This is a genomic window from Paenibacillus sp. FSL H8-0048, assembly GCF_038002825.1.
In the GTDB taxonomy this organism is placed as follows: Bacteria; Bacillota; Bacilli; order Paenibacillales; family Paenibacillaceae; genus Paenibacillus_AQ.
The window spans coordinates 3,054,860-3,112,530 of sequence record NZ_JBBODF010000001.1 but is presented as its reverse complement, the minus strand read 5'-3'; the positions used below and the strand labels follow the sequence as shown (position 1 = coordinate 3,112,530).

54 protein-coding genes (1 of these 54 cut by a window edge) are annotated in these 57,671 nt (G+C 55.5%); 35 read left to right on the top strand and 19 right to left on the bottom strand.

The window, feature by feature from the left end; all coding sequences use genetic code 11:
• Positions 1-138: 138 nt before the first annotated feature.
• Positions 139-540, bottom strand: a complete 402-nt coding sequence (locus NSU18_RS13115; RefSeq protein ID WP_341023119.1) for a secondary thiamine-phosphate synthase enzyme YjbQ — start codon at positions 538-540, stop codon at positions 139-141.
• 194 nt (positions 541-734) lie between these two features.
• Between NSU18_RS13115 and cysT the strand changes: the two genes are divergently transcribed.
• From cysT to NSU18_RS13090, 5 genes are all read left to right on the top strand, one after another.
• Complete coding sequence (gene cysT, locus NSU18_RS13110; RefSeq protein WP_341019260.1) at positions 735-1,550, top strand: sulfate ABC transporter permease subunit CysT; 816 nt, start codon at positions 735-737, stop codon at positions 1,548-1,550.
• The gene (locus NSU18_RS13105; RefSeq protein WP_076082476.1) at positions 1,547-2,344 is read left to right on the top strand and encodes a sulfate ABC transporter permease subunit; all 798 of its coding nucleotides are present in this window, start codon (positions 1,547-1,549) and stop codon (positions 2,342-2,344) included. The genes cysT and NSU18_RS13105 overlap by 4 nt, the downstream gene beginning before the upstream one ends.
• Before the next feature lie 2 nt (positions 2,345-2,346).
• Positions 2,347-3,411 carry a sulfate/molybdate ABC transporter ATP-binding protein gene (locus tag NSU18_RS13100; RefSeq protein WP_341019263.1) on the top strand — a complete coding sequence of 355 codons (1,065 nt, stop codon included), beginning with the start codon at positions 2,347-2,349 and terminating at the stop codon, positions 3,409-3,411.
• A 129-nt stretch (positions 3,412-3,540) separates the two neighbouring features.
• Positions 3,541-4,614, top strand: a complete 1,074-nt coding sequence (locus tag NSU18_RS13095) for a sulfate ABC transporter substrate-binding protein (protein ID WP_341019264.1) — start codon at positions 3,541-3,543, stop codon at positions 4,612-4,614.
• A gap of 209 nt (positions 4,615-4,823) precedes the next feature.
• Entirely contained in the window at positions 4,824-5,606 is a 783-nt protein-coding gene (locus NSU18_RS13090; protein WP_341149216.1) for an MBL fold metallo-hydrolase, read from the top strand.
• Positions 5,607-6,006: 400 nt separating this feature from the next.
• On the opposite strand, the gene NSU18_RS13085 is transcribed toward NSU18_RS13090, so the two are convergent.
• Positions 6,007-6,984: an SDR family oxidoreductase gene (locus NSU18_RS13085; RefSeq protein WP_341149215.1), complete on the bottom strand. Its 978-nt coding sequence runs from the start codon at positions 6,982-6,984 to the stop codon at positions 6,007-6,009.
• A gap of 182 nt (positions 6,985-7,166) precedes the next feature.
• Entirely contained in the window at positions 7,167-8,090 is a 924-nt protein-coding gene (locus tag NSU18_RS13080) for an AraC family transcriptional regulator (RefSeq protein ID WP_341149214.1), read from the bottom strand.
• A gap of 375 nt (positions 8,091-8,465) precedes the next feature.
• Between NSU18_RS13080 and NSU18_RS13075 the strand changes: the two genes are divergently transcribed.
• On the top strand, positions 8,466-9,047 hold the full coding sequence (locus tag NSU18_RS13075; protein WP_341149213.1) for a GNAT family N-acetyltransferase: 582 nt from the start codon (positions 8,466-8,468) through the stop codon (positions 9,045-9,047).
• A 15-nt stretch (positions 9,048-9,062) separates the two neighbouring features.
• Positions 9,063-10,826: an ABC transporter ATP-binding protein gene (locus tag NSU18_RS13070; protein WP_341149212.1), complete on the top strand. Its 1,764-nt coding sequence runs from the start codon at positions 9,063-9,065 to the stop codon at positions 10,824-10,826.
• 4 nt (positions 10,827-10,830) lie between these two features.
• On the opposite strand, the gene NSU18_RS13065 is transcribed toward NSU18_RS13070, so the two are convergent.
• The 3 genes from NSU18_RS13065 to NSU18_RS13055 all read right to left on the bottom strand — a co-directional run bounded on the left by NSU18_RS13065 (position 10,831) and on the right by NSU18_RS13055 (position 13,147).
• Entirely contained in the window at positions 10,831-11,187 is a 357-nt protein-coding gene (locus tag NSU18_RS13065; RefSeq protein ID WP_341019272.1) for a hypothetical protein, read from the bottom strand.
• Positions 11,188-11,299: 112 nt separating this feature from the next.
• Positions 11,300-12,112 carry a Cof-type HAD-IIB family hydrolase gene (locus tag NSU18_RS13060; RefSeq protein WP_341019274.1) on the bottom strand — a complete coding sequence of 271 codons (813 nt, stop codon included), beginning with the start codon at positions 12,110-12,112 and terminating at the stop codon, positions 11,300-11,302.
• Between the two features lie 123 nt (positions 12,113-12,235).
• On the bottom strand, positions 12,236-13,147 hold the full coding sequence (locus tag NSU18_RS13055) for a DMT family transporter (RefSeq protein WP_341019277.1): 912 nt from the start codon (positions 13,145-13,147) through the stop codon (positions 12,236-12,238).
• A gap of 232 nt (positions 13,148-13,379) precedes the next feature.
• On the opposite strand from NSU18_RS13055, the gene NSU18_RS13050 reads away from it, so the two are divergent.
• A complete protein-coding gene (locus NSU18_RS13050) occupies positions 13,380-14,090 on the top strand; it encodes a metal-dependent hydrolase (protein ID WP_341019280.1) in 711 nt (236 codons plus the stop codon).
• A gap of 496 nt (positions 14,091-14,586) precedes the next feature.
• Here NSU18_RS13050 and NSU18_RS13045 read toward each other — a convergent pair whose 3' ends face one another.
• On the bottom strand, positions 14,587-15,591 hold the full coding sequence (locus tag NSU18_RS13045; RefSeq protein ID WP_341019282.1) for a lipoate--protein ligase: 1,005 nt from the start codon (positions 15,589-15,591) through the stop codon (positions 14,587-14,589).
• Between the two features lie 310 nt (positions 15,592-15,901).
• Here NSU18_RS13045 and cobD point away from each other — a divergent pair, with 310 nt between their 5' ends.
• From cobD to NSU18_RS12985, 12 genes are all read left to right on the top strand, one after another.
• Positions 15,902-16,993, top strand: coding sequence for a threonine-phosphate decarboxylase CobD (cobD, locus tag NSU18_RS13040; RefSeq protein ID WP_341019283.1), 1,092 nt, complete (start codon positions 15,902-15,904; stop codon positions 16,991-16,993).
• Positions 16,994-17,047: 54 nt separating this feature from the next.
• The gene (locus NSU18_RS13035) at positions 17,048-17,932 is read left to right on the top strand and encodes an adenosylcobinamide amidohydrolase (protein ID WP_341149211.1); all 885 of its coding nucleotides are present in this window, start codon (positions 17,048-17,050) and stop codon (positions 17,930-17,932) included.
• Between the two features lie 40 nt (positions 17,933-17,972).
• Positions 17,973-18,938 (top strand): adenosylcobinamide-phosphate synthase CbiB, encoded by a 966-nt coding sequence (gene cbiB / locus NSU18_RS13030; RefSeq protein ID WP_341019285.1) that lies wholly within the window; start codon positions 17,973-17,975, stop codon positions 18,936-18,938.
• 114 nt (positions 18,939-19,052) lie between these two features.
• Positions 19,053-19,682, top strand: coding sequence for a histidine phosphatase family protein (locus NSU18_RS13025; protein ID WP_341019287.1), 630 nt, complete (start codon positions 19,053-19,055; stop codon positions 19,680-19,682).
• 607 nt (positions 19,683-20,289) lie between these two features.
• On the top strand, positions 20,290-21,750 hold the full coding sequence (locus NSU18_RS13020) for an aminotransferase-like domain-containing protein (RefSeq protein ID WP_341149210.1): 1,461 nt from the start codon (positions 20,290-20,292) through the stop codon (positions 21,748-21,750).
• A gap of 9 nt (positions 21,751-21,759) precedes the next feature.
• Positions 21,760-22,848 carry a D-alanine--D-alanine ligase gene (locus tag NSU18_RS13015; RefSeq protein ID WP_341149209.1) on the top strand — a complete coding sequence of 363 codons (1,089 nt, stop codon included), beginning with the start codon at positions 21,760-21,762 and terminating at the stop codon, positions 22,846-22,848.
• Complete coding sequence (locus NSU18_RS13010; protein ID WP_341149208.1) at positions 22,845-24,077, top strand: pyridoxal phosphate-dependent aminotransferase; 1,233 nt, start codon at positions 22,845-22,847, stop codon at positions 24,075-24,077. Before NSU18_RS13015 ends, NSU18_RS13010 begins: the two co-directional genes overlap by 4 nt.
• Before the next feature lie 283 nt (positions 24,078-24,360).
• Complete coding sequence (cobT, locus tag NSU18_RS13005; RefSeq protein ID WP_341149207.1) at positions 24,361-25,422, top strand: nicotinate-nucleotide--dimethylbenzimidazole phosphoribosyltransferase; 1,062 nt, start codon at positions 24,361-24,363, stop codon at positions 25,420-25,422.
• Positions 25,419-25,976: a bifunctional adenosylcobinamide kinase/adenosylcobinamide-phosphate guanylyltransferase gene (cobU, locus tag NSU18_RS13000; protein WP_341149206.1), complete on the top strand. Its 558-nt coding sequence runs from the start codon at positions 25,419-25,421 to the stop codon at positions 25,974-25,976. Before cobT ends, cobU begins: the two co-directional genes overlap by 4 nt.
• The gene (gene cobS / locus NSU18_RS12995; protein WP_341149205.1) at positions 25,973-26,785 is read left to right on the top strand and encodes an adenosylcobinamide-GDP ribazoletransferase; all 813 of its coding nucleotides are present in this window, start codon (positions 25,973-25,975) and stop codon (positions 26,783-26,785) included. Before cobU ends, cobS begins: the two co-directional genes overlap by 4 nt.
• Before the next feature lie 990 nt (positions 26,786-27,775).
• Complete coding sequence (locus tag NSU18_RS12990; RefSeq protein WP_445321800.1) at positions 27,776-29,407, top strand: cobyric acid synthase; 1,632 nt, start codon at positions 27,776-27,778, stop codon at positions 29,405-29,407.
• Between the two features lie 2 nt (positions 29,408-29,409).
• Positions 29,410-29,736, top strand: coding sequence for a YnfA family protein (locus tag NSU18_RS12985; RefSeq protein ID WP_036727604.1), 327 nt, complete (start codon positions 29,410-29,412; stop codon positions 29,734-29,736).
• Positions 29,737-30,228: 492 nt separating this feature from the next.
• On the opposite strand, the gene NSU18_RS12980 is transcribed toward NSU18_RS12985, so the two are convergent.
• Positions 30,229-31,917, bottom strand: coding sequence for a methyl-accepting chemotaxis protein (locus tag NSU18_RS12980; RefSeq protein ID WP_341019299.1), 1,689 nt, complete (start codon positions 31,915-31,917; stop codon positions 30,229-30,231).
• Between the two features lie 298 nt (positions 31,918-32,215).
• Between NSU18_RS12980 and NSU18_RS12975 the strand changes: the two genes are divergently transcribed.
• On the top strand, positions 32,216-32,923 hold the full coding sequence (locus NSU18_RS12975; protein ID WP_341019301.1) for a queuosine precursor transporter: 708 nt from the start codon (positions 32,216-32,218) through the stop codon (positions 32,921-32,923).
• A 114-nt stretch (positions 32,924-33,037) separates the two neighbouring features.
• Here NSU18_RS12975 and NSU18_RS12970 read toward each other — a convergent pair whose 3' ends face one another.
• On the bottom strand, positions 33,038-34,132 hold the full coding sequence (locus tag NSU18_RS12970; RefSeq protein ID WP_341019303.1) for a M24 family metallopeptidase: 1,095 nt from the start codon (positions 34,130-34,132) through the stop codon (positions 33,038-33,040).
• A gap of 174 nt (positions 34,133-34,306) precedes the next feature.
• Between NSU18_RS12970 and NSU18_RS12965 the strand changes: the two genes are divergently transcribed.
• The 3 genes from NSU18_RS12965 to NSU18_RS12955 all read left to right on the top strand — a co-directional run bounded on the left by NSU18_RS12965 (position 34,307) and on the right by NSU18_RS12955 (position 37,947).
• A complete protein-coding gene (locus NSU18_RS12965; RefSeq protein ID WP_341019305.1) occupies positions 34,307-35,512 on the top strand; it encodes a PQQ-dependent sugar dehydrogenase in 1,206 nt (401 codons plus the stop codon).
• Positions 35,513-35,645: 133 nt separating this feature from the next.
• Positions 35,646-36,488: an SDR family oxidoreductase gene (locus tag NSU18_RS12960; RefSeq protein ID WP_341023125.1), complete on the top strand. Its 843-nt coding sequence runs from the start codon at positions 35,646-35,648 to the stop codon at positions 36,486-36,488.
• Positions 36,489-37,443: 955 nt separating this feature from the next.
• On the top strand, positions 37,444-37,947 hold the full coding sequence (locus NSU18_RS12955; protein WP_341149204.1) for a GNAT family N-acetyltransferase: 504 nt from the start codon (positions 37,444-37,446) through the stop codon (positions 37,945-37,947).
• 22 nt (positions 37,948-37,969) lie between these two features.
• Here the strand turns inward: NSU18_RS12955 and NSU18_RS12950 are convergent, their stop codons facing one another.
• Entirely contained in the window at positions 37,970-38,320 is a 351-nt protein-coding gene (locus NSU18_RS12950; RefSeq protein ID WP_341149203.1) for a winged helix-turn-helix transcriptional regulator, read from the bottom strand.
• A gap of 90 nt (positions 38,321-38,410) precedes the next feature.
• Between NSU18_RS12950 and NSU18_RS12945 the strand changes: the two genes are divergently transcribed.
• The 8 genes from NSU18_RS12945 to NSU18_RS12910 all read left to right on the top strand — a co-directional run bounded on the left by NSU18_RS12945 (position 38,411) and on the right by NSU18_RS12910 (position 46,037).
• Entirely contained in the window at positions 38,411-38,671 is a 261-nt protein-coding gene (locus NSU18_RS12945) for a YqkE family protein (RefSeq protein WP_076081862.1), read from the top strand.
• A gap of 401 nt (positions 38,672-39,072) precedes the next feature.
• Positions 39,073-40,512 (top strand): RtcB family protein, encoded by a 1,440-nt coding sequence (locus NSU18_RS12940; RefSeq protein ID WP_341149202.1) that lies wholly within the window; start codon positions 39,073-39,075, stop codon positions 40,510-40,512.
• 2 nt (positions 40,513-40,514) lie between these two features.
• Positions 40,515-41,801, top strand: coding sequence for an ATP-binding protein (locus NSU18_RS12935; RefSeq protein ID WP_341149201.1), 1,287 nt, complete (start codon positions 40,515-40,517; stop codon positions 41,799-41,801).
• A 602-nt stretch (positions 41,802-42,403) separates the two neighbouring features.
• Positions 42,404-42,931, top strand: coding sequence for a sigma-70 family RNA polymerase sigma factor (locus NSU18_RS12930; RefSeq protein WP_341019316.1), 528 nt, complete (start codon positions 42,404-42,406; stop codon positions 42,929-42,931).
• Positions 42,924-44,141, top strand: coding sequence for an anti-sigma factor (locus tag NSU18_RS12925; RefSeq protein ID WP_341019317.1), 1,218 nt, complete (start codon positions 42,924-42,926; stop codon positions 44,139-44,141). Before NSU18_RS12930 ends, NSU18_RS12925 begins: the two co-directional genes overlap by 8 nt.
• Before the next feature lie 180 nt (positions 44,142-44,321).
• Positions 44,322-44,828 carry a metallophosphoesterase family protein gene (locus NSU18_RS12920; RefSeq protein ID WP_341019318.1) on the top strand — a complete coding sequence of 169 codons (507 nt, stop codon included), beginning with the start codon at positions 44,322-44,324 and terminating at the stop codon, positions 44,826-44,828.
• A gap of 15 nt (positions 44,829-44,843) precedes the next feature.
• Positions 44,844-45,302, top strand: coding sequence for a GNAT family N-acetyltransferase (locus NSU18_RS12915; RefSeq protein WP_341149200.1), 459 nt, complete (start codon positions 44,844-44,846; stop codon positions 45,300-45,302).
• 21 nt (positions 45,303-45,323) lie between these two features.
• Entirely contained in the window at positions 45,324-46,037 is a 714-nt protein-coding gene (locus tag NSU18_RS12910; protein WP_341149199.1) for an HAD family hydrolase, read from the top strand.
• Positions 46,038-46,131: 94 nt separating this feature from the next.
• On the opposite strand, the gene NSU18_RS12905 is transcribed toward NSU18_RS12910, so the two are convergent.
• A complete protein-coding gene (locus NSU18_RS12905; RefSeq protein WP_341019321.1) occupies positions 46,132-47,244 on the bottom strand; it encodes an FAD:protein FMN transferase in 1,113 nt (370 codons plus the stop codon).
• Between the two features lie 163 nt (positions 47,245-47,407).
• Between NSU18_RS12905 and NSU18_RS12900 the strand changes: the two genes are divergently transcribed.
• Together NSU18_RS12900 and NSU18_RS12895 are read left to right on the top strand one after the other, a co-directional pair.
• A complete protein-coding gene (locus tag NSU18_RS12900; protein WP_341019322.1) occupies positions 47,408-47,980 on the top strand; it encodes a TetR/AcrR family transcriptional regulator in 573 nt (190 codons plus the stop codon).
• 200 nt (positions 47,981-48,180) lie between these two features.
• A complete protein-coding gene (locus NSU18_RS12895; protein WP_341151037.1) occupies positions 48,181-49,935 on the top strand; it encodes an SGNH/GDSL hydrolase family protein in 1,755 nt (584 codons plus the stop codon).
• Positions 49,936-50,066: 131 nt separating this feature from the next.
• Here the strand turns inward: NSU18_RS12895 and NSU18_RS12890 are convergent, their stop codons facing one another.
• Complete coding sequence (locus NSU18_RS12890; RefSeq protein ID WP_341019330.1) at positions 50,067-50,999, bottom strand: glycosyltransferase family A protein; 933 nt, start codon at positions 50,997-50,999, stop codon at positions 50,067-50,069.
• A gap of 231 nt (positions 51,000-51,230) precedes the next feature.
• On the opposite strand from NSU18_RS12890, the gene NSU18_RS12885 reads away from it, so the two are divergent.
• Positions 51,231-51,956 (top strand): DsbA family oxidoreductase, encoded by a 726-nt coding sequence (locus tag NSU18_RS12885; protein ID WP_341019332.1) that lies wholly within the window; start codon positions 51,231-51,233, stop codon positions 51,954-51,956.
• Positions 51,957-52,221: 265 nt separating this feature from the next.
• Here NSU18_RS12885 and NSU18_RS12880 read toward each other — a convergent pair whose 3' ends face one another.
• The 7 genes from NSU18_RS12880 to NSU18_RS12850 form a co-directional block, all read right to left on the bottom strand.
• Complete coding sequence (locus NSU18_RS12880) at positions 52,222-53,802, bottom strand: oleate hydratase (RefSeq protein ID WP_341149198.1); 1,581 nt, start codon at positions 53,800-53,802, stop codon at positions 52,222-52,224.
• A 162-nt stretch (positions 53,803-53,964) separates the two neighbouring features.
• Positions 53,965-54,534 carry a TetR-like C-terminal domain-containing protein gene (locus NSU18_RS12875; protein WP_341149197.1) on the bottom strand — a complete coding sequence of 190 codons (570 nt, stop codon included), beginning with the start codon at positions 54,532-54,534 and terminating at the stop codon, positions 53,965-53,967.
• A gap of 25 nt (positions 54,535-54,559) precedes the next feature.
• Positions 54,560-54,955: a hypothetical protein gene (locus NSU18_RS12870; protein WP_341149196.1), complete on the bottom strand. Its 396-nt coding sequence runs from the start codon at positions 54,953-54,955 to the stop codon at positions 54,560-54,562.
• Positions 54,956-54,979: 24 nt separating this feature from the next.
• Entirely contained in the window at positions 54,980-55,495 is a 516-nt protein-coding gene (locus NSU18_RS12865; protein WP_341149195.1) for a hypothetical protein, read from the bottom strand.
• A gap of 60 nt (positions 55,496-55,555) precedes the next feature.
• Positions 55,556-56,527, bottom strand: a complete 972-nt coding sequence (locus NSU18_RS12860) for an RluA family pseudouridine synthase (RefSeq protein ID WP_341149194.1) — start codon at positions 56,525-56,527, stop codon at positions 55,556-55,558.
• 81 nt (positions 56,528-56,608) lie between these two features.
• Positions 56,609-56,794 (bottom strand): CLC_0170 family protein, encoded by a 186-nt coding sequence (locus NSU18_RS12855; protein WP_341149193.1) that lies wholly within the window; start codon positions 56,792-56,794, stop codon positions 56,609-56,611.
• A 42-nt stretch (positions 56,795-56,836) separates the two neighbouring features.
• Positions 56,837-57,671 carry the 3' portion of a Ger(x)C family spore germination protein gene (locus NSU18_RS12850; protein WP_341149192.1) on the bottom strand. Its footprint extends 389 nt past the window's final position, so only the last 835 of its 1,224 coding nucleotides appear in the window; its start codon lies off the right edge, out of view; the stop codon is at positions 56,837-56,839.

The following is a 57,671-nucleotide window of genomic DNA, read 5'->3' as shown; positions in this document are numbered from 1 at the left end:
GTTTTTTTTAACAGCTTGTACTTTAGAGCGTTGCATTGGTATAACTTTGCATGGTGAAAGTGTTACAGGAACTATAAATTGTATAGAGAGCAGCTTCGCGGTTCATGCGTTGCTGCTCTTCTACAAGGGCAGGCAGTGCTAGCCCTCCATAATTTTGAGGTGGCACTGGCGTTGCCTTGGACCGTCGAACTCGCAAAAATAGATGCCCTGCCAGCGGCCCAGCAGCACAGCCCCTTCATGAATAATGAGGGTCTGCGAAGGACCGGCCGTAATGGACTTCAGGTGGGAAGCCGTATTGCCCTCCGCATGGCGGTATTTGGGATGCTCCCAGGGATAGACCTCATCCAGACGCATCAACACATCGCGCTTCACATCAGGATCGGCGTTCTCGTTAATCGCAATCCCTGCGGTGGTGTGCGGGCAGTAGACAATCAGCAGTCCGTTAAGGACTCCGCTATTCTTCACATAAGCCTGAACCTCGCGGGTAATATCCCGCATTTCATCCCGTATGCCGGTGGTGATCTCCATAGTATGCAACATCATGAACAGCCCCTCTCTGATTTGAATGCAACAAGTGCTACTTATACTTTAACCCAAAAACTAACAAAGTAATTGACGGCAGTAAGCGGTATTTGGTAAAGTAGGGATAACTTTAAACCAAGTATATTAATAGGAATAATCAAGCCTTAAAGTCGAGTATACCGACCGGTTATCCGGAGGTGGGAGGTTGACCATTGAATTCGCTGATCAGGCACAAGGGCTGGACCTGGGGATTTAGATCAACGGTTGTACTGTATTTTGTCATACTGATTGTGCTGCCGATCCTCGGCGTCTATTACAATTCATTCTCATCCGGACTCGGAAGCTTCACTGAAAGTGTGAGCGATCCGATTGCCTGGAAATCGGTCCTGTTAACACTCAAGCTGGCGGTCATTGCGGCTCTTGCGAATGTGCTGCTGGGCACGATGATCGCTTGGGTCCTTATCCGGTATAAGTTCCGGGGCAGGGCGCTGCTGAACAGCCTTGTCGATCTCCCGTTTGCTCTGCCTACTGCGGTTGGCGGATTAATGATTCTGCTGCTGCTGGGCCCGGGAAGCATGATCGGAGGCCTTGCGGAATCACTGGGCTTCACGATTGTTTTCCACCAGCCTGCCATTGTGATTGCCATGGTCTTCGTCACCTTTCCCTTCGTCATCCGGGCAGTCCAGCCGCTGCTGGAGGAGCTGGATGCTTCGGAAGAAGAGGCAGCCTATACGATGGGAGCGAAGCCGGGCCGGGTCTTCTTTCAGGTCATTCTTCCCTCTATGGCACCTGGCATGATCGGCGGCGGGATGCTGGCCTTCTCGCGGGCGCTCGCTGAATTCGGTGCGGTTGTCCTCGTGGCAGGCAATATTCCGGGGCGCACGCTGGTGTCTTCCGTTTATATTTTCGGAGAGGTCGAAAGTGATAATCCGGCGGGAGCCGCCGCGGTGTCGATCATTCTGCTGACTTTATCCTTCCTGATTCTCTGGCTGATCAGCCTTATGCAGATGCGGGGGAGAAGATCATGAGAAGATTGTGGATTGGACTGACTTATCTCGTGTTCTTCGTCCTGATCGCAGCTCCGCTTGGCAGAATGACAATGGGGGCCTTCAGCGAAGGCTGGAGCGGCTTCTGGAACGCCCTAACCCGGCCCGAGGCGCTGCATGCGCTGCTGATGACCGGATACGTTGTGGTGGTTGTGACGCTGCTCAATACGCTGTTTGGCATCATGACGGCGTTGTATCTGGTACGGGCGAACTGGCTGGGGCGGCGTCTCAAAAGCCTGCTGAACAGCATCGTGGATCTGCCATATGCGGTATCGCCGGTGATCGGCGGGCTGATGATCGTTCTGCTGCTCGGGCCGGACAGTGCGCTGGGTGCGTTGTTTGAGCAAATCGGAGTGAAGATTGTGTATGCTTTTCCGGGAATGGTGATTGCGACCCTGTTCGTGACGTTCCCGCTGATGGTGCGTGAGGTGATGCCAGTGCTGCAAGAGATCGGGTCCCAGCAGGAGGAAGCTGCGTCTACACTGGGCGCGTATGGCTGGACGACCTTCTGGAAGGTGACCTGGCCTTCTATCCGCTGGGCGGTCATCTATGGAGTGATTCTGACGGTGGCCCGCTCTCTGGGTGAGTTCGGTGCGGTGCTCGTCGTCTCAGGCAATATTATGAACCGGACCCAGACGGCCACCACACTGGTCTATCAGGATGTCGAGAATTTCAATGTTACGGCTGCGGGCGGGATAGCACTGGTGCTGGCCGCATTCTCCGCAGGACTGCTGCTGCTTATGGAATGGAGCAAGAGAAGAAAGGGAGGGCACTAATTATGCATGTAGAGGTCCGGGGACTCGATAAGCATTTTGGCGATTTTCATGCGGTGAAGGATGTCCATTTCGGCATTACCAAAGGCCATCTGATCGGGCTGCTCGGCCCAAGCGGCGGCGGCAAAACCTCGATCCTGCGGATGCTTGCGGGCCTTGAGACGCCGGATAGCGGCGAGATTATTTTCCACGGCAAGAGGGTGAACCACCTTCCGCCGCAGGAGCGTGAGATCGGCTTTGTCTTCCAGAATTATGCGTTGTTCAAGCATATGACGGTGTTCGAGAATATCGCCTTCGGCCTGAAAGTCAAGAAAGCCAGTAAGTCTGTCATCCGTGACCGTGTCACCGAGCTGGTGGAGCTGACTGGACTGAAGGGCTTCGAGAGCCGGTATCCGCATCAGCTGTCCGGGGGGCAGCGCCAGCGGGTGGCTTTTGCCCGGGCGCTGGCCCCTGAGCCGCAGCTGCTGCTGCTGGATGAGCCGTTCGCCGCGATTGATGCGAAGATCCGCCAGGAGCTGCGTTCCTGGCTGCGGGAGCTGATCGAACGTGTCGGGATCACCTCCATCTTCGTCACCCATGATCAGGACGAGGCGATTGAAGTAGCGGATGAGATTATGATCATTAACCAGGGGCGGCTGGAGCAGAAGGGTACGCCTTGGGATATCTATAAAGAGCCGAAGACACCGTTCGTGGCCACCTTCATCGGGGAATCTACGCTGATCGGGAGTGCTTCCGAGCTGAAGGGCTTCGAGGGCGCGGGCGGCGGTAAGCCGACCAAGGCGCTGATCCGTCCCGAGTACATTGAGGTAGGCTACCTGCATGAATTCAAAATGGCTTCGGCCACGGAACAGGGTACGGTCAAGCATTTGCATTTTCGCGGCAGTGAATGGCTCGTAGAGGTTGAAGTAAAGGGACATAAGCTGGTCACCTACCGCTCCCTTGAGAAAGAAACGCTCACTCCGGGCCAGGAGATATCCGTGCTGGTACACCGCGCTTACCTGTTCAATGAGGAGCGGAGCTGGATTCAGGAGAATGGGCTGAAGAAAGATCCGATGCCTGTATTTATCTAAATATAAGAATTTATAGGTTTCACTCAATAACTTATCCTTATATTTCTCGCTGAAACGGTACCGTCCTTCAGAAGGACGGCAAGGCCGTTTCTACTTGAAAAAATAAATGATGTGGGATGTGTCGCCGGGATGAGGCTTATCAGAAGGAGCAGACAACTGCACGGATGGCTGACGGTCTTACTGCTGGCGGTGTTCACCCTGACCGCTGCCGGCTGCGGGAATGAGCAGCAGGCTGCAGGAGAGGCAGGTGCGCCGCCGCAGGGAGATCTGACGCTTGTGGTGGGTGCCTACAGCGTGGTGAAGGATGCCATGGGCGAGATTCTCCCCGGGTTCGCGGAGAAGTGGAAGGCGGATACCGGGCAATCGATCGTATTCCAGCAGTCCTATGAGGCTTCCGGAACCCAGGCGCGGGCGATTGCCGGCGGCTTCGAGGCGGATGTCACGCTGCTTGCCATGGAAGGAGATGTCGGGAAGCTGGTCAAGGCCGGTCTGGTGGAGAAGGACTGGAAGCAGCGCGGCGGTGAGGCGGGCATGGTGACGCGGTCGGTTGTGGCTCTGGGAACGCGGGAGGGCAATCCGAAGGGGATTCATGATTTTGCTGATCTGGCGAAGCCGGGGGTGAAGGTACTCTACCCTAATCCGAAGACCTCCGGCGGTGCGCAGTGGGACATCAACGCAATCTACGGCGCCGGCCTGAAGCGTTCTGAGGAGCTGGAGGGGGCGAAGGACCCTGCGGCGGCCAAGGCCTTCCTGGAGAGCATACACCGAAACGTCGAATCTCTGGATAAAAGCGGGCGGGCGTCCATGGCTGCCTTCGAGTACGGGGTGGGCGATGTGATCGTTACTTATGAGAATGAGCTGCTGGCGCGGATTGCCGAGGGTGTGAAGTATGAGGTGGTCATCCCGAAGAATACGATCCTGATCGAGAATCCTGCGGCCGTGGTGGATAAGTATGCGGATAAGCATGGTACCCGTGCAGCCGCAGAAGCGCTGGTCGATTATTTGACGACGCCTGAGGCGCAGGAGATATTCGCCAAGTTCGGCTTCCGTCCCGTGAACCAGCAGGTCTATGCGGCGCATGAGCGCCAGTATCCGGTTCCTGCCGGGCTGTTCGACATCAGCTATCTTGGCGGCTGGGAGGAAGTCCGCACCACCTTATACTCCAAGCGTGGCATATGGTATCAGGTGCTGGCCGGGATCTAGGCTTGCTAGGCTGGTAGATGGAGCGGAGTGCGATTAGCAGACATGAGCTTAATGTGCAGTGCGAAGGATAATGAGAGCTGTTCTCCAGCCGGATGAGGCTGAGGGACGGCTCTTTGCCGTTCTTACAGGCTGGTGTGCAAAGAAGGGGCTGCTGTTCTATAATAAATTGACGGATATTCGATAAAAAAGACGGTGAGGTGGGCAGGCATATGGATACATTAGTGTTCCTTGGAACAGGGGATGCCATGGGCGTACCCCGCGTCTATTGTGATTGTGAGACTTGCACGGAAGCAAGAACCACCGGGCGCAACAACCGCCTGCGTTCTTCTGTGCTTATAGATAACGGCAGCGGCTTCCTGGCAATTGACTGCGGGCCGGACTGGCGGAGGCAGATGGAGCTGCAGGGACACCGTACCATGAAGCGTCTGCTCGTGACACATGCGCATTTCGATCATATCGGCGGGCTGCCGGAGTGGGCCGACAGCTGCCGCTGGATGGGCTTCCGGGGCGAGCTGTATGCTCCGGCAGAGGTTATTCCTGTCATTCAGCGTCAGTACCCGTGGCTTACTGGGCATATCGACATGATTCCCTGCGATGACGGCATCGCACTGGACGGCTGGCAGATTAGCACATGGCGGGTAAACCACGGTAAGAATGGGTACTCTTACGCCTACCGGCTGGAGAAGGAGGACTATGTCTGGGTGTACTGCCCGGACTCGATCTCTCTGACCACGGAGGAAACCAGGCGTATGCACGGAGCGGACCTGCTGGTGCTGGGAACCAGCTTTTATTACGAGGCAGCTGAATTGTCCACCCGCTCTGTGTATGATATGACCGAAGCCGCCGACCTGCTGGAGACCGTTCAGCCGCGCCATGCAGTCTACACACATATGTCGCATGACATCAATCTGGACAAGGATTATATTCTGCCGGAGAAGGTCACGCTTGCCGTTACGGGGATGAGGCTTCCGCTGTGCCGGGAGGAGACTTAAGTATCAAGGTGCAGCAACAGGTTCACGAATAACACAAAAAGGAGCTTTCCAGAAAGTTAGTTTGTACTGACTTTATGGAAAGCTCTTTCTCGTTGGTTTGGAAATTATGATTTTCTACAGTTATAGAGAATCCTGCATGAATTGCAACAATACTGCCTCATAGAAGCGGTCAAAGCCTGAAATCCTGCACAGAATGCAACAAATCCCGCGCTGACTTGCTCACCACACCGGAATTTGTGCAAATTATGCAACATTGTGCTTCAGCCAGTAATAGGTATAGAGGAATCCTGCAAAAAGTGCAACAATACTGCTCCTTACAAGCGGCCGGCGAGAGAAGGCATCAGCTTCCTTCACCCGCTAGGGTAATTTTGTTCTTTGTATGGTCACTAATCGGATTTGCTTAACGCAGCGAGTGGCCCGCAAAATAATCACCCCGCTCGATTTCGGCAAGCAACTCACGCTCCTGCGGGTTCCAGCCGAAGCGCTCGCGGGTCAGCGCTGAAGACACGGGATTGTCGGCCGAGACAAATGGGCCCAGCCAGCCGAAATAAGCGCTGGCTTCCCCGGGTCCGATCTGCTTGGAGGGCAGGTTCGCCTGCCGCGCCACCGCTTCGGCAATCTGCCGGAAAGGTATCCCTTCTTCCCCCGCAGCATGGAGCCGCGTGCCCGCCGGAGCCTGCTCGACGGCCAGCCTGAACAGACGCGCCGCGTCAAGCCGATGTACAGCGGGCCAACGATTGGTCCCTTGCCCGATATAGGCGGCAGCTCCCTTGGATCTTGCGGCCCGGATCAGGGAGGGCAGCAGGCCGCTCTGATCGCCACTGCCGTATACGATCGGCGGCAGACGTACCAGTGAGGCCCGGACGCCGGAACCGGCAAGCGCCAGCAACGCTTGCTCCGACGCCACCCGTCCTCCTCCGATGGAAGAAGGATCTCCGGCATCCTCTTCGGTCGCCAGCCTTCCGGGAGTGAGCGTCATGGTGGGTATCGCAATTACAAGCGCTCCAGACCTCCCTGACTGCCCGGCTCCCAAAGCCTGAATGGCACGGCAATCCGTGCCGACCGCTGCCGCCATGAAACGGGCCGCCGCCTTGGCCGGACTTCCGCCCAGCATAATCCGCAGTTTTGACGGCAGGCCGGCATGGGAGAATTTATGGTAGAATGCCGTATGCACAACAGCATCAGCTTGAGCTGCTTCCCGGCGCAAAAGCTCCGTATTCTCAATAGAGCCGCGAACGGCTCTCGTTCCGCCGGCTTCCAGCCGCCCAGCCGCTTCCTTCGAGCGTACCAGTCCGGAGACTTGGTGTCCGCCCTCAAGCAGTTCCCGGACCACTGCCGACCCGATAAAGCCGCTTGCTCCCGTTACAAAAATCCGCATTCCGGTGTCCTCCTCAAGAAATCAAGCCTTTATTCAGCAGCTTGTTCCGGTGATCATTTCCGCTGCGCCTCCCGGCGCCTTCGGATAAGAATCAGTATAGACGGATCGCTGCCTGAACGTTTGACCGTTCCGCTTGATTGTTTGCCCGATTCAATGGAAAAACACCCTCATTCCCATTGCTGTCATTTCCATTTGGCAATATCCCGGCTCGGAGGATTGCCGAAAAAGCGGCTGTAATCCCGGCTGAACTGCGAATCGCTGATATACCCGACCAGCCGGCAGGCCGTGGTGATATCCCGCCCGCCGGACAGCATCAGCCGCCGCGCCTCCTGAAGCCGGAGCGCCTTCTGGTACTGCAGCGGACTCATTGAGGTCACCGACTTGAAATATTCGCGGAACGAGGATTCGCTGAGATGAACCATGGCGGCCAGCTCGGCGATAGTCCGAGATTCCGCGAAGTGGCTCCGCAGCCAGTCGATCGCTTTGGCAACGCGCTGAACATTCGATCCGGCCAGCACGGTCTCGGCCACATAAACGCCGATTGGACTGCGCAGCAGCCGGACGAACAGCTCATCCGCTGCAAGCGAGGCCAGCAGGCCATTATCGCCAGGCTCATCCAGGCACGAGACCAGCCGGGCCACCGCGCCGATTATGGCAGGTTCGCCTTCCAGCACATAGCTTGCGCTGCGCTTGCCGGTTTTTGGCAGGCCGTTGGGATAGACCTTCGGGATCAGCGCAGCGATTTTATGCGGATCGAGATAGACACCTACTCCAAGGAAAGGCTCTGAGGTGCTTGCCTGAATCGTTTGCATGCTGATGGGCATCGCTACGGGAGCAACCAGGATACGCGAGCCGCTGTATTCGGAGGTCTGTTCGCCGATTTTGATGATTTTGGTCCCCTGCGCTGCAATGCCTACGGTTGGCCACTGCATCGTGTGCATGTAATCGGACGGCTCCGGTCTGGAGTAGCGATTGAAATACAATCCTTGAATCGGTGTCTCGGCTGTCCCGTCACTTGTAACATGTGCCTCGATCAGCAGGGCCAGCCGTAGCGTTTCCAGCCGTGTTTGCTCTTCTGCTATTACCTCCATATGTGTTTTGGCCATGACCAATCATTCATCCTCTCTCTATCAACCCTCCATGCTTTGTGCAAGTATACAATATTACGATTGACGAAGCATAAGAATTCACCTATCCGCAATGCCTTTTGACGCTACAGCGTTCATTTCCTTCACAATTGCTTACCATTTATTTCAGCCCCAAGACCGACAGGGGAATCAGCCCCCCGCCGCTGGGTCCCTTACCTGGGGTCTAGTAAACTAGAGACATCGGAGCCGCAGAGAGGGGGCCTGCGACGAGCCTCTCTTCCAGTTTTATGTATATGATGCGTATATTTCTTTATTTTCAAAAAGAGAAGGAGGCACTATACTATAACGATGTTCCATAATGCATTCAATCGATCATCCTGGAGGTTTAAGAATATGAGTAATGATGTAATCCCGATTATGCTAGATATTCCTGAGAGCTTTGAGACAGAGCGGCTGCTTGTCCGTGCTTTGCGGCCTGGAGACGGTAAGGAAATGAATGAAGCCATCCGGGAGAGTCTGGATGATCTGAAGCCGTGGATGCCCTTTGCCCAGAGTATGCCGGCTGTGGAGGAAACGGAGCAATACGTCCGTGAATCGCAAGTAGCCTATCTGAAACGCACCACCTTGAATATGGAGGTTTTCCGCAAGGAGGATGGCAGATTCGTGGGCAATATAGGTCTGCATCATGTGGATTGGGATTGCCGCCAATTCGAAATAGGGTACTGGATCAGAAGCTCTTGCTCGGGCAAGGGATACATGACGGAAGCGGTGAACGGAATTACAGATTTTGCAATCAGAGAACTTGGAGCAAGCCGGATTGAAATCCGGTGCAGTGCCCTTAACGGGAGAAGCGCCGCTGTCGCGGAGCGTGCCGGATTTACACTGGATGGTATTTTGCGCAAAAGCACCCGTGAGTCGGACGGGGAACTCCATGACAGCAAGGTATATGCCAAGGTGCGGGGTGCTAAATTCTAAAGAGGAGCTGATGATGTGAAGAAGAAAGGTGCTTTTGCCAGATTAAGTAAATACATGCTTAGGCATAAACTGATCTATGCTGTGTTGCTGCTGGTGACGTTATTCAGTATTGTGCTCGATCTTACGATGGCCTGGTTCCTGGCCAGGATTACGGATGCGGCCGTCCGTCTTGATGTGGAGGCGTTCAAGGGGCTTACCTGGTTCGGGATTCTATTCTTGCTGGTCACAGGATTGAATACCTTCGTCAGTGCGTATCTCAAGACCAATGTATCGGCCAAAATCAGAAATGAGCTGCGCCAGGATATGATGGGGCATACGCTGGCCTTGCCGCAGTCATATTTCGACCGCAATCATTCCGGTGATTTGTTGTCCCGGTTCACAAATGACAATCAGTCGGTGGGGGAAGCGTGCGGGCAGGTGATGCTGGATCTGCTGCGCAACCCGCTGCTCGCGGTAGCCTCCTTCGGCTATCTGATCTATATTAACTGGCTGCTGGCGCTGATCTGCCTGTCCATCGGGCCGCTGCTGTTCCTGACCGGTAAAATCTTCGGCAATGCGATGCGCATCAACAGTGTGCGGGTGCAGGAAAGTATGAGCCGGACCACGGCTTTTCTGAACGATATTCTGGGCAGCAGTATGGTGTTCAAGGCCTTCTCTATGGAGCGCAGGCTGCAGAAGCAATATGTGGGCTACAGTGAGGATATTGCCTCAGGGGAGAAAAAGAAAGCGAGAATCGAAGGCGCAACCGGAGCGATCTCCTCCTTGCTGGGGAATCTGACCTTCCTGCTGGCGCTGGTGATTGCCGGGTGGTTCGTGGCGAATGGAAGACTTGAGGTCGGTGCGATGATTGCCTTCATTCAGTTGATGAACTATCTGGTGGGTCCGTTCTCGTCCCTGCCGGGCCTGGTCGCTTCCATGCAGCAATCGCTGGGTGCAGCGGAGCGGATATTCGAGGTAATGGATGCGCCGGCCGAGGTTGAAGTGCTGCCTGAAGTCCAGGCGGAGCTGCCGGGATTCGGGGAGCTTCGGCTTGCAGAGGTGTCATTTAGCTATCCGGGCAGTGAGAAGCAGAGCCTTAACAAGGTCAGTCTGGAGCTGGCACGCGGCCAGCAAATGGCCGTAGTTGGTCCGAGCGGCGGCGGGAAATCCACCCTGTTCAAGCTGCTGCTTGGTTTCTATCAGACGGATGCGGGTGAGGCTGCGATCAACGGCCGTCCGATCAGCGGAATACCGCTTGCAGAGCTCCGCAGCTACTTCGCCTATGTGCCTCAGGAGTCGGGCCTGTATTCCGGGAGTATCCGGGACAATATCGAGAGCGGCAAGCCCGGTGCGTCAGATGAAGAGATTGTCGAGGCGCTGAGGCAGGCGAATGCGTACGAGTTCGTGGCGGAGCTGCCGGAAGGCATACACACGGATATCGGCGAGCATGGCTCCCGGTTGTCCGGAGGTCAGAGACAGCGGCTGTCCATTGCCAGAGCGATGCTCAAAAATGCGCCGATCCTGCTCTTGGATGAAGCTACGGCTGCCCTTGACAATGAGTCGGAGCGGATGGTCCAGCAGGCCATCCGTAAGCTGATGAAGGATAAGACAACGCTTGTAATCGCCCACCGCCTCTCAACCATCCAGAATGCCGATGTCATCCTGGTAATGGAGAACGGGGAGATCGTGGAGCGGGGCGGACATGAGGAGCTGCTTGCGGCAGAGGGGCGGTATTCGGATCTGTATCATTCACAGCTTGAGCGGGAGGCGACGGAGGAATTGTTAGCCCCTATCGCCTAGGTTCTTAGAGGGTGTCCATGGCCTGGATCACCTGTCCCAGCGCCTGGAGTCTTCTTTCCAGGAGCGTCCGCTGCGGGCTGCCAGCCTTAGACTTAGCATAACTGGATTCTACGGATGGGGTTAACCCGAGCAGAACATGGCGGGCTTCTGCCAGCTCGGCAGGAGTATAAGAGAGAGGCTTCTCATTCCAGACGTTGTCGAGAACAGCTAAACCGATGTGCATGGCGTTCAGGCGTTTCTGGACCAGAGTGGTATTGGAGCCGCTGCTTATCATCTGGGTTAAGGCGCTCTCAAGCTTACGGATGGTTGATTGCATCGAGGCTATGGATTGCAGTTGTTCCTCATTTGATATCTCTTCCATGAAGGATCTTCCTTTCTATATTAGGATAAAAGGGTGGCGCACCGCAGTTCGTACCATGAACCTGCGGGGTACCACCCTTTTTGGCATTGTACTCTGCTGTTATTGCAGCAGCTTATGCTTCTTGGCCTGCGTTAAGAATGAACTTATCAATGGCGTATTTCACGCCGTCCTCATTGTTGCTGAGCGTAACGAAATCAGCGATTTCCTTAAGTGCAGGAATGGCATTCGCCATCGCCACACCGAGACCCGCAGCTTCAAGCATCTCATGATCATTCCAGGAATCGCCGACAGCCATCGTCTCGGACAGCTCGCAGCCAAAGTGTGCGGCCAGGAATTCCAGGGCCAGACCCTTGGTGCCTTCATGATGCATGATCTCCAGGAAATGCGGCTTGGACTTCGTGATATGAACGGAATCACCGAGCAGGCTGCGCAGGATTGGGGACAGCTCATCGAGGAAATCGGGATCGTCGATAATGAGCATTTTTGGAGTTTTTTGAGGAACCAGCTTCGCTTCCCAGTCTGGCTCGATATAGTACTGCGTTCCGTTCAGAGTCGAATAGTCAATCAGCTTCTGGTTCTCTTCGCGGGCATACAGCTTGTCGTCAATATAAGTCTGCAGGTGCAGATTATGCTCTACACAATACTGGAAAAGCTTGCGTACCGCCTCCTGCGGCACATAACGCTCATATAGGACCTCTTCATCCAGCAGGTTCTTTACCAGCGCCCCTTGGTAGGTAATAATCGGCACATTCAGTCCGGTCTGGCGGGCAATTGCCTGGGCGGAAGCATAAGCGCGTCCGGTAGCGAGGGTGACTACAACGCCTGCGGCTACAGCCTGCTCCAGCGCGGTTTGGGTGGCCGGGGTCACTTCCTTGTCGTCGTTAATCAGGGTATCGTCAATATCAATGGCAATCAATTTGTACATTTGGGTTCTCTCCTAAGTGTGGTTTGTAGTCCGGCTATCCGCTATCACTTCTATTAGGAAGGGGAACGGAAGCACGGCTCTCTGTCTGTAGCAAGTCTGGTAAAAAGGTTCGCGGATTCCGGTTCAGCCCTCCGCCTGCGTCCGGGGCGGTGCGGGGCTGAGCTCCGCCAGCAGCATGGCGGCCAGAATGCAGCTGCAGCCGAGCAGCGCAGATATACCCAGCGTCTCTCCGCCGAAGAGCAGGCCGGTGACGGCCGCGAACACCGGCTCCATGGCATAGATGACCGCCACCCGGGACGGGGTGGTGTATTTCTGGCAGGCCGTCTGAATCCAGAAGGCGAAGGCACTGGTGGGCCCGATGGAGATCAGCATTGCAGTGAGCATCTCCGGCTGGCGGAGCAGCTCTCCGCTGTGCAGCAGCGGGCCGCTTCCGTCTACGAGCAGGGAGGCGGCGATGCTGAGCAGGCCTACGAAGCCGAGCTGAAGCGACGCGAGCGGCAGGGCCGGATAACGCTGTGCGTATCTGCCGGTATACGCGATCTGCAGCGCAAAAGCCACGGCGCAGAGCAGAATCAGGCCATCGCCCTTATTCAGGGAGAAGGCAGAGCCGGTAAAGGTCAGCAGATATAAGCCGCCTGCTGCAAGCCCGGCGCTCAGCCAGGTATATCTGGAGATGGCCGTCTTCAGCAGCGCCAGAGACAGGAACGGCACGAGCACCACCGACAGCCCGGTAATAAATCCCGTGTTGGAGGTGGTGGTGTACAGCAGCCCGACGGTCTGGAAGCCGTAGCCGAGGAACAGGAAGAGGCCCAGCAGCAGGGCATGCACCACCATGCGCAAGCTCAGCTTCCGCCATTCCTGGCGGTAAAAGACAGCGGTAATCAAGGCCAGCAGCACAGCGGCACCTGTAAACCGGATGCTGTTAAAGGCAAGCGGCGGCAGCACCCGCACGGCGGACTGCACGATCAGAAACGTACAGCCCCACATCATCGCCACCAGGAGGAGACTTAGATCGGCGATTCGGGAGCGATTCACAGGGTGTCATCCTTTCAGGGCCAGTTGAGTTGTCCAAATTGTATCCTAAAACAGGGGGCAGGACAAGCCGAAACTGTACGGCTTCCTTGGTCCTGCGGGCCTGAGGAGCCTCTAAACTACATATAAGCTGGACAAAAAAGGAAAGCCTTGGTATACTTCGGTAACCGCACACCTGTTCTTATTTCAAGACATCCAGAAGCATTTATACTTTCATCTAAGGAGCGGATTCACCATGATGGGCAAATCCCATTTAGTTATCAGCACCGGGGTTACCCTGTCCGCCATGAGCTTGCTAGGGCATGCTATTACCCTTCCGGCTGTTGCCGTCGCCGTGGTCAGCTCACTGCTGCCCGATATCGACGAGCCGAATTCCTTGCTGGTACGCAAGGCCGTGCCAGAGTTTTTGCTGCGTATTTTACAGGTGTCGCTGATCGGAGCTGGCATTTATCTTTATTTTGCCGGGATAGCGGAGCCGCCCTGGAATATCGCACTGGCGCTGCTGGTCGGCAGCGTATCCTTCCTGCCCAGCCGCAGGCTGCGGCATCTGGTGATGCTGCTGATTGCGCTGGCCTTGTTTGCTTTTGCCGATGCCTACGATCCCTGGAATTATATCGCCGCCTGTGTGCTGGTCGTAGCTTCCGTAGTTCCACACCGGGGAATCACGCATACGCTGTATGCCGTAGCCGGATGGGGCGCGCTGTTATACTTCGTCTCCCTTGACATGAATGACGGCGGCAGTCTGTGGATTGCCGGGAGCCTGTCCTACGGGCTGCATCTCCTCGCCGACTCCCTGACCCAGCGCGGGATTACCCCGCTGCCTCCGATCCCCTTCAAGCTGCGCCTGAAGCTGATGAGCACCGGCACGAAGAAGGGCAATGCGGTGGAGAAAGTATGCGTGATGCTTACGCTGGCGCTCGTTGTGTATGTGTTCGTGCTTGTATAGTCCGTGCAGGATTATTGTATGGTTACAGACAGGTTCTCGTGTGTGCGAGAGAGTGGGCTCACGTAAATTAGCGGATGGGAATGCCAGATTAGGTGAGATGGAGTAGATATGATTCTTCGGAATTTGGATCGGATGAGTTAAGTGCAGAAACAGTTGGGTTTTCTACACTTGCTGATGAACGAGTAGCGCTTTACGGGACAGTAGTTGGATAAACAACACTTAATTCCTCTCCTATCGGCCCAAGTAGCAGAATCGCATATGAATAGATGCCATTTATCCACCTGCTTCCGTGAAATCCGCAGAAACCCACTAAATAAGATACGTTTCTCCAACTGTTTGTGGCGGGTCAAAGGTTGCAATTGCGCCAACCCCGTCAAACCCACCAAGCCCACCAAGCACACCAAGTATACGAAGGCAAAGAACCCCACTAGCTCTGCGCAGGACGCGGCAGGTTAGCGGGGTTCTTTTAAAATATAAAATTCGACTTGCTATGAAACTATTCCTCAAGAAACACAAGTCCGATGAAGTCCTCCGGTTCAATGCGGCCGAAGTAATGCTTCAGATCGAGATCAGCCAGTGCCTGGCGGACCTCTGCCTCCTCATAACGCTTGCCGCGCAGCGCGTTCTCCACATCTGCCACATCGCCGACGCCGAAGAAGTCGCCGTAGATTTTGATCTCCCGGATGACTGAATCCTCAATATCCATGCGGATGTCCACGAGCCCTGCCGGGAATTTGCGGGTGTGCTTCACGTTGCTCTTCGGCGACAGACCATAGTTCCAGTCCCAATTCTGGTAATGCTCCTTGGAGATTTCATTGATCCGCACCCAGTCGTCCATTGTCAGCTTGTACTGCGGCACCTCGGAGGCCTCCATGCCGAAGATTGAACGCAGCAGCCCCTCGCGGAATTGTTCAATGGTCATGTCAGGATTGCCCAGCAGCTCCTTGATATTGGCGACCCGGCTGCGCACAGACTTGGTACTCTTCGACTTGAACTTCTCTGGATTTACGTTCAGGGAAGCCTGGACATCATCCAGATTCAGATCGAACATCAGGGTGCCATGGCTGAACATACGTCCACGCGAGGAGAATTGGGCGTTGCCGGAGATTTTCTGCTCCCCGACCTGTAGATCGTTGCGTCCGCTCAGCTCGGCGTTCACGCCCATAGACTGCAGATAGTCGATGACCGGCTGGGTGAATTTCAGGAAGTTATGGAAGGACTGGCCGTCATCCTTGGTAATGAAGCTGAAGTTGAGGTTGCCGAGATCATGATACACCGCACCGCCGCCGGACAGCCGCCGCACGACCTGGATGTTATGCTCCTTCACATATTCCTGGTTGATCTCCTCGATCGTATTCTGATGCTTACCGATAATGATCGACGGGCTGTTGATATAGAAGAGCAGGTAGCTCTCGTCCATCGGGAGGTTTTTGAGCGCAAACTCCTCAATGGCCAGATTGATCGAAGCGTCTGTAATTCCGGTGTTATCGATAAAAAGCATTCGTGATTCCTCCGTTAACCATAGTAAACTGCTGTACTTATTCTAAACTAAAAGAGAGATTTCTACAAAAGGGAAGGGGGAATGGGGCGGGGAGGCACGGAAGTGGGGGAAATAGCATTGACGGATTTCCGGCAATTGGCCAATAATTGGGAGAATGGGAAGGTAACTGCCTGATGTAGCGATGATAAATTATTAATAGTGTGGACAGAGAGGATTTAGGATGGAAACATGGACACGGAGGATATTATGATGGGGAGTTATGGACACGGGGGATGTAGGATGACGAAATATAACCATGGGGGATATACATATGCTTGAAAAATATGGACATGGCGGTGATCTGTTGACCGCAGCCGAGTTATACGGGGACAACAGCGGCGGGTTCCTGGATTTCAGCGCCAATATTAATCCGCTGGGGCCGCCGCCCGGCGTGCTGGCGCTGCTGCGGGATGCGGTCTCCGCTATCACAGCGTACCCCGATCCGGGCCACCGCAGGCTGAAGGCGCTGCTGGCGGAGGACCTGGGTCGCGGGACGGATTGGATTACCGTGGCGAACGGGGCGGCAGAGTCGATGGCGCTGCTGCTCCTGGCGGTGGCGCCGCGCCGGGTGGGTGTCGTGGAGCCGTGCTTCTCCGAGTACCGCCAGCTCGCGGAGCAGTTCGGCGCGGAGGTCTTGTCTGTTCAGGGAACAGCAGAAGAGGACTACAGGGCATCTGTGGACGCCGTCTCCGGCCTGCTGGAGCAGGTCGATCTGCTGTTCCTCGGCCAGCCGAATAATCCGAACGGCGTCCAGTATCCGCTGGACGCGCTGCGGCAGCTCGCGCAGCAGGCGGAGGCCTGCGGGACGGTGCTGGCAGTAGATGAAGCGTTCATCGACTTCATCCCGGAAGCGGACCGGCAATCTCTGCTGCCGGAGCTGGGGGCTTATCGTCATACGGTGCTGGTGCGCTCGATGACGAAGTTTTTTGCCATTCCGGGGCTGCGGCTGGGCTTCACTGCCGCGCATCCGGCGCTTGCCGCGGCCATGACCGGCAAGCAGGTGACCTGGAGCGTCAACGGCCTGGCGCTGCTGGCCGGGGAAGCTTGCCTGCGCTGCGGCGGCGGCTACGGGCAGGAGACGCGCGCGCTGATCGCAGCCGAGCGGCAGCGGCTGCGGGAGGGCTTGCTTGAGCTCGGCTGCGGCGTGCCGCCGGGCGAGGCGAACTTCCTGCTGCTGCGGCTGCCTGCTCCGTGGAGCGCGCAGGAGATGCAGCAGCGGCTGGGCGCGGGCGGCATCCTCGTCCGCAGCTGCGCGATGTATCCCGGCCTTGAAGCCGGGCATATCCGCATCGCGGTCAAGGGCCGCGGAGACAATGACCGTTTGCTGCGGCAGTTGGGGGAGCTGGTCCGGGCGGGGATGTGAGACATCCGCACTCAGGAGATTTTGAGAGTCATTAATGAAAGGAGTCGGTGATACATGGATGAGATCGAGGTTCGTTTGCCTTTTAATTTGGAAGGCGGAGTGAAGGCGTACCAGAGCAAGGTATGGCCCGGGCTGGCGCTGGAATGGCGGGAGGGCCATCTGCTGCTGGAATTTCCGGCTGAAGCGGACAGTATATCAAGTGCGGTATATGGCGGAGGCGCGGGGCGTCTGAAGCGTGCGGTGAATCAATACGTCAGCCGGGACTACGAATGCAGCAATCCGGTGCAGGATCTGGAAAACAAGCTTCAGGAGTGGGGCTACCCGCTGGAAGGCTGCGCGGGCCTGATGACGGCAGTTCCGCTGGAGCACGCCGCCGTTGCTGAGGAGGATACCGGATCAGCGGGCATATTCTGCTGCGTCACAGCGGCTGCGGGCAATGCGACCCGGGCCGGGTCTGAGCGCAGTGTGCTGGCGGCCTATCGGCCGGGCACGATCAACATCATGCTTGGTATCGACGGCTGGCTGTCCCAGTCGGCCATGGTCAACGCTGTGATGACGGCTACCGAAGCGAAGGCTGCAGCACTGGCAGACCTCGGAATCACGGATTCCGAGAATGGCCTCATTGCGACCGGCACCACTACGGATGCTATCGTGCTTGCGGTGAGCGGAAGCCGCCGTTATGCTGCGGAGCATGTGTATGCCGGGACGGCGACTGACCTCGGCGGAGCCATCGGCAGACTGGTGTATGCCGCAGTGACGGAGAGCCTGCGCTCAGTGGAAGCAGCGAAATCTGTGAGCAGAGCACAGGTGGAGGAATCGGAGGTTGCACAAGGGGTACACGCGGAAGAATCACAGGCTGCGCACGGCGTTGACGCGGAAGCGCCAGAGGCACCACGATCTGATCTGCCCCGTATTTCTCAAAGCGGCGGCTGGGAATGACGAACACGGACTACTATACAGAGCGGCGGGGTGAGCCAAGGTGAGGCTTGCTATCATCCTGCTCTCTGCTTATATTGTGGACCGGATAGTCGGCGACCCACGCAAGCTCCCCCATCCCGTTATTTATATGGGGAAGGCGATTAGTGCCCTGGAGCGGGGGATTCGCCGCTTCGCTGCAACGCCTGGTGCTCTGAAGCGGGCGGGAATTCTTCTTCCGCTGCTGGTAGCAGGCGGCGCATGGGCGCTGACAGCGCTGGTTGTCATGCTGCTCTACCGGCTATCGCCCTGGCTGGCCGGAGCAGCCGAAGTATGGCTGATCTCCACCACCATTGCCTCCAAAGGGCTGAAGGACGCGGGCATGGCAGTTTTCGCCGAGCTGCGTTTGGGGGATCTGCCCGCCGCCCGCCGGGCGCTCGGGATGATCGTTGGCCGCGATACAGGCCATCTGGATAGCCCGGAGATTGTGCGCGGTACGGTGGAGACGGTTGCGGAGAATATCGTCGATGCGATCATCTCACCGCTGTTCTTCGCCCTGCTGGGCGGGGCACCGCTGGCCATGGCTTACCGTGCGGTGAATACGCTGGATTCCATGGTCGGCTACAAGAACGATAAATACCGCGATCTTGGCTGGGCATCCGCCCGCCTGGATGATGTCGCCAACTACATACCTGCACGGATGACCGCGCTGCTCTTAACCTTATGTGCTGCGCTTCTGCTGCTGGACTGGCGCAGATGCTGGCACACGGTTCGCCGGGATGCCCGTCTTCATCCCAGCCCGAACAGCGGCTACCCGGAATCGGCAGTGGCCGGAGCCCTCGGTATCCGGCTCGGCGGTGAGAATGTATACCACGGAGTAACTTCTTTCAGAGCTTACATGGGTGATCCGCTGCGGACGATGGAGCCGGAGGATATTATTGTGACCTCGCGGATGATGATGTGGTCCTCGGCTATCTTCGTCTGCATCTGTGCAGCGGTTGCCTTGCTGTGGCATGGGATCGGGGGCTAAAGCAGAATGAGGAAAGTTCAGAAAGCTCGAAAAACTCAGAATGCTCGAAAAACTCAGGAAGCTAAGAACATCCAGGAAACTTGGGGAGATCAGGCAGCTCCAAAGTTGCAAGACATGCCATCATCACTCATCCAATCTGCGCAGCCGGAACTGGAGCTGGTTTTAGTCCGACATGGCTATACCCAGTGGAATAAGGAACACCGTTATCTGGGCAGCACTGATTTGCCGCTTGTGCCGGGAGAGGCAAAAAGGCTTGAGAAGCTGGGGGCTCAGCCGCCGCTTGGCGGAGAGTTCAGCCATGTCTATTGCAGTGATCTGCGCAGATGCCGGGAGACTCTGGCGGCCTTGGTTCCGCGACTGATGCCGCAGGCAGTCTATGATTCCCGGCTAAAGGAGATGGACTTCGGGGCGTGGGAGGGCTACACGTATGATCAACTTAAGGATAATCCGCTGTACCAGAGCTGGATTGACAACCCCGGGTCCGCAACGCCTCCGCAAGGGGAGGCGTGGGCGCAATTCGCCGCCCGGGTTGAGCATTTCTGGACACAGCTTCAGCAGGAAGCAGAGGCCCCTGCAGTACCCCGTATATTACTGGTAACGCATGGCGGCGTTATCCGGCAGCTGCTGGCGCAGATCATCGAAGGCGTGACGTTTTATACCGCAGCAGCACCGGCTCCTGGTGAGGTTACGGTCCTGCGCCTGCGGAGGGATGGAGGATGCTGGCACATGGCAGAGGGGAACTAACGGTGACTGATGGCGCAACTGCTAACGGGTGATGATCCGCTAATGAACACACTAATGCTAATGTTGCTGATTACCCTGACACTAACAAATACGCTAATGAACATGTTAACGCTATCTCTAACGCAAATGCTGATGATTACACCCAATCGCTGACGCGTGATTGCACTTTGTACATCAGAATGATCTAAAAACGTATCCAAAACTCATTCTGCTGTATTTCCTGCAACAGAATTTCAGTAATTAGCCCGATAACAGCCAAAATCCAAATTTCTAATGCACATAATGCAGCAGAATACGAAAAAGGGCCAATATACGCTTATCTGATTGTACAAAATACAATAGAACCCTCAGGCAGCGCTCAATTAGTGCCCGGGCAATACACGACAATACCCGATAATCACAACCCGCCCGTATCCGCCCGCATCAGGTATTCCCCATTACCGGCTTGCTGAGAAGACGCATGTATAAGCAATATTAGCTCCACATTCCAGCTCCACATTCCAGCCCCTCATCCCCCACAGAACCACACCCGGAAGAAAATCCCGGGGCAGTGGTTCTTTTTTTACGGCAAAGTCTGTGCCATGATAGCTATGGAGGCGATCGCAGGATGTTTAAGGATTTCAAGCTCATTGCCGGGCGTCCGGTATCGATCCAGGTGAAGGATTACATGAAGCATCTCATCATTAAAAGCGCGCTCCAAGGCGGGCAGAAGCTGCCCTCGACACGTGAGCTGAGCACCTTGCTGAAGATCAGCCGGAACACCGTGATCTCGGCGTATGAAGGTCTGGAAGACGATGGCTTCGCCTATACCGTACAGGGCCAGGGCAGTTATGTCGCACAAGGCGCGGCAGCACAGAACGGTGCGGAAGCCGCCCCGTGGAAGCTGGACTGGACAGAGCGGATCAGCAGCCAGGCGCTGCTCGCGGAGGAACTGGACATTATGAAGCGGGGGATACGCGCGGAGAAGGGTACGATTTCTTTTACCAGCATCGCCCCGGATGAGCGTCTCTTCGAGCTGGATCATGTGCGTAGAGCGTTCCTAGAGCGTATGTCCGTTGAGGGCAACGTTCTGCTGAATTATGGATATGCCAAAGGCTATAAGCCGTTAATAGACTATCTCAAGCAATATATGGAGCATAAAGGCGTGGATCTGCGCGGGAAGGATCTGCTCATTACGAACGGGTTCACGGAGGGCTTCGACCTGGTGCTGTCGGCTCTCGGCAAGCGGCATGGCGCAGTGGTCTGCGAGAATCCGACGCATCATACGGCGATCAAGAATCTGAAGCTGCACGGCTTCGGAATTCACGGGATCACGATGGAGCGGGACGGCATCCACCTCGGGGAGCTGAAGCAGGCGCTGGAGGCGCGGCCATATGACTGTGCTTATCTGGTTCCCTCCTACCATAATCCCACCGGCATCGTCATGTCCCCCGAGAAAAGACAAGGGCTAATGAAGCTGATGCAGAACTACAACGTGCCGGTGATTGAGGACGGGTTCAATGAGGAGCTGCGCTATTCCGGCGCCCATGTGGCTCCGTTAATTGCGGCGGCGGGCGGCGGGAACGGCGTGGTGTATCTCGGCAGCTTTTCCAAAGTCCTGTTCCCCGGGCTGCGGGTGGGCTGGGTGCTGGCGGATGAGGAGCTGATCTATTATCTGGAGAGTGTGAAGCGGGCGCGGACCATTCATACCTCGACGCTCGACCAATCCATTCTGTATCAATACCTGCTGGGCGGTAACCTGGAGAAGTATCTCAAAAAAGCCCGGCTGGAGTATAAACGCAAATACGAGCTGACCCTGGCCTGCTGTAAGGAGCATATACCATACGCCTCCTTGTCGGGTGATGGGGGGCTGCATCTGTTCGTAACGTTCGCGGAAGGCTTCAATACAAGGGAATTGCTGGCGGCTTGTCACGCGCAGGGGGTTATTTTTACGGCGGGAGATATCTTCTTCACAGACGGAACAGGACAGAATTCGCTGCGGCTGGGCTTCTCCAGGGTGGCGGATGGGGATATTGTGCGGGGCATTACTATCATCGGGAAGACAGCACGGCAAATCATGGGAGAATGAGGTGCGGATATGCTAAGAGTAGGTGTGATTATGGGCGGGGTATCGTCCGAATATGAGGTGTCGCTGAAGACCGGCAGAGAGATGCTGAAGGCGCTTGATCCGGCAAAATACACAGGAATCCCGGTACACATTACCTCGCGTAAAGAGCTGCTTGAACAGGCGGAGGGACTGGACTTCGCTCTGCTCGCCTTGCATGGGGCCTACGGGGAAGATGGTACAGTGCAGGGAACCCTGGAGACGCTCGGAATTCCGTATTCCGGGAGCGGGGTGCTCGCAAGCAGCTTGTGCATGGATAAAGGGCTGGCCAAGACGATCATCCGCAGCCGCGGAATCGCTACCCCTGACTGGGTGTGCTGGGACCATATCGGGGAATTTGACCTGGAGGCCGTGGCACGGCTAAGGTATCCGGTGATGGTGAAGCCGAATTCCGGCGGGTCCAGCATCGGCATGAGCAAGGTAAGAGGGCCGGAGGAGCTGCGGGCGGCGGTGGACAAAGCTTTTGCCAGTGCAGATGGAGGAGCGGTGCTGATTGAACAATACATCCCGGGAGAGGAGATTACCTGCTCCATCCTGGGGGGAGAGCTGCTGCCGGTCATCGGGATTCAATCGCTGGGTGCGGACTGGTTCGATTATGAGGCCAAATACGAGCAGGGAGGAGCGCAGGAGCGGATTATACAGCTGCCGGATGCGTTGCAGAAACAGGTGCGGACGGCGGCATTAACCTGCTACCGGGCGTTTAAATGTGCAGTGTATGCACGGGTGGATATGCTGCTGAAGGATGGCATCCCTTATGTGCTGGAGGTGAATACATTGCCCGGCATGACAGCAACCAGTCTGTTGCCTCAGAGTGCAGCGGCAGCCGGGATGGACTTCAGCAGCCTGCTGGATGAGATCATTACCGGATCGCTGCGTGAGCGCGGGGAGCTGCATAATGCATTTGGCGGGGGAGCGCGGCTGGCTGTGGATGCAGGGGTTAAGCTGCAGGGGCAAGTCAAGGAAGCGCAGCAAGCCGATTATGGCAATCATACCCATCCTACTCATCCTACTCATCATGTCCCTCAAGCGCAGACTGTAGAATATGGAGGTGTCAGGCTATGAGCACTATAAGAAGGAATAAGGTTGCCTTGCCTGAAAATAAAAGTAGCAGCCCTGTTCACAGCCAACTCATTAATCCGCGGTTACAAGAGATTCCGCCTTCGGGCATCCGGGCTTTTTTTGATATGGCAGCGGGTAACAACGATATTATATCACTTGGAGTAGGCGAGCCGGACTTTTCAACACCCAAGCAGGTAAGAGCAGCCTGTATCCGTGCGCTGGATCGCGGGGAGACGGGATACACCTCTAACAGCGGACTGCCGGAGCTGCGGGAAGAAATTGCCGGCTATTTTGAGAAGGGCTTTGGTTTGCGCTATGATCCTGCGGACGAAATTCTGGTTACGGTGGGGAGTAGTGAAGCGGTGGATCTGGCACTGCGGGCCTTCATGGCTCCCGGGGATGAGATCCTGATTCCTTCTCCGGGTTATGTTGCCTATGCGCCTATCGCTCACCTGAACGGCGGGACACTGGCACCGGTGGAGACGAAGGTGGAGGAAGGCTTCAAGCTTACAGCAGCAGCCTTGCGCCGAGCGATTACTTCACGTTCCAAGCTGCTGATGGTGAATTTTCCAAGCAATCCTACGGGAGCGGTCATGACTTACGAGGACTGGCTGCCGGTGGCTGAAGTGGTGAAGGAGCATGGTCTGATTGTCATTTCCGATGAGATCTATGCCGAGCTGACGTATGACAGCAAGCATGTAAGCATCGCTTCCCTGCCCGGGATGCAGGAGCGGACCGTGGTGATCAGCGGGTTCTCGAAGGCTTTTGCCATGACGGGCTGGCGGGTGGGCTATGCCTGCGGGAACCGTGAGCTGCTCTCGGCCATGCTGAAGATTCATCAATACACCGCCATGTGCGCACCGCTGCCGGGGCAGATTGCTGCGGTCGAGGCGCTGCGCAGTGCGCTCCCGGATATGGAGCGGATGAAGGCATGCTTCAAAGAACGCCGCTCGCTGATCGTGGAGGGCCTGCGGGCCGCCGGATTGTCCTGCCATATGCCGCAGGGGGCCTTCTATGCCTTCGCTTCGGTTAGCCGCACCGGGATCGGGTCGGAAGAGTTCGCCATGCGCCTGCTGCAGGAGGCTGGGGTTGCCGTGGTGCCGGGTCATGTGTTCGGAGATGGAGGGGAAGGCTACATCCGCTGCTCCTACGCCGCTTCTACGGCGAAGCTGACCGAAGCGCTGGAGCGGCTGGAAGGCTTCATGAGAGTTAAAAATCTAATTGTAAGTTGATTTCATATCCCCTATAATCCTAACAGGAAGAAATAGGGAGATTGAAACGGCATTCCGGCCCGCCGCCGGATCAGGAAGCCCCCTTCTTCGAAGTTGGGGGCTTTTGGGTTGGATTGTACTAGGGGAAGGCCGGGCTGGAGAGGCAACTGGTGCAGGAGGATGGATGCCGGCTGGCAGAGAGATTATTGGCAGTAAACTATGTAAGTGTAACCTGATCAGCAGACACAGATGTATTCTTGCAGCGGGAGTCCGCTTTCGCACTAACTAATAGGAGGCATTATTAATGATCTCAGCCATTCAAGACGTAACCGGACGGATTGCTCCGCCTGACGAAAAAGCTACACTCCGCGCGGTGCTCCGCCTGAACAGTCTGACGAAGCCGCCCGGAAGCCTCGGGCGGCTGGAGGCGCTGGCTGTCCGGCTGGCCGGAATCTCCAAAGTAGAGCAGCCCTGCTACAGCAAGCGAACGGTAGTGGTTATGGCCGCAGACCATGGGGTCTGTTGTGAAGGCGTCAGTGCTTTTCCGCAGGAGGTGACCATGCAGATGGCCTATAACTTCCTCGGCGGAGGGGCGGCTGTGAATGTGCTGGCCCGTCAAGGCGGTGCTGAGGTACAATTCGTGGACATCGGGATCAACGGCGATATCGATCACCCGCAGCTGATTAACCGCAAGGTCCGCCGGGGCACAGACAATATGGCAGCAGGTCCGGCGATGAGCCGGGAGGATGCACTGCGCGCGATTCTGGCCGGAGTTCATGTGGCGCAGGAGGCGGTGAAGAACGGTACGGAGATTTTTATTACCGGGGAGATGGGCATCGGCAATACGACAGCCAGTGCGGCGGTCTTGTGCGCACTTGAAGGCATTCCGGCAGAGACGGCGGCAGGACGCGGGACAGGCATTAACGATGAGCGGCTCCAGCACAAAGTCTCGGTAATTGAACGTGCTCTCCGGGTAAATAACCCCGACCCTGCTGATCCGGTAGATGTGCTTGCTAAGGTAGGGGGGCTTGAGATTGCCGGGCTGGCCGGGCTGATTCTCGGAGCGGCGGCCCTGCGGATTCCGGTCATTCTGGACGGCTTTATCTCCGGGGCGGCAGCTCTGATCGCTCGGGCACTAGCGCCGGAATCCACAGCGTACATGATCGCTTCCCATGTCTCTGGTGAGCAGGGGCATAAGCTGATGCTTGACCGCCTCGGTCTGGAAGCACTGATTGATATGGGGCTGCGGCTGGGCGAAGGCACCGGGGGTGCGATATGTCTGCATTTCATCGAAGCGGTCTGCCGGATTATGCGTGAGATGGCGACCTTCGAGAGTGCAGGCGTCTCCGGCTCGGAGAGCGTATGAGCATTCTGGTCACGGGCGGGGCACGCAGCGGTAAAAGCGGCTTCGCCGAGCGTCTGACCCGCAAGCTGTCTGACACGCGGCAGGCGGTCTATGTGGCAACTGGACAGGCCTTTGATGCGGAGATGGAGGCGCGGATTGCCTTGCACCGGCAGCAGCGGCAGACAGACGGCTTCCAGTGGGAGACGCTGGAGGAGCCGCTCAAGCTCGCAGCGCTGCTGGAGCAGCTCTCCGGCAGCGGCCAGACAGTGCTGGTGGACTGCCTGACGCTCTGGCTGTCGAATCAGCTACTGGCTGTGGAGGAGCGGAGCGACAGGCAGGAATTAGCAGAGGCTGCAATTGCCGAACTGGAGCAGGCTGTCTCTGGCTTCGAGGGCACGCTGATTCTGGTTACGAATGAAGTGGGCGACGGCATTGTGCCGGAATATGCGCTGGGGCGGCTGTACCGTGATCTGGCGGGAAGAATGAATGCCAGGCTGGCTGCCCGGTGCGGGCAGGTCTTTCTCGTGACTGCCGGAATCCCAGTTGAGCTGAGAAGCCGGGAGTATCTCCTGTGAGTGCGCGGGGAAATGCTGCGGCCGCGTTTCAGTTCCTGACGCGGTTTCCGGTCCGCACCAAGGAAGACTTCTCGCCAGAGCTGCTGCGCGCGAGCGTGGTCTATTACCCGCTCGTCGGGGCAGCCATCGGTCTTAGCACCGCACTTGGCGCAGCAGCAGCAGGCTGGCTGCTGCCAGCCTGGCCTGCCGCTGTCGTCACCCTCATCCTGTGGGTGGGGCTGACCGGCGGGCTGCACCTGGACGGCTGGATGGACAGCGCCGATGCGCTGCTCAGCTACCGCTCCAGGGAGCGGATGCTTGAGATCATGAAGGACAGCCGTGTCGGGGCTATGGGCGTGCTGGCCTGCGTGCTGCTCCTGCTGCTGAAGGCCTCGCTGCTGGCGGCATGGCTCGAAGGCGGCAGCTTCAGCCTGCTGCCGCTGCTCCTGCTGCCGCCGGTCTGGGGCCGCTGGTACATGGTGCGGGCGATGGCCCGCTATCCCCTGGCCCGCGGCAATGAAGGGCTGGCCGCCACCTTCGGCGGGCTGCCTGCCCGGCAGGAGCGGCGCGCGGGCCTTAGCGCCGCGCTGCTGACGCTGGCCGCAGCCGCTGCGCCTCTGGCGCTGGGCGCGGGCAGCGGGGCCTGGCCGCTGCTGGCGGCTGCGGCCATCCTGGCGCCGCTGGCTGCGGCGGCCTGCGGCAGGCTCGCTGCGCGGCGGATCAACAGCCGGCTCGGCGGGCTCACCGGCGACGTCTACGGCGCGCTGGGCGAGCTGCTGGAGACGGTGGTCCTGCTTGTGCTGGTACTAATCCAGCACAACCTGCCTTAGCGGGCCGTGCGGCAACTGCCCGCATCCGAGTCCGCTTCAGTCTGAATTGTGCGCCGTACCTATGCAGTATTTATGCGCCGCTTCACGCCGCTCCCGTAGCGAACAATCAGTGACACATGCATTCTGTGCATCTAAAAACAGTGAAACAGCAGGCTTTCTTCTTGTAACTGTAGTCTATACAACTAAATTTGCCAGAATGAGCGAAAATCCAGATCTAGAAGCTGTTTAATTGCACGAGATACAGCTAAACCGAGATTCGGCGGCAGAACAGGCGATTTAGTTGTACAAACTGCGTTTAAGCCACACTCTACACTCTAACCGGGGGACTGCGTTGCCTCAGCAAGCGACGAGTTAAAGCAATGCTCACAAGTGAAAATCTGCTGAAGACTAATGCATCATCAGATTTACACTAGCGGGTGGGCATGCTGAACCCTAAAAGGACGAAAAGTGAAGTCATTGGGCCAATGTATGCTGAAAACAACATACAATGTGCAGGTAGGGATGTGTGTGGCTCGAATGTATGCTGAAAACAACATACAATGTGCAGGTAGGGATGTTTGTGGCTCGAATGTATGCTGAAAACAGCATACAATGTGCAGGTAGGGATGTTTGTGGCTCGAATGTATGCTGAAAACAACATACAATGTGCAGGTAGGGATGTTTGTGGCTCGAATGTATGCTGAAAACAACATACAATGTGCAGGTAGGGGGTGTGCGCGGCCTGAATGTATGCGGAAATCCGAACACAATGTGCTGGTGCGAAGGTAAGGGGCCTGATGTATGCGAAAAACCGAACACAATAGCAGGTGCTGTACCAGTGGTCCTCGTTGCGCCGTTCAGCCCATGTGCGCGGCTTCGCCCGGCGCAAGAACCGACGGCGCCGTCCAGCTCTTGTGAGCCGGCTCTACACCTATACGCCGCACCACGCCCGGCGACCAACAGCTGCCGCCGCCAAGCGCCGGCAGCAGCAAGAAAGCGAGGAAGATGAACATGGAAGATACAGCCGCATACACAGCCGCAGGCCGGGCAACGGAAGCCGGTCAGCGGCGGTCCGGCGCTGTGCTGATGATCCAGGGGACGGCCTCCGATGTCGGCAAAAGCCTGGTCACCGCCGCCATCGGGCGGATTATGACCCGGGACGGCTACCGGACCGCCCCGTTCAAGTCGCAGAATATGGCGCTGAATTCCTACGTCACAGCGGACGGCAAGGAAATCGGCCGTGCCCAGGGGATGCAGGCAGAAGCCTTCGGCATTACGGCTACCAGCGATATGAATCCGATTCTGCTGAAGCCCTCCGGGGAGATGAGTGCGCAGATTGTCGTGCACGGGGTGCCGCATGCTGCGCTCAGCGCGAGGGAATACCGCGAGAAGTTCCTTCCCGAAGCTAAGGACACCGTAATGGATGCGCTGGGACGACTGCGGGAGTCCTATGATATTGTGCTGATCGAAGGCGCGGGCAGTCCGGCTGAGATCAATCTCAAGAGCCGGGATATCGTCAATATGAATCTGGCCGGATGGGCGGATGCACCTGTGCTGCTGGTCGCCGACATTGACCGGGGCGGGGTCTTCGCCTTCATTGTCGGCACCCTGGAGCTGCTGGAGCCGCATGAACGCGCCCGGGTCAAGGGCTTTATCATCAATAAATTTCGCGGGGATGTCTCTCTGCTGCAGCCCGGACTGGACTGGCTGGAGGAGCGCACAGGCATCCCGGTACTCGGGGTGCTGCCGTTCCTGCCGCAACTGCGGATTGAGGCGGAGGATTCCGTAGTTCTGGAAGGAACGTCCGGCCGCCAGCGGGAGGAGTCCGCGAAGGAGCTTGATATCGCAGTCATCCGTTATCCGCGGATCTCCAACTTCACCGACTTCGATCCGCTGGAGGAGGAGCCGGATGCTGCCGTACGTTATGTGCAGTCGGCAGATGAGCTTGGAACACCGGATGTCATTATCCTGCCGGGCACGAAGAACACCGCGGCTGACCTGCAATATCTGCGCGAGCAGGGGTTCCCGGCTGCAATCGAGCGTGCGCTGGAGCGGGGAACAGAGCAGCTTGCCGGGATCTGCGGCGGGTATCAGATGCTGGGCTTGAAGCTGCTTGATCCCTATGCTGTAGAGAGTGCCGAACCGGGGGAGAGCGAGGGGCTGGGCTATCTGCCGCTCTCAACAGCTTTTCTCCAGCATAAGACTACGGTGCGGGTAAGCGGAGGGCTGGCTGCGGACCACCCCCTGCGCTTAAGCGACGCAGCCACCGGTGTAACACCGGAAGCATTGCTTGTCGCCGGGTATGAGATACATATGGGAACAACCACGAACCACGATCCGTCTTCGGTTCTTAGTCTGTTTACACTGGCCGGACCGGAGGGACAGGCTGTGCCGGAGGGTTGGGGGACACGGGATGGCAGAGTCTGGGGCAGTTATCTGCATGGGCTGTTTCATAATGATGCTCTGCGCCGGAGCTGGCTGAACGGACTGCGCATTGCCAAGGGACTGGCACCACTGAACGCCACTTTCTCGGCTGCTGCACTCCGTGAGCAGGAATTCGACCGGCTGGCAGATGCAGTAGAGTCCCATTTGAATATGGCTGCCGTATATGCAATCATGGACCTGCCGGGAGGAGGAGAATAGCGATGCTGCTTGCTGTGCTGCTGTTTGTCGTAGCTGGTCTCGCTGAGATCGGCGGCGGATACCTCGTCTGGCTCTGGCTGCGGGAATCACGCCCGTTATGGTATGGATTGGCAGGCTCGGTTATCCTGATCGCCTATGGTATAATCCCGACCCTGCAGAAGTTCCCTTCGTTTGGCCGGGTGTACGCCGCTTATGGCGGAGTATTCATCGTACTGGCTGTACTGTGGGGCTGGCTGGTGGACCGCAAGACGCCGGATCTCTACGACTGGATCGGAGCCGGCATCTGCGTCATCGGGGTATCCGTCATTTTATGGGCGCCAAGGCACTGAGCAACAACCTTCACTTCTCAAAAAAAGCAGTTCCAAAGGCTATATCGCCTCGGGAACTGTTTTTTCAATTAGTTAATTGAGTAGTTAGCTGAGTAATTAGTTAGCCGGTCCAACCGGGTAGCGTCAAGGTCAGCATCAGCATCAGTATCAGCATCAAAAATAGTTGGATTTTCGGCACTTGTTCATGCACCACTAGCACCTTGCAAAGCAATAGTTGGAAAAAAGGCACTTAAACAACCTGGAATTACCGAAAAAAGAGAATTCGCTGAAAATAAGTTACACTTCTCCAACTAAAATCCTCCAATGTTCCATAATTACTGAATTAGGATACATTTATCCAACTAAAACCTGCCTTGCTACCCGCTACCCTGTAATTAGTGACTAAACGCTTCCAGAAGCAGCGTTCCCAGAAGCTGGAGGTAGCCAGAATTTCCAGCATTCTAGTACATTTCCTGCGCTCTCGGTATCTCCACATGACCGCGCTTAGCACCCTCAAATCTTAAACTGCTGAGCGGCCTTTTGCAGCTTCACGGCCTGCTGGTAAAGGTGCTCGACGGTCTGGGCGTGGCCCTCCAGCTCCTCATGCTGGCGGGACGAGTTGTCGGCAAGTGTGTCTGCATTCTGCTGCGACTTGGCGGTAATCTGCGCCGTTTCTTCTACAGAGGCGCTGACTTCCTCGGTGCCTGCCGAGATCTGCTGAGTGGCGGCAGAGACCGACTGGATGCTGTGATTGATGCTCTGAATGAGGATCAGCAGGTGGTTAAACGCATTGCCGGCTTCGGCCACCTTGTTCATCCCGGAGGCCACTTCCGCATTGACATGGTTCATTTCGGATACAGACTGGTTCATATCCTCCTGCAGGCTCATCAGGAACTCACGGATCTGCTCATTGGATTCCTTAGACTGCTCGGAGAGCTTGCGCACTTCTCCGGCCACCACAGCGAATCCGCGGCCATGCTCCCCGGCACGGGCGGCCTCAATGGAGGCATTAAGCGACAGCATCTGAATCTGCTTGGTAATCTCGGTAATGCCCTGCACGACCTCACCGATCATCAGTGAGCGTTCGTTCATCAAGCGGAACTGCTCCAGCGATTGTTCGGAGGCCTGCTCTACCTGGCGCATCTGCTCCACTGCACTCTGGGCAATATCATTGCCGCTCTGGGCTTCGGTGGATGCTTCGCTGATCTGCTCGGTGACCTCACCGGCGGCGGAGGCAATATGCTGGATGCCCATATTGATCTCATCCATCGCGCGGGAGTTATCCATCGCGCTGCTGGCAATCATGGTACTGCCCTTGCCGATCTCCTCCACAGAGGCCGCTGAATGTTCAGCCATCTCATTAAGGATCTGGACACGCGTCTTCAGATCATTGGAATCGGCCACTACGGTCCCGGAGGTATCCAGCACATGTCCGATCATCTCCTTCAGGCGTTCACTCATGATGCGGAAGCTCTCGGAGAGCTGTCCAACTTCATCCGTACCTTTGAGAGTCAACGCTTCGGTGAAGTCGCCGCTTGCCAGCTTGTTGCTGTAGGCAGCAAGCTTAGTGATCGGGCGGGTAATTCTGCGGCTCATGAAGCCTGCGGCAGTAACCCCTACCACCAATGCCAACAGGGTAATACCTGCGCTTGTCCACAGGATGCTGCTCATCTTGTCTTTGACGAAGTCCATATCTGCGCTTGCGGCAACAATCATGGTTGTTCCGGGAATGCCGACATAGGCACTTTTATGTATACCGTGGCTATCACTATACATTTCACTAAGTCCTGTTTTTCCTTTGGAGGCTTGCTCCATGGCAGGCGTTACTTCTATCGCTTCATCCGGTTTGAGCTTGGCACCATGATCTGCGGTCAGGACAGTGGCCTGGCCATCCTTCAGATTGATGAGGAAGATCGTATCCACATCCAGCTTTTTACGCTTATCCTCCAGATAGAATTCGACGTTGGTCCTGGCCTGCTCATTCTTGTTCAGGGTCTGCTGCGCACTGGTTGCATTCAGGTTCTTATAGGCATCCTGGGCTGCGGCACTCAGAGACTTGTCGATCTGCGGAATGACATAGCTGTTAATGGTGCCGATAGATATAATGTAGAAGCTGATACTCAGCGTAAGAGAAGTGAGTAGCAGAACGACGAACAGCAACAGCGTAAACTTGCGGCTAATTGATTTTTTGAAGCCAAACATGGCATTCGCTCCTTTTTACGTGAAATGCATCTTAATCTCCATATTCTATAGAATTAACCTCCGGTTGAATAGTGAAAAATTGCTATTTGCTGCATTATTTTCAGAAATACCTGAATATTTAATGACTCTATCACTATTTCGGCAAAAAGAAGCAAGGAATTGCTGCTTTTCTGAAAATTTAAAATTTCATAGCATGTTAGCTTTGTATGTGATAGAGTAGTTATGTTTTGTTTCTTAACTGTGATCCGCGGTTCGTAACCATCCCGCGTAACCAAAACTAGGAGGAATACCAGGCATTATGTTTAACTTGTTGTGGGGCGTTTGTTTTGTTGTCGTTAATTTTGTGTTTTTTCTGCTGTGCTACCGCTTATTCGGTAAAAAAGGGCTCTACGCCTGGGTCGGCATGGCGACCGTAGTCGCTAATATCCAGGTGGCTAAGACCATTGCGATGCCGTTCGATATTGTAATGACGCTGGGCAATACGATGTATGTCACGCTCTATATGACCAGTGACCTGCTCAATGAGCGGTACGGCCGGGCTGAAGCGCGGAGCGCCGTGTGGTTCGGCTTCTTCACACTGCTCATGACGACCGTCATTATGCAGATGGTGCTTGTGTTCAAGCCTCAGGAGACGGACATTGCCCAAGCCGCACTGCAGAGGATATTTGGCCTGATGCCGAGACTTGCGCTGGGCAGTTTGACCGCTTATTTTATCAGCCAGTTCCTGGATGTACGGCTCTATGCCTGGATACGAAAATATTACGGCAGCTCTAAGCAGCTATGGATTCGCTCGAACGGCAGCACGATGATCAGCTCCTTTGTCGATACGCTGATCTTCTGTACGATTGCTTTTGCCGGGACCTATGACATGAAGGTGTGGACCGAGATTCTGCTGACCACCTACCTGTCCAAGTTCATTCTCACGGCCGCCGGCACGCCGGTGCTGTATCTGGGCCGTTCCTTCAAATTCGCCGAAGATGAGCAGAAGTCTGTTATCCGGGAGTAAGCCTCCCGACGATTAAAGCCCCAGCCCCGAAGATCGGGAGACTGGGGCTTTTGTGTGCCGTGATGTATAGCGGACTCGCGCGCTAACTTGAAGCTTCCTGAACGTTCGGCAGAATTACAGGTTAAGCACTGTCCATTCTTTGGGGAAGCTGGTCAGCGTCTGCGGACCTTCGGCGGTGACCAGCACATCGTCCTCAATGCGCACACCGCCGAGACCCGGCACATAAATCCCCGGCTCTACGGTGAAGACGTTGCCGTTCCGGATAATATCCGTATTCAGCCCGTGCAGCGAAGGATACTCATGGGTATCCATGCCCAGCCCGTGTCCGACACGGTGCATGAAGTACTTCCCGTAACCTGCGGCATCAATCACATCACGTGCGGCCTTGTCGACAGAACCGAAGGTCGCTCCAGCTACAGAAGCGGCAATACCCGCTTCGTTAGCGGCGAGCACAGTATTGTAGATGTCTCGCAGCGTGCTGTCTACTTCCCCCACGGCGAAGGTGCGTGTAATGTCCGAGGCGTAGCCTCCGGCATAGACACCCAGGTCGAACATTAACAGGCCGCCCGGCTGAATCAGGCGTTCGCCTGGTACGCCGTGCGGCAGGGCCGTGTTCGAACCGGACAGCACCATCGTGTCGAAGGAGGGGCCGGAGGCGCCGGCTTTTTTCATCAGATACTCCAGCTCCGCTACCAGTTCAATCTCGCTGACTCCGGCTTTGACATGCGCCAGGCCTTGGCGGAGAACCTCCTCCACCAGCTCGGCGGCATGCTTCATGATACGCACTTCCTCCGGGGTCTTGACCGCGCGCATCGCCCGGAGCAGATGGCCGATATCCTGGTAGGAACCGGCGGCGACCGCTTCTGCGAGCAGCTCATAACGGCTGAGCGAGAAGTGTTCCTTCTCGATGCCGATGCTGCCCGGACTTACACTGCCGAAGCGAGACTTCAGCAGAGCATACGGGTTGTCCGTGTCGCTGTGTGTCAGAATCGTCTTCACCGAGGAGGCGGCATGCGCGGCTTCGGCGTCCAGCGCCGGAACGATCAGCACCGGTTCTTCGCCCCGGATCAGCAGCAGGCCCAGAAAACGTTCATGCGGGTTGCTGGCAAAGCCCGTCAAATAGTACACATGCTTGGGATCGGTTACGAGCAGGGCATCCAGGCTTGCGGCTGTCATGTCCTGCTCCAGTTGTTGCAGAGCTGCATTCATTTCAATAGTTCCCCTTTCATCTACACGCTTGAACAGCAATGTTCCCATTATAATTCATAAAAATGGATGCTGCACCTCCCGTTATCACTGCAGCCTCAGTCGTTTGAGGGAGAGAAGCACAGGGTAATAGTTGCCACAATCAGGATTTGATAATACCTGAAGGAGGTTAGAAACATGGCTGTAACCAAAATACGGCTGCTCTCCCGTACCTGTCTGCTGCGTGTAACACTGGTCTTGATGATGACATTGCTGTCAGCCTGCACTCCCGCTGCACAGGAGGATAGTCTGCAGGAGAATGGGGCAGAAGGCAGTCCGCCGGTCAACGCCCAGCCTGATGAAGCTCCGGGTGTATCCCCGGATTTACCCTATACTGCTGAGACTGTAGCCAGGGGCCTTGAGGTTCCCTGGGAGATGGCGTTTGCAGCGGATGGACGGATTTTCATTACCGAGCGTTCCGGCAGCCTGCGTGTCATGGAGAACGGCAAGCTGCGCGATACTCCGCTGCTGAAGCTCTCGGAACCTTTTGTCAGCAAGGGAGAAGGCGGGCTCTTGGGGCTTGCGCTTGATGCTGATTTTGAGCAGAACGGACGGGCTTATGTCTATCACACCTACCGCACGGAAGAGGGCGAACCGGCGAACCGGGTGCTGCAGATTCAGATTGGAAGAGAAGCAGCAGAGATCAGCCGGGTTCTGCTGGATCACATACCGGGCGACACCAATCATAACGGCGGACGGATCAAGCTCGGGCCGGACGGGAATTTGTACATCACCACAGGTGACCGCTATGAGCCGGAGCTGGCGCAGGACAAGAATAGTCTGGGCGGCAAAATCCTGCGGATTACGCCCGGCGGCTCCATCCCCGAAGACAACCCGTGGCCCGGCTCGCCGGTCTACAGCATGGGTCACCGCAATGCCCAGGGGCTGGCCTGGCAGCCGGAGAGCGGCGCGCTCTACAGCTCCGAGCATGGCCAGTCCAGTCATGATGAGCTGAACCTAATCAAGGCCGGAGCCAACTATGGCTGGCCGCTGATCGAAGGCGATGAGACCGGAGAGGGTCAGCCGAAGCTGACAGCTCCGCTGGCCCACAGCGGTGAGGAGACTTGGGCTCCGTCAGGAATGACCTTCATTACGCAGGGACCCTGGGCCGGTGAGCTGCTGGTTGCCAGTCTGGCCGGGCAGCAGCTCCTAAGGGTATCGCTGCCGCCAGCGGGCGAAGCACCTTCAATAACCAGTCTGTTCAAGGAAAAGTACGGACGAATCCGCAATGTGGCGGAAGGGCCGGATGGCACCCTGTACCTTATGACCAACAACCGCGACGGCAGAGGCGGCCCACAGGCGCAGGATGACCGGCTGATTGCGCTGCGTCCGGACTGGAAGTGAAGAGTGGCGGTTTTTGGACTATGTTAACCCTCTGAAATGATGTAACATGAGCTTAACGCATATACTTACTCGGATTAGGCCAGCCCGGCACAATTGCCGCTAGGGCCTGTATGCAGGAGAGGGGAAGATGTCCATGCAAGGAAAAACAGTGCTGATCACCGGCGCCAACTCCGGGATGGGGCTGGCTACAACCGTAGAAATGGCCCGCAGAGGGGCTACTGTCATTATGGCCTGCCGCAGCCTTAAGCGGGGGGAAGAAGCGCTTGCCGATGCTGTGCGGCAGAGCGGATCCAGCCAGATCCGGCTGATGCTGTGCGATCTCGCTTCCTTCGATAGCATCCGCGCTTTTGCCGGGGAGTTCACTGCCGAGTATCCTGTACTGGATGTTCTAATTAATAACGCAGGAGTGGTAGCACTGAAGCGTGAGCTGACGGCGGACGGCTACGAGCTGGACCTGGGCGTGAATCATCTGGGGCACTTCCTGCTGACCCATCTGCTGCTGGATAATCTCAAGGCTGCTGAACAGGGCCGGATTGTGGTTGTGGCTTCGGGAGCATATAAGCTCGGCAAGCTGTACCTGGAGGATCATACGTTATCCCGCGGCTTCAATCCGGCGAAGGCATACGCCCGCTCCAAGCTGGCGAATATTCTGTTCACCCGTGAGCTGGCTGCGCGCTTGAAGGATACCCGGGTTACGGTGAATTGTCTGCATCCGGGCGCGGTGGGGACGAGTATCGGGGTGAACCGGGAGACTGGTTTTGGGCGCGGAGTACTGAAGCTGCTGTCCCGCTTCTTCCTGACACCTGAGCAGGGAGCAGATACGGCCATCCTGCTGGCGACTGTGCCGGAGCTGGACGGGGTAAGCGGGCAATATTATTACCGCCGCAAGATCAAGGAACTGACGCCGCGGGCGGAGGATACAGAAGCGGGCGCACGATTATGGAAGTGGAGTCTGGAGCAGACGGGGCTTGAGTAATGCTCTTTCAATAGGGTTGGTTCAGCATTGCTGCACCTGTGGAACTGCTGCGTAATAAGACCGGTTTGAAGTATAATTACTCTGCTAGACCATTCAGATCTAAACAAGTGATTCCACTACTAGAGCATCAACTTTAAAACTGTAAGAATGAACCTCAAGTGTGTTAAAGGCTGAGCACGAACATCGAGCTAGATATTGGGCTGATCCTGCACCCGTTACCGATTTCTGCTCTTACATTCAAGTAGGTGATTGTATTTCCTGCAATAGAAAATGGATTACTGACCGTAAAATGAGATTCTATTGTATTTTATACAGTAGAATGTTGTGTTTTGGGTAAAAAATGGCCTGTTTTCAACATTCCATTGTACGGAATACACTAGATTCTATTTTAAAGCCTTTTTTACAGCATTCCATTGTACAAAATGCAGTTACTATCGTTCCAGCGCCTACAGCATCCGAATGACTGCAGTGCGAATGAGACGCTGGCTCGTTAAGGTCCGGTAATGGTCTCATATTCACTCTGCTGAGGGACTCGGTGTAACGGACGGATGAACTCCTATTCTGGAAGAAAGCCACCTTTAGCAAGTAAAGAACCCCATGGAGGAAGGAATTGATTCGGTTCGTAGCGAACGCTCAGAGATAGATGTAGTTTATACAACTAAAACCAGGGAGATGGAAGACTTTCCTCTTTTAATTGTAATTCGTACAACTAAATCTGCCACAATGGGCCAAAATCCTGGTATAGTGGCATTTTAGTTGTACAAAATACAGCTAAACAAGGATTCGGCAGCACATCCGGCGATTTAGTTGTACAGATTGCAATTAAGCCTACCCTTGCACTATAACCAGGGCGCAGTAAGCCTTCAGCAAGCGCGATGGGTCAAAGTAATTCTCACACGTTTAGATCTGATACAGTACTACGGATGCTCATACCACAATTAGGAGGATATACAGCATGAATTGGCAGGCTTACAGTATAGAGGATGCAATAATAGAGGATTTGGAAGCAATTGTGGAGATCTATAATTCGACGGTTGCCGGAAGAGTGGTAACTGCGGATCTTGAGCCGGTAAGCGTAGAGGAGCGGGTGGGGTGGTTCCATGAGCATAACAGCCATCACCGGCCGCTGTGGGTACTGAGACAGGGCGGCGAGATCGCGGCCTGGTTCAGCTTCCAGTCCTTCTACGGCCGTCCGGCCTATAATGGAACAGCAGAGATTAGTGTCTATGTAAATGAGAAATTCCGCGGGAGCGGTGCGGGAAGCATTCTGCTCGCCAAGGCGGTGGAGGAATGTCCGCGCCTTGGGCTGCAGAATCTGGTCGGGTTCGTATTTGGCCATAATGAGCCCAGCCTCGCCCTGCTGCGGAAGTTTGGCTTCAAGGAGTGGGGGCTTTTGCCGGGAGTTGCGGTGCTTGACGGTATCCCCCGCGATCTGGTCATCATTGGCCGCAAGCTGTAAATATATAATTAGACAGGCTTTACTAAGGGTGCGGAGGAGCGCTGAAGGCGGAACGGCATTCCTCTTCTGTAATCCAGGATTCCGACCAGACCTGAAGATCGCGGATGACGGATTCCAGCGCCCGGCCTTTGCCTGTAAGTGAATACTGGATGCGGACGGGGGTCTCAGGGAACACCTCGCGCAGCACGATGCCTTCCTGCTCCAGCTCCTTCAGCCGTTCGGACAGCAGCCTGCCGCTGACAGGCAGCGAGGACTCGATTTCCCCGAAGCGCTGGGGGCCTGAGAGCAGCTGATAGATGATTAAGCCCGTCCAGCGTCTGCCGATAATATCCATGCTTTTTTGTAATCTTGGACATAACTCTGTGGATTTCATTAGGCTCACCTCTTACTGTACATTATAAACGAATTTCCCTGTACCTAAAACAAATTTGAAGGATTATAGCCGCATGAAAGGATGATTCCCATGGCAAAAAAGAAGAAGAATACACCGGTTCCGCGCCCTGCGGCAACCGATGCTCCGGCAACCCTGAAGGATATGCTGAGCGGCGAGGTGCTGGAGAAGCTAAAGGCGCAGTCCGACGCGCTCAAGGCAGAAGAACGGGACAAGAAGGAGGCTGTCCTGAAGGCAGCCGAGGATAAGCGCAAGGCGGAGCAGAAGCGGCTGGAAAACGACTTCGGCCACCTGCTGGAGAACAGCAATCAGGACTGGTCCAAATTTAAGTAAAATAATTCTTTCCCAGAATAAGGGTTGACAATCTGCTGCAAGGCCATATATTATTGGGTTTATCATTTAGAGAAGGGAGGCTGACGGGTCATGATTGGAACAAATGAACGGAACAGACAGCAGGAACACCTGACAACCGCATATGTACGATCTGATCTCATCGCCTTCGTCCGGAAGACATAATGCACAGGGTATTGCTGCTGATGTCTGAACTGAATACGGGTGTGCTTTGAACGGGTGCAAGCTTCAACGGGAAGCTGCACTTAGCGCGCCGGGAGCCGCATGATCAGAACTGGTCTGCGGCTCTTTTTTGTGTACCTGGATACTCGAAATTTGCTGAACCCCTATGGAACCAAACCAGAAACCCAACCTGAGAGGAAATGAAAATAGATATGAACAGCATGAAGCAACAAGCGGAGGAGATCTCCCGCTATAAACATGAGGTGGCCCTTCCGGGCGGCGATCTCAAAATCTACGCCAGTGAGCAATTATTCGGGACGCTGGATTACAAGGTCCTGGAGATGGCTAACAATAATCTGCAGATTCCCGGCATCGAATATATGAGCTACACTCCGGATGTGCATGTAGGCGTCGGAACCTGCATCGGTACAACCGCAGTCTGGGATGCCGAATCAGGCTATGTGTCGCCGTCCATTGTGGGCAGCGACATCGGCTGCGGGATGCGCGTGCATCTGACCAACCTGCATATGGATGATCTGCGCGAGGTGAAGCTGCGCCGCAAGCTGGTTCGCGCCATTGAGAAGTATCTGCCCATGGAGGCCCAACAGCGCGGCCACTACAGCGATATCCGGCTGGAGAATATCGTACGTAAGGGACTGCACGGCCTGCCTAATAAGTATATCCCGGACAGCTACACGCCGAAGAAATCGAGCGCGCTGTCCCACGTGGAGATCAGCAAGCTCAGCTTCAATGAAGAGATTCTGAATGAGCTGCCGGACATGGCTTGGCACCGGGGCCACCGCCAGCTCGGAACTCTTGGCGGCGGCAACCATTTCGTAGAGATTCAGGCGATTGAGATCGCAGAGGAGCAGCGGGAAGTAGCCGAAGCCTGGGGACTGAAGGACGGACAGATTGCCGTGATGATCCACTCCGGCTCACGGGCCTGGGGCGGTATGGTCAATCAGTTCTGCACCCCGGCGTTCGCCAAGGCCATGGGCCAGCTGGGGCTGGGCAGCGCCGACCCGCGTCTGATCTTTGCGCCTCTGGCACACCCGCAGGCTCAGCGCTATGTTAATCTGATGTACTCGGCACTGAACTATGCGGTGGTGAACCGCCACCTGATCGCTTATGGAGTCCGTGAGGGCTTCCGGGACGTCTTCGGCACGAAGTGCGAGCTGCGTACCCTTTACGATCTGATGCACAATTACGCCTGGGAAGAGAAGACCTCCTCAGGCAGCAAGTTCGTCCACCGTAAGGGGGCCACCCGCGCTCTGCCTGCGGAGCATGCGGATAATCCGCGCCCTTATGCAGCGACCGGACATCCGGCGCTGATTCCCGGCTCGATGGGAACCGCATCCTATATCATGGTCGGCCAGCCCGGCGGGGAAGAGAATTATTATTCCATCTGCCACGGTGCAGGACGTATCCGCTCCCGCTCGGCTACCAAGCGGCTGGTGAGTGTCCAGGAGTTCTCCCAGTCCATGAAGGTAGGAACGGAAGATGAGATTGTTGTGAACCAGCATTCCCTGGAATCTATTATTGACGAATCTCCCCAAGCCTATAAGAATGTAGATGAGATCATAGAAAGCGTTACGGGCGCCGGCCTGGCTGCCGTGGTGGCCAAGTGCAAGCCGCTCGCAGCGATAAAGGGGACGAAATAAGGATGGAGCAGGAGAACAAGAAACCGGCTGTAATCTATGAATATGATGAAGAAAGAGCTGGAATCATCAAAGGCTACGATGTGTACGCCCGTCTGGTGGACGGCATCCTTGAAGCTCTCTATACCCGGTACGGTGTCCGTTATGAGTTGTATGCCAGCGATGATCCCAACAGTGAATACTGGAAGCTGCTGGAGAACGATGTGCAGAGCGGGAATGCCGGTGTGGAGCATGTAGCGCGGATTTTTGACCGGCTGGAGGACCGGACCTTCGTGTTCGACGATGAGAAGGAGCAGCCGGAATACCATATCCATCTGTCGGTCCGCAATAATGTGCTCGCTTATCCGGCGATGGGCATTGCGCTGGCGCGGGTTCCAGTGTTTCAGGAGAACGGGATTAACTTTCAGGATTATGTGTTTGCCGCATCGGATCAGCAATTGCAGTTCTTTCTTGGCAATGTGCGCAAGCGTCAGCGGGAGCAGAATATCAACAAGGTGACGGTGTTCACCGACCGGCGCAACGGGATTTCCCGGGAGGATGAGCCGATTACGCGTGCGGTTAGGCGTGAAGAGGTGATTTTGGATGCCGGTATCAAAAAAGAGATCTACCGCTCGCTCGACCAGTTCTTCGACAGCGACCGCAGCTTCTATGTTACCAATGACATCCCGTACAAACGGGGGATTCTGCTCTACGGACATCCGGGCAACGGCAAGACCACACTGGTCAAATCGATTGCCGGGAGCGTCCCGGGACCTGTGCTCTATTGGCAGATTACCGAATATACGAGCAGCGAATCGGTGAATGAGGTGTTCGAGGCGGCCGCGCGGCTGGCACCGATGGTACTGGTGATCGAGGATATCGACTCCATGCCGCAGGAGGTGCGCTCCTTCTTCCTGAACACGCTGGACGGTGCCACCTCCAAGGAGGGGATTTTCCTGATTGGCACGACCAATTACCCGGATAAAATTGACCCGGGTCTCATGAACCGCGCCGGTCGCTTCGACCGGGCCTATGAGATCAAAATGCCAAGCGAGGCGCTGCGCCTTGAATATCTGCAGCTGCGCGGCTTCTCCGCCTTCGCAGGTGAGGAAGGCACGGCCACCGCTGCGCGGCTGACCGGGGATTTCTCCCTGACCCAGCTCGGCGAGCTGTATGTCAGCGCAGCTCTGGAATGGCATGAGAACGGCAGAGCAGATGTGGAGCTTCTGGTGCGTGGCATGCGCGGCGAACTGGACAAGGGCCGCAAGCGGGAATGGATGAAGGATGCCTCGTCCAGCATCGGCTTTTATTGAGCCGCCGGGGAACTGAGGCGGAATAACAAGTACTTGAGGGAGCCGTTAGGCTCCTTTTTGTTCGTAATGTCCAAGAAATGATGACGGGGAGGCGCGTCGGCCAAATGTAATCGGAAAACCGATCACAATGGAACCGAATGCAGCGCGTCGGCCAAATGTAATCGGAAAACCGACCACAACTGGACCAGATGCAGCGCGTCGGCCAAATGTAATCGGAAAACCGACCACAATTGGACCAGATGCAGCGCGTCGACCAAATGTAATCGGAAAACCGATCACAACTGGACCAGATGCAGCGCATCGGCCGAATGTAATCGGAAAACCGATCACAATGAAACCGGATGCAGCGCGTCGGCCAAATGTAATCGGAAAACCGACCACAATTGGACCAGATGCAGCGCGTCGGCCAAATGTAATCGGAAAACCGATCACAATGGAACCGAATGCAGCGCGTCGACCAAATGTAATCGGAAAACCGACCACATTCTAAATAAGCGTATCCATGCTACCACCTATGGTTCACTTGTTAGGGCGAACTTGTTTAGCGTTCCAAAGTATTTAGGGAATTTCGTGCAGAGATGTAACTTTTCGCGTGCTCATACGTGGATGGAGTAAGAGGGGAGGAGATGGAGCCGAATTCGCTGGATGAACTATATGAACAATATGTTGACGACATCTACCGCTATCTGCGCTCCCTCTGCCAGGACCATCATGCGGCTGAAGATTTAATGCAGGATACCTTTTATCGGGCGTATCTGTATCTGGAGGATTGCCGGGAGGAGCGGATTAAGCCGTGGCTGTTCCGGGTCGCCTATAATGCATTCGTGGATTATACGCGCAAAGAGAAGCGGAGTATAGCGAAGGAAGGCGCATATTTCAGCAGCCTGCCCCACCCGGAGACGACGGAAGGCACTCTGCTGAAGCAGGAACGCTGGGAGGAAGCGGCGCGGACGCTAAGACTGCTGCCGGAGGGGCAGCGTCATGCTCTGCTGCTGCACGATGTGCACGGGCTGAGCTATAAGGAGGCCGCCGGCATTATGGAGGTGGGCTTGTCCCAATACAAGATACTCGTATTCCGCGCCAGGCAGAAGCTGCGTGAGGCGGATCGGAGGAGGAATGAGCATGAGTGAGGAATTTAAAGAGAAGCTGCGCAAATACAGTGAAGGCACTCTCCCGGAGGAAGAGCGTGACGAGGTTGAAAGCGAGCTTGTAAAGCTTGAGGCGTATCAGCTGTATCTGGAGGAGCAGATGGAACGGGAAGAGCAGGACGGGCAGGCCACCGGGAGCTGGACCAAGACAGATGCGCAAGGAAGCGCAGCTCCAGAGTTCAAAAAGGCGAAAACGAAGAAGAAGCGAAGAGAGAAGTCCATTATCCGCCGGGGCAAATGGAAGGCGCGGATCAGCAACACGTTAACAGTATTTTCGATGTTTCTGCTATTTACGGTCATCAGCAGCATTATTACAGCAGTTTTTTACAGCACCGGAGAACGTGGTGACACTTACAGAGATGTGGTGTCATCAGCAATTGCCGTTACCCGTCCCAATACAACGGTGCGGCTGTCAGCGAATGCGCATTATTTTTTCCGGATGGAGTTATCCGGGAATCTGCTGAAGCAGGTGGGCAGCGAGAGAATTCAGGTTGGTAATTATACGCAGAATTTTGTTCTGGGACTGGCCAATATTGGGATGTTTAATTGGGTGGATGAGCAGAACGGGGCTGGAAATGTGTTCTATTATCCGCCTGCGAAGGGGACTGCAGGGGGAGGAGATGACAATTATCAGTGGAAGAGGCTTACCAAGCTTCCTGAAGGTACGGTTGCCGAAGCTTATCTGTCGCTAGACCGTCTGTATACGACCGATGAACTGCTGAAGCAACTGGAGCCGCTGAATCTTCAGCCTGTCTGGTTTGGGGCGGATACCGGACCTTCGACGAGGGATAACGATGTGGTCGTATACCCGCTTGGCTTTCCCTATGATCCCATATGGCACGCAGATGATATGAAGAGATCGGCGGTCACCAAGGAAAAAACAGGCTGGTTCAGCTCCGTATCTACCTACAGCAGCGTGTCGCCTTCCGTTGAAGCATACGGGAGCGGCGAACTGCGGGATGCTAACTTCATCAAGACACTTAGACTGCTGCAGGAGCATCCGAAGCTTACCAGGTCAGCGGCATACATCAATCAGTTAGACACCTCTGTGGCTTATCTGGAGCAGAACGGAGTGAAACTCTACGGTACCGTTGTCACCGGACCGGTCAAGGAACTGCTGAAGCTTCGTGAAGCTTCATGGGTCCGGCATTTGCAGGTGGGCGAAGTCCGGCTGTGGAACTGGACGGAGTGAGGATGGGAATATGAAAAATGGCTGAAGGATCAGATCGTGGTGACCTGCAGCTTCAATTTGCATTCCCGCTTCAGGGCATCGTACAATAATAGAACGTAAACTTGGGTTAGAATATGCAAATGGCTGAGAGTCGCAGTTTACCGCGCTTCTTAGCCATTTTGAATAAGGAGGAGAAGGCAGATGAAGATTGGAGTAGTCTCGGATACACATCTCTCGAGCAGAGCGAAGGGCTTGCCGTCCGTGCTTGTGGAAGAATTCCGCCAGGTGGATATGATTCTGCATTTGGGAGACTGGGTGTCGCCGGAGATCTATGATATGCTGTCCGAGCTTGCCCCGGTGGAGGGGATTGCCGGAAACAACGATGGCTATGAGATTATTGAGCGCTTCGGCGAGAGTAAGATCCTAACGCTAGAGGGCATGCGCATCGGAATGATTCACGGACACGCGCCGTATTCCCGTAAAGGGACGGATGGCAATGCACTGCTGGCCTTTGAAGGCCAGGAGGTGGACTGCATTCTGTTCGGCCATTCCCATCAGCCGCTGATGCGCCGGGAGAACGGGATTCTGCTGTTCAACCCCGGTTCCCCTACAGATAAGCGGCGCGAAAAGCAATATTCCTTCGGTCTGATGGACATTACGGACCGGAAGATCACAGCCCGTCATGTCTTTTATGATTCCAAGGCGTAAGGGGGAGCAGCATTGTTGAACTTTCGGTTTGAACGGGCGGGTCTTGAGGATGTGGGAGAGCTTGCACCGGTATTTGATGAATACCGCAGCTTTTACGGCCAAGCCGCCGACCTGGAAGCTGCCCGTGAGTTCCTGACGGCAAGACTGCAGAATGAGGAATCGGTTGTCTTCATGGCGGTCGCCGGTGAGGGTGAAGACAGGCAGGTTCATGGATTGGCGCAGTTATATCCTTCGTTCTCGTCTATTACGGTGCAGCCGATATGGATTTTGAATGATCTGTACGTGACGCAGGAGCAGCGGGGGCAGGGACTGGGTTCCCTGCTGCTTGAAGGCGTGAAGGGATACGCACAGGGGACGGGAGCGAAGGGCCTGACACTGTCCACCATGATAGACAACAGAGGGGCCCAGCGTTTATATGAAGCCCATGGATATGTGCGGGACGAGAGCTTTTATAATTATTATTTATATTTCTGAGGTGCTGTAAGGAGAATTCATGTGACGGATACAAGTAATAAGCTGGCTGTGTTTTTTGATCTGGATGATACGCTGTATGACCACCTGGTTCCCTTCCGGGAAGCGGTACGTGAGGTGCTGGCCCCTGAGGAGGACAAGCTGGATTACGCAGAGCTGTTCTATACGGTAAGACATCACAGTGATTTGCTGTGGCCGAAGTATCTGCGCGGGGAGATGGAGCTTGCGGAGACGCGGGTGATGCGGCTGGAACTGGCTTTTGCAGAATATGGCTTGCCGCTCTCCCGGGAGCAGGCTGTGCAGATACAGGCCTCTTATATTGCCCGCCAGTATACGATTGAAATGATCGAAGGCGTAGCGGAGCAATTACAGCGGTTCATTAGCCAAGGCCACCCGGTAGGCATTATCACGAACGGGCCGCAGGAGCACCAGATGGGCAAGCTGCGCGGGCTGGGGATCGACCGGCTCATTCCGCCGGAGATGATCTTCATCTCGGATGCGGTCGGTCTGGCGAAGCCGGACCCGGCGATCTTCGCCCATGTTAACCGTGCGACGGGAACGACGCCGGAGAACAGCCTCTATGTAGGCGACACCTGGGCCAACGATGTGGTCGGGGCACTGACGGCAGGCTGGCAGGTATGCTGGTACAATCCGCGCGGGCGGAAGCCGGGTACGGACCATACGCCGAGCTACATTTTCACCAACTATAAGGAATTCAGCGAGCTGCCGCTGGTGTAATGTTCATACACAAAAAGGTGCCCTCCGTGAGCGAAAGGCACCTTTTTGTGTATTTTACCTGGAAGCTACTTAGCCACATCAGCACCAGGCTCCGTTAATTAGCGAAGCTATAAGCCGGATCGGTCAGATTCAGCCGTTTTTTCAGCTCAGAGGTGGCATAGATCTTGTTATCGTCCGTAATGAAGAAGGCCTCAACCTTCTCCGGCAGCGCTTCAAGATATTTCATCCCGTCTTCCAGGCCCATGAGGAACACACCGGTGGAAAGAGCGTCCGCGTCTGTCGCATTGGGGCTCATGATAGTGATACTCTTCAGCCCGTTTTGGGAAGGGAAGCCCGTGCGGGGGTCGAGGATATGGTGGTAACGCACCCCGTCCTGCATGAAGAAGCGCTCATACACCCCGGAAGCATCAATGACCTCATCGGTAATTTTAATCGTGCCGAGCTGGGTGCCCCGGCTCTGATCGGGGTCTTGCAAGCCGATATTCCACTGTGAACCGTTGGGTTTGTTGCCCAGGGCGATAATGCTGCTGCCCCCGAGATTGATCATCGCGCTGTTCAGGCCCTGGGCCTTGAGATAGTCGGCGATCCGGTCAGCCGCATAGCCCTTGCCGATTCCGCCCATGTCCAGCACCATGCCTTCTTTGGCTAACTTCACTGTCTTCGTGGCTTCATCTACGATAACATCCTTATAATTGACCAGGCTCCGCGCCTTGTCGATCGCTGCTTGGTCCGGTACACGTTCTCCGCCTTCACCGATGGCCCAGAGATCCACCAGCGGCCCGATGGTCGGATCATACAGCCCGTCCATTTCCTCGGCATACTTGAGGGAGAGCTTCACGATATCCAGCGTTTCATCAGATACGGCAACGGCTTCTTTGCCGGCTGCCCGATTCACTGCGTACAATTCACCGTTCGTTTTGGTGCGGCTGAACTCGATGTCCATCCGTTCCAGCATGGCCTGAATGTCGTCCATATTCTTCTGCTCCACTGTATCGCCGAACACCTTGATATTCACGACGGTGTCATAAATATAAAATGTCTGCTCCAGGGACTTCGTATCGCCGGTTCCGGTAGCAGCAGGGCTGTCTTCAGTCTTGTTGTTGCCTACTGTAAGCCAGATTACCACAGCCGCAGCGATAACAACGACGAGCGCGGCCAGAGTTACAACGGTTTTTTTGTTCTTAGATGTTTTTTTGATTTCAGACATATTCCACCATCCATACAATTAGTTTCGTGGTTGCATCTTTACTATCATACCCCAGAAAGAACGGCAATGGATACTCATTTGGTGACATTTTGTGCGAAAGCGCGGCTTGCCGAAGGGGGAGGCTTGTGATATTTTCAACATATAAAGTAAAGGAGCATGACCTATGTCTATTGACCGTAAAGCGTTAATTCTGCAGGCAGCAACTCTGTCCTTTGTACAATTCGGCTATAAAGCTACGACGATGGATCAGGTATCCAGAATCGCCAATGTGGGCAAGGGTACGATCTATACCTTTTTCAAAACGAAGGAAGAACTGTTCGAGGAAATTCTGGACAAGGCCACATCCGAATTAACATCGGTGATGAGCCGTGTGGCTGCGCAGCAAATTTCTTTCGTACATAAGCTGCTTCATCTGCTGGATTCCATTCTGGAGTTCCGCCTGGACCATGAGCTGTTCGTGAAGCTGGCCCAGGAGGTCCGGGATATCGGTACAGCCCAGGCGCTCGAAGGCGTGAAGCGGATGGAGGGCTACGCGCTGGACTTCCTGCAGCAGCAGATCGAGGAGGCCATCGGGAACGGAGAAGTGAAGGCCTGCGATGCCAGTGTGGCGGCGTTTATGATTCTGCGGATGTATCTGGCGCTGACCACGGAATGGAACAAATCCCATGTGCCGCTGGATCAGGACAAAATCAAAGAGCATATGATTCTGTTCATCTCCACCGGAATGCTGCAATAGTGGCAAACTAGCGAATTGTTGTAATAACTAAACAGAGCTTCAGGTTGTACGTTGAGCTGCTCCAGCCCCCGGGCTATAATGGATTCGTTAATGCAGACTATTATGGCGCAGCTGAAGTCAAGAGCGGGCATGGCGGCGGGGAATAGCTGTCCTGGTCCTGATGGGTGAGAGCGCCTTCAGACAAAGTGAGGCTGATGGATATGGAAGAGTATAGCAGTGGTACCGGGCTTGGCGGGCAGGAGGGTCCGGCGGCACCCCAAGATCCAGTGGAGCGCCGTGACGGCTTCTTCGTCATGTTCGAGACAGCAATCGAAGCGACTGCCCTGGCGGAGGGTAAGCCCTCGCAAGAGGTCTATCTGGAGGGTAATTATCTGATCGATAAGGCCAAATACATAGGCGGGGTTACGGATGAGCAGATGCTGGCGATGCTTAGGGACTGGACCGGCTTCCGCAAGCTGGTGCATAGCATTGGAGTGTCTGTGAAGACGGCGGAGGAAGGGGCTGCGGTCACTTTTCTCATGCAGAATTGGGGCAGAACCAGCAAGTATGAGACCGGCACGCAGCTGCGGGTCCCCTGCCCGGGCGATGGAACGGAAATCCTGGTGAAGCTGGAGGAGACAGAGTGGTCTGAGGAGGATGTGGCTCCCGGCAAATATGCCTTTGAGTTCAACAACGAGGGGGAACTGGCGACAGCGAGCATCGTTCTCTACCTGAATGACGGATACACGGCGCCTGAGCTGACAGCGGAACCTCCGGTAGACTTCGATTCGTCTGCTTACCGCGCGATGATTGCGAAGTCCCTGCTGCATGCGGGCAATAACCGGCGGCTGAAGCGGGCTATGGACAAAGCTGCGCGCGGCGAGGATGTGACGATTGCTTATATTGGCGGGTCCATCACACAGGGTGCAGGGGCCAAGCCGATCCATACAGAATGTTATGCTTATCAGTCGTACTTGAGGTTTAAGGAGCTATTCGGCAAGGACGGTGGAGAGAATATTCATTTCATCAAGGCCGGGGTTGGCGGGACGCCCTCCGAGCTGGGGATGATCCGCTACGAGCGGGATGTGCTGAGGGATGGTGCAGCCGCTCCTGACATCGTAGTGGTGGAATTTGCTGTGAATGATGAAGGGGACGAGACGAAGGGCAACTGCTTCGAGAGCCTCTGTCTCAAAATCCTGTCTGCCGCAAACCAGCCAGCCGTCATCCTGCTGTTCAGTGTGTTCGTGAACGACTGGAACCTGCAGGACCGCCTCTCCCCGGTAGGCAGACGCTATAATCTCCCGATGGTCAGTATCAAAGATGTAGTAACAGAGCAGTTCCGGCTGAGTAAGGCCGAAGGAAATATCATCTCCAAGCGGCAATTCTTCTACGATATCTATCACCCTACGAATGACGGGCACCGCGTAATGGCGGACTCCCTGGGCTACCTGTTCTCCGAAACCGCCCGGGCGGGGATGGATGAAGAGGAAGAGGATACGCTGACGGGGGCGCCTGTGCTCGGCAATGATTTTGCCCAGGTCCGGCTGCTGGACCGCATAAGTGATCTGGGCAGCGCAGGTGCTGCAATTGCTATTGAAGCAGGCGGCTTCAACGGTACGGATGACGAACTGCAGCAGGTGGAGATGGATGACAACCCGTTCGGCACTCCGCAATTCCCGCATAACTGGATGCACACGGCTGCGTCCGGCGAGGATCGCTTCAGGCTGACAATCACCAGCAAGAATCTGATCCTGGTCTTCAAAGATTCGCGCAGCCCGGATGTGGGCAAGGCGGAGGTCTATGTGGACGGCAAGCTGGTGCTGACGGCAGATCCGCATGTGAATAGCTGGACGCATTGCAACGCTGTGATTCTGTACAAGAATGAGCAGAGCGAGCAGCATATGGTGGAGATCCGGATGGCGCCGGAGGATCAGGAGAAGTGCTTCACCATCCTGGGCTTTGGCTATTCGGCTTAAGAGCTAAGCGGGTAAAAGGGTGTCACCGGGGCAGCACGAAGCTGCTTCGGGGGCACCCTTTTTGTCCGGCCATGAACAGGACAGCGTCTCGGCTTGTGGTACAGAACTTCTGCGACAGCGCGGAAGCCGGCCTAGTCCAGCATGAATTCCCTGTATTTATTCTTGCGGGGATTAAGCACGAACAGAATGCCGCTGGCGTAGCCGGAGACGGCATTGAAGTTCCGCTTGAGCGTAGACTTGACGGTGAGGTAAGACAAGGTCCAGAGCAGAGCTGCATAATTTTTCACGGGTGCTTTGCGCAGATTCAGCAGATAATAATGATTGACTGCGGTCGCCCGGGCGACCCGGCCTGCCTTGTCGCGCGAGCTGGGCGATTCATGATGCATAATTTTCAGCTCCGGGTTAATCACCAGCTTGCCGTATCTGCTCGCCAGATGGCACATATAGATATCGTCCGCCACTGCATAGCTGGTCATCCAGGGGTACGGCTTCATATCCCGCAGAGCCGAGCTGCGGAAGGACATATTGCAGCCATGGAAGAAGTCCGTCTCAAAAATATTCTCCGTCTCCCCCCATAAGAGAAGAGATCCGGCCAGTGTGCTTGCCGACAGTCTGCCTGGTGACGCCGACATTTGACAGGTCAGCCTGCCGAGCAGCTTGCCCGATTTGCTGCTGGAGAGACCCTTGGCGATTCCGCCGACCCCGGCAATGGACGGATCTGAGGCGTAAGTATCGAGCATCCGGCGGATATAGAGCGGATCATCCAGCTCCGCATCGTCATCGAAGCTGAGCAGAATCTCCCCGTCGATGAGCCCGAGAGCCTCGTAGCGGGAGAGCCAGACACCGGGCTTGGTTTTGCGGTAATAACATAGACTGGCATCCGGAAGACGCCCGAGCACCTCACGGAAATACTCCAGCACCCGTTCTTCGATCTCACCGTCGTCCACAATCAGCAGTTCGATGGAGACATTCTCCAGTCCGGTTTGCGCGCCGATGGATTCAATGCAGAGGGTCAGATCGCTGATCCGGTTACGCGTGGGAATGACTATAGACAGGTCATGCATGCCGCTGACTCCTTTCGGGACGCCATAGACCGTCCGCTTTGTATTAAAGATGTTGCTCTAATTTTACCTGTCCGGCCGGGTGGACGTATATACCTCTTTCGTTTACTTTTCTCCGGGAAGCCGCAGGGAAGAGGGATGCGGGGCGTTCAGAAAGTTTGTTTGTAATTTTCGGTTTTTAACTATATAATAGTAAGTGAAATGCAAGCCCATTACCATTCAGGAGGAATACCCATGAGAATAGATATATGGTCTGATTATGCCTGCCCGTTCTGCTATATCGGCAAAAGACGGCTGGAGCACGCGCTGAGCCAATTCCCCGGCCGTGACCAGGTGGAGGTTGTGTTCCGCAGCTTCCAGCTGGACCCGAATGCACGCACCGATGAGACGAGAGATATTCATGAGCTGCTGGCCAGCAAATACGGCATGACCCGTGACAAGGCCAAGGAGATGAACGCACAACTGGCCGAGCAGGCGAAGGGTGTGGGTCTGGAGTTCAATTTCGATACGATTCAGTCCACGAATACCTTCGATGCTCACCGCTTGAGCCACTATGCCGCTACTCAGGGCAAGGCTGCGCAGATGACCGAACGGCTGCTGCGCGCTTACTTCACAGATTCACTGAATGTGGGTGACCGCCAAGTGCTGGCTGAGCTGGCTGACGAGGCCGGACTGGATCAGGCCAAAGTGGCTGAGGTGCTCGACAGTGAGGCTTACGGCGACCGGGTCCAGGCTGACATTGAAGCTGCCCGGCAGCTGAACATCACCGGCGTTCCGTTCTTCGTCTTCAATAATAAGTACGCCGTATCCGGCGCACAGCCGGGTCCGGTCTTTACTGAAGTCCTGGATACGGTATGGGCGGAGGAACAGAAGGGTCCAGAGCTTCAAGTGGTCGGCCAGCCGAAAACCGGGGCTGCACCGTCTGCTGACGGCTGTGATGACGGTTCCTGCAGCATCTGATTGCGATCAGTGGCTGGCTTCAGGTAAGCGTTGCAGCGTTCTGCGCCGGGACGAACGAGTCTGGTTACGGACTACAGTTCCGCTAATTGCGCCAAAAGGCTATTTTAGGCGGCTTGCCGGACTCAGAGGGCGTTATGCATAGGTTTTGGAAGCGGAATTGCAGGATATTCGGGCCTACCTTGGCAAGTTTGCAACAAATGGACGCACGAAACCCCCGCCGCATGAAATTCATGCAGCGGGGGTTTTTATTAGCTGGATCATTCCGTTACCGGAACGAAGTCACCAGACTGGAGAACAGGGTGCGCACATCGTTCTGGTACGCATTGATCGGCTCTACCGGACGATTCACGCCGAACAGGGTGTAGACGGCGATGCGGGCGGCACGGACGGAGTATTCTTCTGTGAAAACAATATCGTCCGGGATCTCACAGTATTGGCCGATAAAGGCCAGATTGGTTGAGCCTTCAGGCACCACCCGCGGCCGGTCGCTGTTCAGGCGCGGCATGAACTGGGAGGTGATATACGGCATCATGCAGGGAATACAGTTGGCGGTAGCCATGATCTCTTCCTTATGCGCCTCGAAGTGCAGATGTCCGATCAGCTCCTCCATAATCTCCTCGCCGGTGCAGTCGCACATTTTTTTGTGCACATAATCGCCGACCTTGTCCGGGTACAGGCCATATCCCCAGAAGACCCTGACATGCTCCGGCTGGTTGCGGAAATGCGGCTGGAACGCCAGCACGACCGACATGAACCAACTGGAATCCTTGAACGTTACGAGTGCGCCGGTTCCGGCCCGGTTGCGGGTGAACTTCTCCATCAGGTCGAAGAACTTCGAGTCCTGGAAGGTCACCGTGAAGGATTCCCATTTGGATTCGTCTACATGATCGTCGAAGGAAGAGGGATTACCTAGCCCCGGCTTCTTCGCGGCGATCGTCTCCCACAGCTTCCAAGAGCTGCCCTTACCGTTCAGGCCGGGAGCGGAGGTCATCGATCCGAGGCTTGCGCCTTCGGTCATCGAGCCGTTCGTCACAATTACGCGGTCGCCTTCATGAACCTGGATCGTGTCCTCCACGCCCTCGCGGACCACCTTCATCGCTGTCACAGTAATGCCGTCGCCATCTTTGAATTCCAGATCGGTTACGGTACATTTCAAGGTGAAATCTACGCCCAGCGGCTCCAGATATTGATACAGCGGCAGAATGATGGAATCATATTGGTTGTATGGGGTACGGGTTACGCCTTCAAGCGTTTGAATCCTAGGGAACTCGTGCATGAAGCGGAGCATATAACGCTTGAACTCAACCGCACTATGCCAAGGCTGGAAGGCAAAGGTGGTTGCCCACATGTACCAGAAGTTCGTTGTGAAGAAATGCGGTCCGAACCAGTCGTTAATCCGCAAGGTGCCCATGGCTGGCTCCGGCGTCATGATCAGCTTGCCCAGGGCCAGGCGGTCTGCCATATCGAAGCCCATGGAGGTGACGTCCTCAACCTCACCCTTGCTGTTGATCAGCCGTGCCTGGCCGCGGGTCGGATTGGACTCGTCGAATTGAACGATTTCTTCCCGCAGCGTCATACCCGGCTGGTCAATGGACGGAATGGTACTTAATAGCTCCCACAGGTTCTCATAGGTCTCATCGTTCAGCATCCGGCCGCCGCGAATGACATATCCATGCTCTGCATCGCCGGCACCGTCATTGCTGCCGCCAAGGATCTTCATCTCTTCAATAATGTGAATGTTCTGTCCGGGAAAATTGCAGTCTCTAACCAGATAGGCTGCACCCGCAAGGGATGCAATGCCACCGCCTACGAAATATACCTGCTCGTTACCGTACTCTTTTTTCACTGATTACCGCCTCCATAGATTTGCTTGAATACTGGACCTGAACCGAGTGTAATCCAGTCCCGCTCTGGAGGGTATCATCAAAGCGCTTGATCTGTATAAAATTTGGACATATGGAACAAAGTGTAACGTTTTTGGGCAGAAAAAAAGCCGCAACCCCTAAGGTTACGACAAAATGTTCTCATATTTATGCAGCGCCTTCAGGAAGTTCCCTTCAATCAGGACGCTCAGCTTCTCAATCATCGGCCCCGGCGGCTCCTTCATCCCGTCCTGCATCCACTGAATGATGAGTCCGGTGAAGGCCAGTGTGTAAAAGTTGGCGATGAACCGCTTATCCGATGTCCCGACATTCAGCCCGGCGGCCAGCTCGTTGATGACGCCCATGACGAGATCATTCGTCACCTCATACAGATATGCGTCCAGATGCCTCCGTCCGAGGGAGTCCAAGGTGTTGCAGCAGAACGCCTTATTGTTCTCGATATAGCAGAATATCCGGTAGAATCCGTCAGTCCACGTACTGTAGCTGCGGTACTGGGCAATGCTCTCGACAGCCTCCGTCTTGTAGATCCAGCCCAGCAAATCATAGATATCCTGAAAATGATAATAAAAGGTCTGCCGGTTCACACCGCAATCCTCGACCAGATGCCGGACAGAGATTTTGTTCAGCGGAAGATGGGCCATCAGGTCCTTGAGTGAATGGGCGAGTGCATTTTTGGTCAGCAGGGAATTAGACATAGGGGTCATCAGCTCCTAACAGGAATCAGCGTGTGCGCCAATAGTGTATCAGCAGGCGGCCGCCTTCGGCGATCAGACCCAGAGCGAAGCCGCCTGCTGTAAACAGGCCGAAGGACAGAAAGCCCGCAAGATCCTCGAAGCCCGATATCCCACGGTAAGTGTACATGTACATCAGGAAGATTCCCGCCACAGTTCCCGCGGTTGAGAAGCTCCAGACAAGCTGTGCACCCAACCAGCCGAACCCGTTGACTATGCCTGAGATGACAAGGGCAAGGATGGCCCAACGCAGGGCAAGAATAAAGTTGAAAGGATCACCTAACCACAAGTACCTGTGCAGAATCAGCAGTAGCCATAGCAGCAGCGCGTAACCGGCAGACCATGCCAGCCAGCGGCCCGTCCGGGCAGGAGGCAGGAAATTCATTATCAGCTCACCCCATGTATAGCGTTATACCTCTTCCAGCTCCTCTGCGCTCTGCAGCAGGAACTTCAAGAGGTTCGGAAGATCTTCCATTTGCTCTTCGGTAATTTGCCGTTTGAATTGCAGTTCAACACAGTTATTGTACGTATCCTCCGTCTGTCCATAGCGGAAGCTGAGCGATTGCACAGGCCGAAATTCAGGTCCCCAGATTCGGATCAGAATCTCTTCAATCGTGGAGCACTGCTCATTTACATCCTGGATCTCCAGATAAAAGCGTAAGAAAAGACTGCATCCCGGGTCGCTGCCCGGCGTCTCCAGAATCTCATCGCCAAGGTCCTTCACTGTGGACTGGAGCAGAATCTCCGACGTCACATTCAGGCCTCCGGTCAGCTTGAACGCGAGGCTGAACTCCCGCGACATCAGCGCGAGATTGAGAGAATCGGACCGGTCTGTTACAACTAGAATCCCATCCAGATTATCGAAGTCGTAGATCTGGTTCTCCAGGGCGATTTTGATATTGTCAAAAACAGTAGGGTGGAACAAGAGCGCACCTTCTTATCGTTTCTCTATTATGCTTCGCTGTCAGCACTTACAGCTTAGGGATTAGTTCGTAGGTGCCGGTGCCGTGTATTTCAGAAAAGTCTTCGGGATCGCACTCTCAAACGTCAGAATCTCGCCTGTGGTCGGATGAACGAACGAGAGCACACGGGCATGCAGGCCGAGACGGCCGACCGCCTTGGTCTCTGCGCCGTACTTCTTGTCCCCGGCAATCGGATGGCCGATGTCGGACATATGGACACGGATCTGATTCTTCCGTCCGGTCTCTAAGTGCACCTCCAGCAGAGAGAAGTGGCGGTTCGCCTGGATCAGCTTATAGCGGGTTACGGCATGCAGTCCGTCTCCCTCATGCGGACTGGAGTACATCTTCAGCGTGGAAGTCTCCTTCAGCCAGGAGCTGATTGTGCCTTCGGATTTCTTGACCGCGCCCTCCACCAGAGCCACGTAGGAGCGTTCCTTGACGGTCTCCTTCCAGCTGTTCTGGAGGGCCTGCTGAATTGCCTCGCTGCGGGCAAACATCATGACACCCGAGGTATCACGGTCCAGCCGGTGCACCACATAGACGCGGTTCTTCGGATTGCTCAGGCGGACATGCTCCATCAGCTGGCGGTAAGCCGTCAGTTCATTATCTTCTCCGGTAGCGATAGACAGGAGTCCCGCATCCTTCTGAATCACGATAATATCGTCATCTTCATGGACAATGGTCAGTCCCAGCAGCTCCTTGGCTTCAGCAGGCTTCTCCTGGTCAATCGTCACGGTCTGGCCGGGATGGAGAGGATGGTTATGCTTCGTCACCGGCTTGCCGTTCACAGCAACCTGCCCGCGGGAGAGCATGGATTTGATCGAGTTGCGCCCCTTGTTCGTAATCGTCTTCAGCAGAAAAGCAAGCAGTTCCGCAGGCTCGGCTACCGTGTAGGATTTGGGTGCAGCTGCCGGCTTGGCCGGGGCTCCGGATCTTGCTCCCTGTTTATGGTTAGAGGTTCTGTTCCCCTGATTTCTGGTTCTTCTTGTATTCATGACCGCATTCTCCGTCCTTTAATAGGTTACTCCTCAATATACCATGGGCCGTGAAGAAATACTACGGACGTAAGCGGGCAGCTAGATATAGAGGAGCAGGCCGATACAGATCATCAGGGAGAGCACGATATAGCTCCAAGCCACGACTCTGGCGTATTTTTTCTCCCGGAGCCAGCCCCGGTTACTGTAAATTCGGATATCCACCACCAACAGGAGCATTGCCGAGACCAACATTATCCCGGCTAGGCTTCCCAGCAACCGGATCATAGGCTTTCTCCTCCTTCAACAGATACTTGTATGGGCTGATGCTTAGTCATGCTTGAGGCCGACTCTGCGGATATGCAGAGTCAGTCTGATCTCTACACCAACACTGCTGTACAGGCTCTCCCAGTCGTTTTTGCCGTGGATGTGTTCCCTCCAGTAGCCGGGATGATGGCTTCTGATCTGTTCGCCCATGCCAAAAATATCAGAGTGGTCCTGCTGGGTCTGCTTCACCAGTCCGTGCAGCACCGTCTGAATCTGCTGCTCGAAATCCCGCTCGATCTCATGCAGCTTCTGCGGGGAATTGACGGGAACATCGCTGCTGTAATGCTCATCCAAATCTCCCTCCAGGAAGATCTCATAGGACAAATAAGGCTTGCCGTCCTTAATATAGCTCCTGGTGCGGGTGAAGCGTTCATTGATCTTGGTCATAACAATCCCCAGCTCCTGCGTACGGAGGAGAGTGGAATAGCCGCCGGGGTCCATCCCCTGCATCGCCATGAACCCGCCAATCTCAATCGGGGCCGTTTTGCCCGCCATCCGGCCGCCGCTGAAATAAGCCAGCCCAGCAATGAGGATATTATCCTTGTTGCGCAGTGCCACATAAGGCAGATAAGCACTTTGTCCCCACCTGGAGTCGGCTGACCAGAAGGTGCCGATATAATCCCGGGGGAATTTGCCGGAGGAGACGGACTTCTCCATCATGGACAAAATATAAAGAGTGGGCACACGCTGCAGCGGCGGGTTCACATCCATGAAGCCGGACGCGCGGCCCTCGGAGACGAGCAGCCAGGTTCTGCGCCGGATTTCCGGGTTGCGCCGCAGATAATCATTCAGCTCGGCAAGGCTGCCCCGGGCAATCTCCTCGCTGATAATGATGATC

What these genes read in the sequence shown, in the direction of transcription:
- NSU18_RS13095 (WP_341019264.1), top strand. Translation starts at nt 3,541, where the DNA reads ATGAGGCTTATCAGAAGGAGCAGACAACTGCACGGATGGCTGACGGTC.
- NSU18_RS13090 (WP_341149216.1), top strand. Translation starts at nt 4,824, where the DNA reads ATGGATACATTAGTGTTCCTTGGAACAGGGGATGCCATGGGCGTACCC.
- NSU18_RS12885 (WP_341019332.1), top strand. Translation starts at nt 51,231, where the DNA reads ATGAGAATAGATATATGGTCTGATTATGCCTGCCCGTTCTGCTATATC.
- NSU18_RS12990 (WP_445321800.1), top strand. Translation starts at nt 27,776, where the DNA reads ATGGAAGATACAGCCGCATACACAGCCGCAGGCCGGGCAACGGAAGCC.
- NSU18_RS13105 (WP_076082476.1), top strand. Translation starts at nt 1,547, where the DNA reads ATGAGAAGATTGTGGATTGGACTGACTTATCTCGTGTTCTTCGTCCTG.
- NSU18_RS12960 (WP_341023125.1), top strand. Translation starts at nt 35,646, where the DNA reads ATGCAAGGAAAAACAGTGCTGATCACCGGCGCCAACTCCGGGATGGGG.
- NSU18_RS13025 (WP_341019287.1), top strand. Translation starts at nt 19,053, where the DNA reads ATGCCATCATCACTCATCCAATCTGCGCAGCCGGAACTGGAGCTGGTT.
- NSU18_RS13100 (WP_341019263.1), top strand. Translation starts at nt 2,347, where the DNA reads ATGCATGTAGAGGTCCGGGGACTCGATAAGCATTTTGGCGATTTTCAT.
- NSU18_RS13050 (WP_341019280.1), top strand. Translation starts at nt 13,380, where the DNA reads ATGATGGGCAAATCCCATTTAGTTATCAGCACCGGGGTTACCCTGTCC.
- NSU18_RS13020 (WP_341149210.1), top strand. Translation starts at nt 20,290, where the DNA reads ATGTTTAAGGATTTCAAGCTCATTGCCGGGCGTCCGGTATCGATCCAG.
- NSU18_RS12970 (WP_341019303.1), bottom strand. Translation starts at nt 34,132, where the DNA reads ATGAATGCAGCTCTGCAACAACTGGAGCAGGACATGACAGCCGCAAGC.
- NSU18_RS12860 (WP_341149194.1), bottom strand. Translation starts at nt 56,527, where the DNA reads ATGAATACAAGAAGAACCAGAAATCAGGGGAACAGAACCTCTAACCAT.
- NSU18_RS12965 (WP_341019305.1), top strand. Translation starts at nt 34,307, where the DNA reads ATGGCTGTAACCAAAATACGGCTGCTCTCCCGTACCTGTCTGCTGCGT.
- NSU18_RS13085 (WP_341149215.1), bottom strand. Translation starts at nt 6,984, where the DNA reads ATGCGGATTTTTGTAACGGGAGCAAGCGGCTTTATCGGGTCGGCAGTG.
- NSU18_RS13080 (WP_341149214.1), bottom strand. Translation starts at nt 8,090, where the DNA reads ATGGCCAAAACACATATGGAGGTAATAGCAGAAGAGCAAACACGGCTG.
- NSU18_RS12920 (WP_341019318.1), top strand. Translation starts at nt 44,322, where the DNA reads ATGAAGATTGGAGTAGTCTCGGATACACATCTCTCGAGCAGAGCGAAG.
- cobU (WP_341149206.1), top strand. Translation starts at nt 25,419, where the DNA reads ATGAGCATTCTGGTCACGGGCGGGGCACGCAGCGGTAAAAGCGGCTTC.
- NSU18_RS12925 (WP_341019317.1), top strand. Translation starts at nt 42,924, where the DNA reads ATGAGTGAGGAATTTAAAGAGAAGCTGCGCAAATACAGTGAAGGCACT.
- NSU18_RS12950 (WP_341149203.1), bottom strand. Translation starts at nt 38,320, where the DNA reads ATGAAATCCACAGAGTTATGTCCAAGATTACAAAAAAGCATGGATATT.
- NSU18_RS12855 (WP_341149193.1), bottom strand. Translation starts at nt 56,794, where the DNA reads ATGATCCGGTTGCTGGGAAGCCTAGCCGGGATAATGTTGGTCTCGGCA.
- NSU18_RS12895 (WP_341151037.1), top strand. Translation starts at nt 48,181, where the DNA reads ATGGAAGAGTATAGCAGTGGTACCGGGCTTGGCGGGCAGGAGGGTCCG.
- NSU18_RS12945 (WP_076081862.1), top strand. Translation starts at nt 38,411, where the DNA reads ATGGCAAAAAAGAAGAAGAATACACCGGTTCCGCGCCCTGCGGCAACC.
- NSU18_RS12870 (WP_341149196.1), bottom strand. Translation starts at nt 54,955, where the DNA reads ATGAATTTCCTGCCTCCTGCCCGGACGGGCCGCTGGCTGGCATGGTCT.
- NSU18_RS12940 (WP_341149202.1), top strand. Translation starts at nt 39,073, where the DNA reads ATGAAGCAACAAGCGGAGGAGATCTCCCGCTATAAACATGAGGTGGCC.
- NSU18_RS13035 (WP_341149211.1), top strand. Translation starts at nt 17,048, where the DNA reads ATGGATGAGATCGAGGTTCGTTTGCCTTTTAATTTGGAAGGCGGAGTG.
- NSU18_RS13075 (WP_341149213.1), top strand. Translation starts at nt 8,466, where the DNA reads ATGAGTAATGATGTAATCCCGATTATGCTAGATATTCCTGAGAGCTTT.
- cobD (WP_341019283.1), top strand. Translation starts at nt 15,902, where the DNA reads ATGCTTGAAAAATATGGACATGGCGGTGATCTGTTGACCGCAGCCGAG.
- NSU18_RS13015 (WP_341149209.1), top strand. Translation starts at nt 21,760, where the DNA reads ATGCTAAGAGTAGGTGTGATTATGGGCGGGGTATCGTCCGAATATGAG.
- NSU18_RS12905 (WP_341019321.1), bottom strand. Translation starts at nt 47,244, where the DNA reads ATGTCTGAAATCAAAAAAACATCTAAGAACAAAAAAACCGTTGTAACT.
- NSU18_RS13060 (WP_341019274.1), bottom strand. Translation starts at nt 12,112, where the DNA reads ATGTACAAATTGATTGCCATTGATATTGACGATACCCTGATTAACGAC.
- NSU18_RS13045 (WP_341019282.1), bottom strand. Translation starts at nt 15,591, where the DNA reads ATGCTTTTTATCGATAACACCGGAATTACAGACGCTTCGATCAATCTG.
- NSU18_RS12975 (WP_341019301.1), top strand. Translation starts at nt 32,216, where the DNA reads ATGTTTAACTTGTTGTGGGGCGTTTGTTTTGTTGTCGTTAATTTTGTG.
- NSU18_RS12875 (WP_341149197.1), bottom strand. Translation starts at nt 54,534, where the DNA reads ATGTCTAATTCCCTGCTGACCAAAAATGCACTCGCCCATTCACTCAAG.
- NSU18_RS12985 (WP_036727604.1), top strand. Translation starts at nt 29,410, where the DNA reads ATGCTGCTTGCTGTGCTGCTGTTTGTCGTAGCTGGTCTCGCTGAGATC.
- NSU18_RS12980 (WP_341019299.1), bottom strand. Translation starts at nt 31,917, where the DNA reads ATGTTTGGCTTCAAAAAATCAATTAGCCGCAAGTTTACGCTGTTGCTG.
- NSU18_RS12935 (WP_341149201.1), top strand. Translation starts at nt 40,515, where the DNA reads ATGGAGCAGGAGAACAAGAAACCGGCTGTAATCTATGAATATGATGAA.
- NSU18_RS12955 (WP_341149204.1), top strand. Translation starts at nt 37,444, where the DNA reads ATGAATTGGCAGGCTTACAGTATAGAGGATGCAATAATAGAGGATTTG.
- NSU18_RS12890 (WP_341019330.1), bottom strand. Translation starts at nt 50,999, where the DNA reads ATGCATGACCTGTCTATAGTCATTCCCACGCGTAACCGGATCAGCGAT.
- NSU18_RS13115 (WP_341023119.1), bottom strand. Translation starts at nt 540, where the DNA reads ATGTTGCATACTATGGAGATCACCACCGGCATACGGGATGAAATGCGG.
- cobT (WP_341149207.1), top strand. Translation starts at nt 24,361, where the DNA reads ATGATCTCAGCCATTCAAGACGTAACCGGACGGATTGCTCCGCCTGAC.
- NSU18_RS12900 (WP_341019322.1), top strand. Translation starts at nt 47,408, where the DNA reads ATGTCTATTGACCGTAAAGCGTTAATTCTGCAGGCAGCAACTCTGTCC.
- NSU18_RS13065 (WP_341019272.1), bottom strand. Translation starts at nt 11,187, where the DNA reads ATGGAAGAGATATCAAATGAGGAACAACTGCAATCCATAGCCTCGATG.
- NSU18_RS13010 (WP_341149208.1), top strand. Translation starts at nt 22,845, where the DNA reads ATGAGCACTATAAGAAGGAATAAGGTTGCCTTGCCTGAAAATAAAAGT.